At 45.6% G+C, this 57671-nt stretch carries 44 protein-coding genes (1 of these 44 cut by a window edge); 37 read left to right on the top strand and 7 right to left on the bottom strand.

The window, feature by feature from the left end; translation table 11 throughout:
* Nucleotides 1-1044, top strand: the 3' portion of a protein-coding gene (locus QFZ80_RS28845; RefSeq protein WP_307552361.1) for an NAD-dependent malic enzyme. It extends 378 nt beyond the left edge of the window; 1044 of the gene's 1422 nt are visible here — the last part of the coding sequence; its start codon lies off the left edge, out of view; the stop codon is at nt 1042-1044.
* A gap of 392 nt (nt 1045-1436) precedes the next feature.
* On the opposite strand, the gene QFZ80_RS28840 is transcribed toward QFZ80_RS28845, so the two are convergent.
* Nucleotides 1437-1571 carry a hypothetical protein gene (locus QFZ80_RS28840; RefSeq protein ID WP_307552363.1) on the bottom strand — a complete coding sequence of 45 codons (135 nt, stop codon included), beginning with the start codon at nt 1569-1571 and terminating at the stop codon, nt 1437-1439.
* A 79-nt stretch (nt 1572-1650) separates the two neighbouring features.
* On the opposite strand from QFZ80_RS28840, the gene QFZ80_RS28835 reads away from it, so the two are divergent.
* The gene (locus QFZ80_RS28835; protein WP_307552365.1) at nt 1651-1980 is read left to right on the top strand and encodes a hypothetical protein; all 330 of its coding nucleotides are present in this window, start codon (nt 1651-1653) and stop codon (nt 1978-1980) included.
* 65 nt (nt 1981-2045) lie between these two features.
* Here QFZ80_RS28835 and QFZ80_RS28830 read toward each other — a convergent pair whose 3' ends face one another.
* Nucleotides 2046-2846 carry an AraC family transcriptional regulator gene (locus QFZ80_RS28830; RefSeq protein ID WP_307552367.1) on the bottom strand — a complete coding sequence of 267 codons (801 nt, stop codon included), beginning with the start codon at nt 2844-2846 and terminating at the stop codon, nt 2046-2048.
* Nucleotides 2847-2980: 134 nt separating this feature from the next.
* Here QFZ80_RS28830 and QFZ80_RS28825 point away from each other — a divergent pair, with 134 nt between their 5' ends.
* Nucleotides 2981-4270 carry a hypothetical protein gene (locus QFZ80_RS28825; RefSeq protein ID WP_307562225.1) on the top strand — a complete coding sequence of 430 codons (1290 nt, stop codon included), beginning with the start codon at nt 2981-2983 and terminating at the stop codon, nt 4268-4270.
* Between the two features lie 635 nt (nt 4271-4905).
* Here QFZ80_RS28825 and QFZ80_RS28820 read toward each other — a convergent pair.
* Nucleotides 4906-6768, bottom strand: coding sequence for a DUF2264 domain-containing protein (locus QFZ80_RS28820; protein WP_307562222.1), 1863 nt, complete (start codon nt 6766-6768; stop codon nt 4906-4908).
* On the bottom strand, nt 6768-7880 hold the full coding sequence (locus tag QFZ80_RS28815) for a glycoside hydrolase family 88 protein (protein WP_307552372.1): 1113 nt from the start codon (nt 7878-7880) through the stop codon (nt 6768-6770). The genes QFZ80_RS28820 and QFZ80_RS28815 overlap by 1 nt, the downstream gene beginning before the upstream one ends.
* Nucleotides 7881-8123: 243 nt before the next feature.
* Between QFZ80_RS28815 and QFZ80_RS28810 the strand changes: the two genes are divergently transcribed.
* The 25 genes from QFZ80_RS28810 (at nt 8124) to QFZ80_RS28690 (ending at nt 39346) form a co-directional block, all read left to right on the top strand.
* Nucleotides 8124-9053, top strand: a complete 930-nt coding sequence (locus QFZ80_RS28810; protein WP_307552373.1) for a carbohydrate ABC transporter permease — start codon at nt 8124-8126, stop codon at nt 9051-9053.
* Nucleotides 9054-9073: 20 nt separating this feature from the next.
* Complete coding sequence (locus tag QFZ80_RS28805; RefSeq protein WP_307552374.1) at nt 9074-9910, top strand: carbohydrate ABC transporter permease; 837 nt, start codon at nt 9074-9076, stop codon at nt 9908-9910.
* A gap of 122 nt (nt 9911-10032) precedes the next feature.
* Nucleotides 10033-11382 carry an ABC transporter substrate-binding protein gene (locus QFZ80_RS28800; protein WP_307552376.1) on the top strand — a complete coding sequence of 450 codons (1350 nt, stop codon included), beginning with the start codon at nt 10033-10035 and terminating at the stop codon, nt 11380-11382.
* Nucleotides 11383-11469: 87 nt separating this feature from the next.
* Nucleotides 11470-13227 (top strand): cache domain-containing sensor histidine kinase, encoded by a 1758-nt coding sequence (locus QFZ80_RS28795; protein WP_307552378.1) that lies wholly within the window; start codon nt 11470-11472, stop codon nt 13225-13227.
* On the top strand, nt 13224-14822 hold the full coding sequence (locus QFZ80_RS28790; protein WP_307562220.1) for a response regulator: 1599 nt from the start codon (nt 13224-13226) through the stop codon (nt 14820-14822). The genes QFZ80_RS28795 and QFZ80_RS28790 overlap by 4 nt, the downstream gene beginning before the upstream one ends.
* 16 nt (nt 14823-14838) lie before the next feature.
* Nucleotides 14839-16599 carry a heparinase II/III domain-containing protein gene (locus QFZ80_RS28785; RefSeq protein ID WP_307562218.1) on the top strand — a complete coding sequence of 587 codons (1761 nt, stop codon included), beginning with the start codon at nt 14839-14841 and terminating at the stop codon, nt 16597-16599.
* Between the two features lie 443 nt (nt 16600-17042).
* Entirely contained in the window at nt 17043-20837 is a 3795-nt protein-coding gene (locus QFZ80_RS28780; protein ID WP_307552384.1) for an S-layer protein, read from the top strand.
* 404 nt (nt 20838-21241) lie between these two features.
* On the top strand, nt 21242-22405 hold the full coding sequence (locus QFZ80_RS28775) for a YhgE/Pip domain-containing protein (RefSeq protein WP_307552386.1): 1164 nt from the start codon (nt 21242-21244) through the stop codon (nt 22403-22405).
* A gap of 27 nt (nt 22406-22432) precedes the next feature.
* The gene (locus tag QFZ80_RS28770; RefSeq protein ID WP_307552388.1) at nt 22433-23029 is read left to right on the top strand and encodes a TetR/AcrR family transcriptional regulator; all 597 of its coding nucleotides are present in this window, start codon (nt 22433-22435) and stop codon (nt 23027-23029) included.
* Nucleotides 23030-23033: 4 nt separating this feature from the next.
* Nucleotides 23034-23993 carry a PfkB family carbohydrate kinase gene (locus QFZ80_RS28765; protein WP_307552390.1) on the top strand — a complete coding sequence of 320 codons (960 nt, stop codon included), beginning with the start codon at nt 23034-23036 and terminating at the stop codon, nt 23991-23993.
* Between the two features lie 762 nt (nt 23994-24755).
* Nucleotides 24756-25463, top strand: coding sequence for a CpaB family protein (locus tag QFZ80_RS28760; protein WP_307552392.1), 708 nt, complete (start codon nt 24756-24758; stop codon nt 25461-25463).
* Between the two features lie 153 nt (nt 25464-25616).
* Nucleotides 25617-26852 carry a CpaE/TadZ family protein gene (locus QFZ80_RS28755; RefSeq protein WP_307562215.1) on the top strand — a complete coding sequence of 412 codons (1236 nt, stop codon included), beginning with the start codon at nt 25617-25619 and terminating at the stop codon, nt 26850-26852.
* 25 nt (nt 26853-26877) lie between these two features.
* Nucleotides 26878-28446 carry an ATPase, T2SS/T4P/T4SS family gene (locus tag QFZ80_RS28750; RefSeq protein ID WP_307552396.1) on the top strand — a complete coding sequence of 523 codons (1569 nt, stop codon included), beginning with the start codon at nt 26878-26880 and terminating at the stop codon, nt 28444-28446.
* 2 nt (nt 28447-28448) lie between these two features.
* A complete protein-coding gene (locus tag QFZ80_RS28745) occupies nt 28449-29381 on the top strand; it encodes a hypothetical protein (RefSeq protein WP_307562214.1) in 933 nt (310 codons plus the stop codon).
* Nucleotides 29382-29394: 13 nt separating this feature from the next.
* Nucleotides 29395-30294, top strand: coding sequence for a hypothetical protein (locus tag QFZ80_RS28740; protein WP_307552400.1), 900 nt, complete (start codon nt 29395-29397; stop codon nt 30292-30294).
* 15 nt (nt 30295-30309) lie between these two features.
* Nucleotides 30310-30459 carry a hypothetical protein gene (locus QFZ80_RS28735; RefSeq protein ID WP_164484210.1) on the top strand — a complete coding sequence of 50 codons (150 nt, stop codon included), beginning with the start codon at nt 30310-30312 and terminating at the stop codon, nt 30457-30459.
* 16 nt (nt 30460-30475) lie between these two features.
* Nucleotides 30476-30622, top strand: a complete 147-nt coding sequence (locus tag QFZ80_RS28730) for a hypothetical protein (protein WP_164484208.1) — start codon at nt 30476-30478, stop codon at nt 30620-30622.
* Nucleotides 30619-31044 carry a hypothetical protein gene (locus QFZ80_RS28725; protein ID WP_307562212.1) on the top strand — a complete coding sequence of 142 codons (426 nt, stop codon included), beginning with the start codon at nt 30619-30621 and terminating at the stop codon, nt 31042-31044. Before QFZ80_RS28730 ends, QFZ80_RS28725 begins: the two co-directional genes overlap by 4 nt.
* Nucleotides 31045-31061: 17 nt before the next feature.
* Nucleotides 31062-31544, top strand: a complete 483-nt coding sequence (locus tag QFZ80_RS28720) for a hypothetical protein (RefSeq protein ID WP_307562210.1) — start codon at nt 31062-31064, stop codon at nt 31542-31544.
* 52 nt (nt 31545-31596) lie between these two features.
* Nucleotides 31597-32781 (top strand): M24 family metallopeptidase, encoded by a 1185-nt coding sequence (locus QFZ80_RS28715; protein ID WP_307562208.1) that lies wholly within the window; start codon nt 31597-31599, stop codon nt 32779-32781.
* Nucleotides 32782-32889: 108 nt separating this feature from the next.
* The gene (locus QFZ80_RS28710) at nt 32890-34677 is read left to right on the top strand and encodes a cache domain-containing sensor histidine kinase (RefSeq protein WP_307552409.1); all 1788 of its coding nucleotides are present in this window, start codon (nt 32890-32892) and stop codon (nt 34675-34677) included.
* Nucleotides 34649-36109 carry a response regulator gene (locus QFZ80_RS28705; protein WP_307562206.1) on the top strand — a complete coding sequence of 487 codons (1461 nt, stop codon included), beginning with the start codon at nt 34649-34651 and terminating at the stop codon, nt 36107-36109. The genes QFZ80_RS28710 and QFZ80_RS28705 overlap by 29 nt, the downstream gene beginning before the upstream one ends.
* A gap of 115 nt (nt 36110-36224) precedes the next feature.
* Complete coding sequence (locus QFZ80_RS28700; protein ID WP_307552412.1) at nt 36225-37550, top strand: ABC transporter substrate-binding protein; 1326 nt, start codon at nt 36225-36227, stop codon at nt 37548-37550.
* Nucleotides 37551-37621: 71 nt separating this feature from the next.
* Nucleotides 37622-38497, top strand: coding sequence for a carbohydrate ABC transporter permease (locus QFZ80_RS28695; protein WP_307562204.1), 876 nt, complete (start codon nt 37622-37624; stop codon nt 38495-38497).
* Nucleotides 38498-38521: 24 nt separating this feature from the next.
* Nucleotides 38522-39346 (top strand): carbohydrate ABC transporter permease, encoded by an 825-nt coding sequence (locus QFZ80_RS28690; RefSeq protein WP_307552416.1) that lies wholly within the window; start codon nt 38522-38524, stop codon nt 39344-39346.
* Nucleotides 39347-39447: 101 nt separating this feature from the next.
* Here QFZ80_RS28690 and clpP read toward each other — a convergent pair whose 3' ends face one another.
* Genes clpP through QFZ80_RS28675 form a run of 3 tightly spaced genes read right to left on the bottom strand, consistent with a single transcriptional unit; the run spans nt 39448 to nt 40954 of the window.
* A complete protein-coding gene (gene clpP / locus QFZ80_RS28685; RefSeq protein WP_307552418.1) occupies nt 39448-40029 on the bottom strand; it encodes an ATP-dependent Clp endopeptidase proteolytic subunit ClpP in 582 nt (193 codons plus the stop codon).
* A gap of 33 nt (nt 40030-40062) precedes the next feature.
* Nucleotides 40063-40356: a hypothetical protein gene (locus QFZ80_RS28680; protein ID WP_307552419.1), complete on the bottom strand. Its 294-nt coding sequence runs from the start codon at nt 40354-40356 to the stop codon at nt 40063-40065.
* A 13-nt stretch (nt 40357-40369) separates the two neighbouring features.
* Nucleotides 40370-40954: an ArsR/SmtB family transcription factor gene (locus tag QFZ80_RS28675; protein WP_060649270.1), complete on the bottom strand. Its 585-nt coding sequence runs from the start codon at nt 40952-40954 to the stop codon at nt 40370-40372.
* A 404-nt stretch (nt 40955-41358) separates the two neighbouring features.
* Between QFZ80_RS28675 and QFZ80_RS28670 the strand changes: the two genes are divergently transcribed.
* The 9 genes from QFZ80_RS28670 (at nt 41359) to QFZ80_RS28630 (ending at nt 57522) form a co-directional block, all read left to right on the top strand.
* Nucleotides 41359-42588 (top strand): cache domain-containing protein, encoded by a 1230-nt coding sequence (locus QFZ80_RS28670; protein ID WP_307562202.1) that lies wholly within the window; start codon nt 41359-41361, stop codon nt 42586-42588.
* Nucleotides 42557-43570, top strand: coding sequence for a helix-turn-helix transcriptional regulator (locus tag QFZ80_RS28665; protein ID WP_307562200.1), 1014 nt, complete (start codon nt 42557-42559; stop codon nt 43568-43570). Before QFZ80_RS28670 ends, QFZ80_RS28665 begins: the two co-directional genes overlap by 32 nt.
* A gap of 80 nt (nt 43571-43650) precedes the next feature.
* Nucleotides 43651-45228 carry an extracellular solute-binding protein gene (locus QFZ80_RS28660; RefSeq protein ID WP_307562197.1) on the top strand — a complete coding sequence of 526 codons (1578 nt, stop codon included), beginning with the start codon at nt 43651-43653 and terminating at the stop codon, nt 45226-45228.
* Between the two features lie 228 nt (nt 45229-45456).
* Nucleotides 45457-46431, top strand: coding sequence for an ABC transporter permease (locus tag QFZ80_RS28655; protein WP_307562195.1), 975 nt, complete (start codon nt 45457-45459; stop codon nt 46429-46431).
* 28 nt (nt 46432-46459) lie between these two features.
* Nucleotides 46460-47323: a carbohydrate ABC transporter permease gene (locus QFZ80_RS28650; protein WP_307552428.1), complete on the top strand. Its 864-nt coding sequence runs from the start codon at nt 46460-46462 to the stop codon at nt 47321-47323.
* Nucleotides 47324-47400: 77 nt separating this feature from the next.
* Nucleotides 47401-48999 carry an extracellular solute-binding protein gene (locus QFZ80_RS28645; protein WP_307562193.1) on the top strand — a complete coding sequence of 533 codons (1599 nt, stop codon included), beginning with the start codon at nt 47401-47403 and terminating at the stop codon, nt 48997-48999.
* An 87-nt stretch (nt 49000-49086) separates the two neighbouring features.
* A complete protein-coding gene (locus tag QFZ80_RS28640; RefSeq protein WP_307562190.1) occupies nt 49087-50511 on the top strand; it encodes a glycosyl hydrolase family 28 protein in 1425 nt (474 codons plus the stop codon).
* 38 nt (nt 50512-50549) lie between these two features.
* Nucleotides 50550-56465, top strand: coding sequence for a discoidin domain-containing protein (locus tag QFZ80_RS28635; protein ID WP_307562188.1), 5916 nt, complete (start codon nt 50550-50552; stop codon nt 56463-56465).
* A 169-nt stretch (nt 56466-56634) separates the two neighbouring features.
* A complete protein-coding gene (locus QFZ80_RS28630) occupies nt 56635-57522 on the top strand; it encodes a helix-turn-helix domain-containing protein (protein ID WP_307552435.1) in 888 nt (295 codons plus the stop codon).
* Nucleotides 57523-57671: the final 149 nt, after the last annotated feature.

Below are 57671 nucleotides of genomic sequence, written 5' to 3'. Positions count from 1 at the left end.
GAAGATCCCAATAAAGTATTTACATTAACTATTAAGAAAAATATGGTAGCGGTTATATCAGACGGAAGTGCTGTATTGGGATTGGGAAATATTGGCCCTCGCGCGGCTATGCCTGTCATGGAAGGAAAGGCTGTACTGTTCAAGCAATTTGCTGATGTAGACGCTTTTCCTATATGCTTGAGCACGATGGATACGGAAGAAATTATTCAAACCATCAAACACATTGCTACCTCCTTTGGAGGTATAAATTTAGAGGATATTTCATCCCCTCGTTGCTTTGAGATTGAGAAACGATTGCGCGAGGAATTGGACATTCCTGTTTTTCACGATGATCAGCATGGAACCGCAGTTGTTATGTATGCTGGTTTAATCAATGCCTTAAAACTAGTGGGAAAGTCGATCAGTGATATTAAGGTGGTCGTATGTGGAGTTGGAGCAGCAGGTATTGCCTGCACGAATATGATGTTGGCAGCAGGGGTAAGGGAAATTCTTGGTGTAGATCGAACGGGTATATTGACTTCAGATAAAGAACAGGATAATTCAATGAAGCAGTGGTTTGCTGAACATACGAATCCCAATCGGATTAAAGGAACTTTACAGGATGCTTTACGTGGCGCTGATGTGTTCATCGGCCTTTCCTCGGGCGGTTTATTAACTCGAGAAGACGTTATGACCATGGCAGAAGATCCCATTATTTTTGCGATGGCAAATCCTACTCCAGAGATTCTACCTGAGGATATCGAGGATATTGCCGCTGTTGTCGCAACGGGTCGATCGGATTACCCAAACCAAATCAACAACGTCCTTTGCTTTCCAGGAATATTCCGTGGGGCTTTGGACTGTCGAGCTACTACGATCAATGAAGAAATGAAGCTAGCGGCGGCTGAAGCTATTGCCTCTATCATCAGTGATGAGGAAAGAAACAAGAATCATATTATACCCAGTGTATTCAATCAAAGAGTTGTAACCGCCGTCAGGGACCAAGTTATCAAAGCTGCCCTACTTACGAAGGTAGCTCGAAAAGTCCCGAAAGAATTCAGATAAGGGCTTTGTTAAATATGAGATCATAGCGATGCACGAGAAATTGTTGTTTGGCTATCAGGAACTCTCCAAGGTACTTGGAGAGTTCCTAGCCTTTAAAGAAGCTGCAAACAAAGGGAACTCAAAAAGAAAAAAAGAAAAAATCACCCTTTGTTTCTGTTGAAGTCTAACGACATGAAAGTACCTACAACGAAACCTTGTTAAATCAAGGTTTTTTGACTTTGTAGGGAGGTTCTTGTCGTTGTATTTACGAAATGAATATCCCTACATAACACGCATAGCCCAGTAGAGGTGCTTCATATGTGCAAGTTGAACAGGGGATTGGTTGTCTGCAGCTTCACGGTTGTTGACAATGATTTGCAATTGCGGGTCAATCTCCTTTTCATCCTTGTACCTCATACAGCAGCCCGATGAAGCTTTGCTGCGTTTGCCTTCTCGGGCAGGTCAAAGCCGGAAATCTCATACTCCGTGGTGCTGAGCGTCATATTCTTATCTCCATAGGAAACCTTATCATAGTAAGCTGTGGTCACGCCGAACAAAATCCTGAGATGGGTTAAGCTTAGAAGGGGAGCCCCTTGTTTCGAATCCGAATCCGTAGCCGGCGCTTCCGTGAGCTTGACGACATTTGCCAGCTTACCGTTCCAGAATGTCTTGGCTGCCGGCTCGCCAGCTTTCAGTTGTACCGCCGCTGCAGCTGGGAATCCACGTTTCCCGAAAGGAAAAATGTGGTTGCTAGACGATTCGCCGGCGGTTAGTCTGCTTTTGGATACCCATGAATATGCCTATGAAATGAAGTGCGCACCACGAATTACACGGGATATGTGCTATGTCCATCACCAAAAAGAACGCTTCATTCGGTGGTACAACGAGGTGGATGCGCGATTTACACTGGAGGATATGTACGCCAAAATCGCGTTGTTCGATGCGTACAAGAAATAACTCTCGCTTTACTGGCTTCCAAGAGCACAGAACGGCTCGTGTTGCAAGGACAAGCTTTATTGAATCTAACGTCTAGCCCCTTCCTTCCTAATATCGGAAGGGTTTTTTCCTCTTATCTTTTTGAATTGTCTGCTGAAAAAAGACAAGTCTCTGTACCCCAAAGCTTCCGCCACTTCAGAGGCATTCATCCCGTTAAAGCGCAGTAGGTGTTCGGCTCGTTCAATGCGTGTCTGAATTAAAAATTGTTCAAGCGAAATCCCCATGATTTCCTTGAATTTTAAAGAGAAATAGCGAGGAGATAAGTTTGCGTTCTCCGCTAAAGATCCCAGAGAATAAGGAATGCCCGGCGTCTGGCGGATGCGGTAAGCAAGCATTCGAATCATCGCAGATAAATGATCGGCAGGATGTGCAGCCGGCTGCTCTTCCTCGCGTTTTAGCTGCATCAACATCAAAGTCAACAGCAATTTCCCCTCAAGTGCGGAATCCCTCGTATTCTCCATCATCGTTTCCACATAGCGATTGAGATACGTTTCGAACACAAATCGATCTTTTACAAAATGAAAACCGGAAGGAATTCGTTGCATAATTTGTTCAGAGGCAGGTAAAGAAAAGTGAATGTATGTGACCGTTAAAGGCTGCTGCGGATCATGACTTGCTGCGGTTCTGTCTCCCGGCCGGAATAAAAAACATGTTCCGCCTTCGACCGAATAAGTCTTCTTGTTTCGAAGCATCGTACCCGTACCGCTCCATGCATACCATAAATCGAAATCTTCTAATGGTTGATGCCGCGTATCCCATTTCCATGTCCGCTCGCAGGTGACTTTGCCGAAATTGCCATTCAAGTCTAAATGAGATGTCACTTCCATCTTCAGGTTTCTCCTTTATGTAGAAAAGTACAAAGATTAGGTGTTGCAGTGAATTCATTTTACACCGATTTATCAGTAATATGAAGCCATAGCTAGATGTCCATAATACAAATATTTGAGGGAGTGGTATCAAGATGCTCCATCCATTCATGGGGATTGAACATTGGGATCGTATTGGCTTGTCTGTTGAGGAATCAGCTAGGCGTCTTCAGCGCATTGCGTATGTAGACCGAAGTTCCATGAGACTGGAAGCGGGTCATATGACGGCACGGCCGGAGTATGAAGTGAAAGGAGCATTAGCCCGCTTTACTTGGCAGGATGCCGAATTCTATAACCAACTCCGGAACCGCTGCAAGCAGCTTCGGATGGGCACAAGAGCTTTTGAGAAATGCCCGGATAATCCTTTAGAGGCGCTGATGGCTAGCATTTTGGCATCGGCTAATACGTTGAATTTGCTTGTCGCACTTTTTGAAGTGTTGAAGCCGGCGCTCATCAATGCGATACATAAGTATCTTTCTGAAGCGCAGCCGCTCGTTGATGAACCGACGATACATCTTTTGCAGCATCAGCTCATTGACCGCAAAGGGCAAATGGTTTGGGGCAAGCAGGCGATTGCTCATTTTACGGAATCAGCGACTGAGGAGGAGAAAGCGAGCGCTGAGCGCTGGAAGCTATATATCCAAGCGCTGCTGCAAGCAGCCGGAGGCATTGACGGATGCGCCGATAAGGTATCGGTGGATGCGAGTTTGATAGTGACTACGGAACCTTTTCAGCTACCGTTCACGAGTACCCGAGACAATCGTTTTCAAACGTCCGTCGTCAAAATGAAGGGAATGACATTCGAAGACAATGATGAAGGGCGTTTTCTCCAAATGATGCTTTCCCGTTATTTCGAGATGTCGCCTGCTGAGGGCGTTGCCTATGTGCATTTCTCTACGGAAGGGAAGCCATGGTCCTTCTACTACGATACCGCGAGACATCTATGGGATGAAGTCAGACACTGCTGGTTCGGAGAAGCGGCGCTGCGGAGTAAGGGCTATGATGTCCATGCCATTCCGAACTGGACGGGTTGGTATGATATGACTAGTCAATTGTTTAATAACGATGAAGCCTATACGCATTTAACCATTGCCATTGAAAAAGCTGCAATGAAATACCCCCCGGGAAAAAGGGAAGAATGGGAATTCTGCCGGGACATTGTCCATGACCCGTTAATGACAACCTTCCAGGATTTCGATTGGGCCGACGAAGTGGTTCATGCCGGTTTCGGTCAGAAATGGATTATTGATGAGCTGTTTAGCGGGGACAACGTGAAAGCGTTGGAGGCTGCGGAGGCTACCGTGGCGAAGCGAGCTGTGTACATGGGCTCATTCGAAAAAGTAGAAAATGTACCGCCGCCAAGCCGCTTCGCGGGTAATTATTAACAAGAATACAGGCTGCCGTAACAATACGGCAGCCTGTGTTTGTCTCGTAGCCAAAAAAACCACATATTTTGTATAATTACTCATAATGAACCGACTACTTTTGTTTTGTAGTCTTTGTTTGGTTATTGGTTGTTCTTTCAAACATCCATTATTTCCAAACACAACCTACGCCATGGCTACCGCTGTTTCTTTTATTGGGGTCAAATCCAAGTGCTGTAAGCAATCTGTTCCTTGGAGGTTGAATGGTGAAGTAGTATATCCAATATTCAAGTTGTTTCCGTGATACACTTTTGATTTCTGCACATATTCGAGGGATTTTCTTTTCGCGCTTTAGTTTCTTGTCGTGAAATTCTGCGATTTTAATGTTTGTGGGGATCATCAGACTATTTGATCTCTAAGCGAGAATTCCCTATGAACGGCTGGAAGCTGGTTTCTCTTATTCCATACAGTTTTATGAATCGCCAAGATGATAAACAGAGGGAGACAAGCTTGCTAGCGAGTGTTCGAGAAGCAAATTCGGAATCGAGTCCATGAGTTAAAAAACATTAAAAGCAGCCGCTTGCGGCTGCTTTTGTCATTATTTCGGAAAGTATTAGGAAGGGCGCTATTTCCCTTATTTCCCAACTCACTCCTCCTTATGCTATAAAAAACATTTGGGAAAACCGTATCGATCCGTATGCCGCATAAATGATTAATAGATTTTCTTTCACTTCAGCATAAGGCGCTTCTTGGACACTCTCTGGAAAGGCTGTCCTATCTGCTTCGCCGTAGAAGGCCGATACTAACCAGTTTCTACCGGGTTGTATACCAGTTTTCACAGTAGGGATTACGGTACGCGAGGCTTTAATGTTCGTGTTCGAATTGGGATAAATCAAATCAGGTTTTCCGTTCCCATATAAAATTTTGGCACCGCATGCCCCATTTTCATTCTGCATGATGATTTCATTTTTCGTTGCTGAACTTTGTCCGCCATGATAATGATTATGTTCAAGACCTAAGGCAAAGCCTCCATCTGCTGTATCGAGATAACGTTCTGAGTCTATACAGTGTATACGGACATGCCACGGGGCGCCAGGAATCAACCAGGTCTGGATTGTAACATTCGACCATGGTTTCCACTTTGTAAAGATGGTATTCTCTTGGATCGAATATTCCTCGCATTTTCGTTTTACTCGGAAAATATTATCTCCTTCGCTAAGCGCAAGCATGGAGTCAAATGCTCCTTGGGCGAGTCCCCACTCGGCTCTGGGTACACTAAAACCGAATACATTGGAGTAAACAAATTTTTCGTATTTTGCAGAGGTGTGAGTATGTTCATTGGTTGATAGGTGACCGGAATTAAAGGCCAGTACATGATTATGATTTTCCTGTCTACAAATCACCAAGTGAGGGGGCGCTTGCGTCGAAATTTTATTTAACGGCGGTAAAGGCAGCTCCTCCGCAGTCCAGAACGGATGATCCCCGCCAAGCGCTAAAGGCAAGAATGATTTGAGCGCCCAATAAGGCGATCCCGGAGAATTGTAGTTCTCAGCCATGATTAAGTTCGGATAGGCATATCCGACGCTTAATGTGCCGTCCGGGTTAAATATCGGCTGCTTGAACCACCAACGCAGGTTTCGCAGAAGCAGCCCTTTCATCACGCCCAGAGGAAACGGTTCAATGCCTGCGTATACAGCGGCACTCCAGAACGAAGACTGGGCGAATCGGTAAGCAAGGCTTCTACCATAAGGCAGGGCGGAGCCATCTTGCGCAAACCAATAAATGAAATCTTGAGCGAAATCAACCGCTCGGCTTTTATAGAGACGGGAACGTTCAGGATCCTCGAATTCCATGATTTTAGCGTAGAGAAGCCCATAATAATGAATAGCGAACGGAACATAGTAATCGCTGTGGCCACCTTCACCATCCGAATACCATCCATCCGACAAATAGAATGAGTCTAGTGTATTCAAGCACTGGTCCATGCGTACTTGGTCATAAGGCATGCCTACGGATTTGAGCCCCAAGTTGACCAGCACGAGGAAAAATAACCAGTTGCAATTCCAGAGCTGATATTGGTTGATTTGACTGAGCCAAGCGGCCAAATGATGCTTCTCCCGATCGTTTAGAGGCTCCCAAATCGTATCAGGAGTGAGACACAGAGCAATACCCAAAGCAGCCATCTCTACCATACGCTGGTCGTAATTGTTCAGATCACCCCAATACTCTTCATGCTCAGGGTCCGTTCCATGCTTAATGCCTTCCAGCTGGATATCCCAAATATCATAAGATTCCCCTCCCGCAAGCAGGGGGACAAGCCCCCAGAGGAGACGGGAAAAGCCCTCAAAACCTGCTAACTCATCTGGATAGGCAGCACCGCTTCCCGCGAGATTCAACCGTGAGCGGCCTTTGCTGTAATAAGGTTTGACGGGGTCGCAGAGCTGCTTTATTGCGTCTATTAGATCATCCCTTGTTTGCAAAGGGTTAAGGCTGATCGGATGGACCACCTGGTGAGCCATTAGAAAAACCTCCGCTTCCAGTCCATTAGCTTGGCCATCGCTTCCAGATAATAATAATCTCCATAAATAATTGATACATTGATGTTTTTATTTTCAGGCTTATGTCCCGTAGCTCCTTTCAAAATCGCATAATGGTTGACTTGATCTAACGCTGAATAGGAATTAGTCAATGCGTCCAAAATACGGACAGCCGCTTTCTTAAATGAGGCTCCTACAATGGGTTCCGATACTTCAGCAAGCTCCAGAAGGCCGGAAGCTGCTATTGCCGCTGCTGAGGAGTCCCGCGGCTCTCCATCTGTGTTCGGAAGACGGAAATCCCAATAGGGAACAGAATCTTCAGGTAGTGAAGCTAGGAAATGGTAGGCGCTCCGCTCTGCTGCATCGAGGAATCGCTTTTCACCGTTGTGCTTGTAGATATTCGCCATTCCATAAAGCGCCCATGCTTGTCCTCGGCTCCAGGCAGAATCAGGACCATACCCTTGTCCGCCATCGGTACGAGCCACTTCTCCGGTATTCGGATCAAAGCAAACAATATGATAATTGGAGCCATCAGGGCGGAGGAAATGCGTAAGCGCCGTATCCGCATGAGCATTGGCAATATGGGCAAATCTAGGATCACCCGATTCCTTGGATGCCCAATAAAGCAGAGACAGGTTCATGCAGCAATCGATAATTGCCCACCCTGTCTGGTCATCTCCGTTCCATGCGCGAATGAACCGGCCTACAGGATTATAACGGCCTGCCAAGAAATTAGCAGCTGCAAGTCCCCTGCGTCTGCCATCACGGTCACCAGTAATTAGATATTTAGCCACCGCAGTTGGCAAAAACTGAAAACCGACATCGTGGTACAGATCATTTTCTTCTATAAAAAGCTTCTCAAGCTTCTCATCCCAGGGGGTAGCCGCATTAAGGTAGCGTTGTTCACCCGTCATATCATAAAGAATCCAGAGCATTCCCGGCCAAAAGCCTGATGTCCACCAGTCAAGGGGCATATGGTCATAGTGGCCGTCGACACGGGCTACATGAGGGCAGCGGTCTCCGATATCCTCTATCATTCCGTCCACTTTGCTCTGAATACGTTGCCAAACCTGTTGCAGTTCTTCTTGCTTCATTATTATCCAACCTTTCCGCCATTCAGGGCGATTTTAAGAATTTCTTTTAATCATATTATAGTAGAAATTGTGCCGTTCTAATAATGAAGTATATTGTAGGAATTGAAACAAATTTTACTCATATTAGAGTGAAGTGTTATTTGCATGAACAAATTTTTTTGAAAAATGCAAAAATCATGGCATGTCTTTCATGGCATTAATTCTTATACTAAGATTAACAATCGCAAGAGAGAAGGTGCTGAAATGAACGATACGGCTGGAATTAAAGTCCCGGTTATGAGGAAGAAACGGAATGTTGAACAACGGAGGGAAACGGCAATGGGCTTCTTTTTTGTCGGGCCTATGTTGATCGGCTTAACCATATTTACCTTGTTGCCCATTCTGGCAACTATGTACTTGAGTCTGACAGAATGGAACTTCATTGCAGGAATCGATAAAATCAAATTCGTAGGGCTGGACAATTTCATCAGGCTGTTTCATGATCCGATATTTCTCCAATCCATGAAAAACAATGCCGTCTTAATGATTACAATCCCTATTACCATGCTGATTTCATTGCTCTTAGCCATTATAATTAACAAACATGTTTATTTAAAAGGGTTTTTCAAGGTCATTTATTTTATGCCCTATATTTCAACTATTGTCGCCATTGCAGTCGTGTATCAAGTATTGTTCCACCCATCTTTCGGGCCTGTAAACCAGTTTTTAATGTCAATAGGCGTGGACAATCCGCCTAAATGGTTAGCGGATATCAAGTTTTCGCTGTATTCCGTGATGATGATTCAAGTGTGGAGCGGTATTGGCTTTAGTTTAATTATTTATATGGCCGGCCTTCAGAACATCCCTCAGGATTTATACGAAGCAGCGGATATTGATGGAGCATCCACTTGGCATAAATTGCATTCAATTACCTTGCCTATGCTTTCTCCTACATCTTTTTTCTTACTGGTTACCGGCATTATAGGTACGTTTAAAATTTACGATTTGATTGCGGTTCTTACTTCAGGCGGTCCGGCAGATTCGACAAATGTAATGGTGTATTATTTGGTTGAAACGGCCTTTGTTAATCTGAAGACAGGGTATGCCTCTTCCATGGGGATCATGCTTCTAATCATCACTCTCGCGATTACAATGATTCAATGGGTTGCTCAGAAAAAATGGGTGAACTACTAGAAGAAAGGAGCATAATATCTATGAAACCAACCCTACAACCGGGCAAATTGCTTGTTACTGCAATCATGCTGCTATTCGGCGTCATATTCCTTCTCCCATTCTTGTGGATGATCTCCACCTCCTTCAAAGTTGAAGCGGACGTGTTCATATTTCCAATTCAATGGATTCCTACTCAGTGGAACATAATACAGAACTATACGGAGGTTTGGAACGGAAAGTACCCGTTTGCACTCTATTATTTTAATTCCATTAAGATTTCCGTTATTACGACGGTGTTATCTGTATTGATTTCCAGTATGGCCGCGTACGGTTTTTCGAAAGTTAATTTTAAAGGAAAAGAGATCATCTTCATCATCGTTTTGGCTACTTATATGGTGCCACACCAAGCCTTTCTAGTTCCGCAATTTGTCTTATATCGCTGGCTCGGGCTATTTAATAGTCATCTTGGACTAATTCTGCTCGGTAGCGTTAGTGTTCTAGGAACTTTTATGCTTCGGCAATTTTATATGGGCATCCATAATGAATTCATTGAATCGGCAAAGATGGATGGAGCCAACCATATTCGAATTTTCTTCTCTATTGCATTTCCGCTTGTAAGGCCAGCGGTAGCCACATACGCCATTCTAAGGTTTATATGGACATGGAATGACTTCCTAAACCCGACTATTTTTATTAAATCGGATATCTTGTATACGATCCCAATCGCTCTCAAAAAATTCTCCGACGCCTATGGCGGCCAAACTTATTCGCTTATTATGGCTGGTGCCGTATCAGCGATCATTCCTTTGCTAATCATTTTCGTAGTGGCTCAAAAACAAGTAATAGAAGGTATTGCTGTTGGAGGGGTAAAGGGCTAGAAGAGAAAAAATATTTCTATAATAGAAAAATTTTTATCTGTTTTACTTAACCACCCAAGTGATATATTCAAGCTGTAAACGCTGACAAACGACAATTAACTAGAAAAAGGGAGGCAACTTGAATGAAGATTAAATTAACAGCAATTGCGCTTAGTGCCGTTATGATGACTGGCCTGCTGTCCGCATGTGGAGCATCAGGAGACAAAGATACCGCAAAGCCTGCAGATAAAGGACAAGCAACCGAGCAGCCTAAGCAAGTAACACTGAAATTTTATCATTGGTATGATGAAAAAATAGAGAAGTTTGACATGTTGTTCGCGGAATTTAATAAGAAATATCCGAATATCAAAATCGAATCCGTCGTAGGTGTCGTTAATGATGCGAATGAAACGATGAAAAAGATCGATCTTGCTGCAGCTTCTGGTGAAAGTATTGACATCGTTGATTTGAACTCGCCAAGCAACTTTGCGCAACGCGCCGCTATTGGGCTTCTGGAGCCTCTAAACGATTACTTGACGAAAGACGGAATTAAGTATGCGGACGAGTTCAAATCAGACTATTCAGTTAATGGGAAGTATTATGCGCTTCCAGGGAAAGTAAACCAATATTTCGTCATGCTGAATAAAACTCATTTGGACGAGGCTGGACTTCCGGTTCCGAAAGAATGGACTTGGGATGAATATCTCGATTATGCTAAGAAAATGACTAAAGGCGAGGGTGCCCAAAAGCGTTATGGTACTTATTTTCACACTTGGGTAGACTATGCGATGCTGCCTCTGATGGGTCAAATTGATAACAATAGCTTGATCAAGAGAGACGGTACACAGAATGTAGATAACGATCTGTTCAGTCAAGGCCTACAGCTTCGTGATCGCGCTATGAAGGACGGCTCTGCAATCCCTTATGCAGATACAATCAGCCAAAAGCTTCATTACCGAAATGTGTACATGAACGGACAGGCAAGCATGATCGAAATTGGTTCGTGGATGATTCCTGAAGCTGCAGGCGAAGGTCCGATTAAACAAACATTTAAGACCGTATTCGCTCCTTATCCAACGGCTAAAAAAGGTGATCCGATTGCAAGCAAGACAGACGGCGATTTCCTTGCTGTAGGTGCAAGCTCGAAGCATAAGCAAGAGGCTTATACTTTCGTGAAATGGATGGCAACGGAAGGGATTGTGCTTCAAGGTAAATACCTCTCCGGTTGGAAGAAGGCAGATATGAACAAGTTGATCGATTCGATGACAGTTGGCGCAAATGCTGATAAGCTAGTGGATAAAGAATCGCTCAAGTATGTTCTGGACGTAACGAAGTCTGCTCCTCCTTTCATCCCAGTACCGTACCAAGCAGAACTGGAAAAAGCGTTGACTACCGAGCAAGAGAAGATGCTGCTAGGCAATCAATCTGTGGATGATGCGATCAAAAATGCCAGGACGAAAATTAAAGATTTGATAAAAGCAAACAGCAAATAATGTTATGCTTAAACAAGGACCTGTTCACCAGGTCCTTGTTTTCCTAATTTATGGGGCATATTACAAATGAGAGGAATGTGACAGAGGATGAAAGGGTTTCGATTAACATCATCGCTACGGCAGCAGATCATACTATCCTCACTTGTATGCCTGATCATTCCATTTGCCATTATTCTTTATCTTAGTAATCTCTTCACCAAGGATCTCATTGAGAAGCAGGCTGTTACCAATGCGGAGGAATCATTGAAGCTGGTTAAAACTCAATTGTATTCCCAAATAGAGGGGATGTTCAGTGTTGCGAACAATATTCAAATTGATTCTCAGTTAACGCCATATCTGAAGATTCCTACGTATACCAGTTCAGAAAACTATGTAACAGATAAATTGCATAGCTTGACGCATGATAAGTCCGGCGTTTTCGTAACTGTTTTGACTACGGATAAAAGGTTCTTCTCCAATTATTTGTTATATAAAGACTTCAATCCCTTACAGTTTATGGAGGAGCCTTGGTTTAGCAAGTTATATCAGTTGGGGGCTTATGAGAATTATTGGCTGGGTTTTCATCGTAATTATTTGGACATCGAAAAAAATACAGATCCTTATGTGATTACATTTGTCAGAACGCTCCGGACATCACTTATCAAGCCATATGCTTATGTCATTATAAGCATAAGCGAAAATCGGATGCGATCTGTGTTCTCAAGCTACACCGAACAAAATATAATGCTGTTGGACCGCAATGGAACTATCATTTCCGGAAAAGAAAATTTGGGAGAATCTTTTCCTTATTATCAAGAACTGCTTAAACCGATTGATCGACCTATTATAGATATAAATGGAGTTCCTAATCTTTATGCCACAGCTAAACTGCCTTTCGATGACTGGACATTGGTGAGCTTAATGCCATATAACCAAGCTACCAAAAGTATTAATCAATTTTATCAAGCCAATTTTTTATGGCAAATCGGATTCGTAGCTGTTTTCGTTGGAATCTTAGTATGGATGCTGCGTCGTTTCACCCAGCCCGTCGTCCGTTTAGGACAAGTTGTTTCTAGCATTGAATCCGGAAACTTGTCCATTCGTTCGGAAGTAAGAGGTTCTAATGAGATCGGCAAGCTAGGTAGATCCTTAGACCAAATGTTAGACAGAATTGAACAGATGGTCATACAGATCCATGGGGAGCAGGAGCAAGCGAGGAAAGCGGAGCTTTCAATGCTGCAAGCGCAGATCAGTCCGCATTTCTTGTTCAATATATTAAATTCGATTCGGATGCGGATTATGTTGAATGGCGATAGGGAAAATGCTGATTTGATCAGTTCCTTATCTCAACTGCTCCGTATGACGATACAGAAACAAGATAAAATGGTAACTTTAAGCGAAGAGGTCGTCATCGCTAAACAATATATGGACCTGATGAAATCTACATTAAAAGAACCGTTCCATGATCAAATCTTGATCGCCGAGGAAACCGGAAATGTATGGGTTCCGAGGTTTTTATTACAGCCGATCATTGAGAACGCATTGCTGCATGGCTTGCAAAATCGTGCAGGAATCATCACGATCGAATCGGCAATACGCAATGAACGCTTAATAGTAAGAGTCCAGGATGATGGCAGCGGTATGACACAAGATGAGCTTGGCTTATTAATGAACAAGCTGGAGAAGAGCAAATCGGAATTAATTGCCGAGTCTTCAAGCGGTATGTCGGGTATAGGGTTGGCGAACGTCTACAACCGCTTGTTCATGCTATTTGGCAACCAGTGTACGATGCAGATTGAAAGTGAGTTGGATCAAGGTACGGTGGTATCTGTTTCCATTCCGCTAATTAGGGGGTTGCCATCATGATTAAAGTCATTCTTGCGGATGATCATTATCCAGTTATAGAATTTCTCTCTAAGTCAATCCCATGGGAAGAATTGGGGTTAGAGGTGATTGCCCTGTGCTCAGATGGCCGTGAGGCTTTGGAGCATAGTGAAATAGAAATGCCTGATGTACTCATAACGGACATTGGGATGCCGAGAATGAATGGCCTTGAATTGATCGAATTAGTCAAAGCTAACAACCCGGATCTCGAGGTTATCATATTGTCCTGCCATGATGAGTTTCAATATGCGCAGAAAGCACTTAAGGCTGGCGTAAAAGAATATATTTTGAAAGAATCATTACAGCCGGAAGAGCTTACCGGAATTTTACGGAAGCTTTCCGAAAGTATTCAAGCACGTACAGCGGTACGGCAAAAAAACGATCGTTTGGTCCGTGTGCTTGACCAAAATACTTCATCTATCAAAAATGAATTTATTCGAAATATCATCAGCAATCCCATTATCAATGAACATAAATTGCTTCTGGAGCTCCAACATTTCGGGATAGAAGATGTTACTCAGCCCTGCATGCCTGTTTTGCTCTACCTAAACGGATATTTAGAAGTAAAAGAACGGTTTCAAACAGAAGAACTGTTCACTTTTGCATTCGATAATATTGTCAATGAAATCATTGATGCGCCGCGGCTTGGCGTTAGTTTTCGTTACAGTTCCAAACAATCCTTCCTCTTGTTCCCATTTGTGAAAAACTTGAAGATCAATCCCTACGAGGTGATTCGTGGTTATTTGGCAACGCTTCTTCGTGCGTTTGAGCGAATCGGAATTACGGTCTCTGCTGTTACTTACGAGCCGGCTGCAAATCTCTTTGAATTGAAAAAGAACATGACAACTCTCGTTTCTGCCAACGATCAGCGGTTTTATGCATCAGTGGGCAGCATTTATAAGTGGATTCCATTTAAAACCTCCGAAGCGGATATTTTTCCCTATTACCAGAAAGCGATCGATGAGATCAGGCAATTGATAGCTTTAGAATCCCAGGATTACGGTATCGTCGTCAAAGAATGGATGCAATTTCTGAGGGATGAGCGTTTCACTGCAGATTCGGTCCGCTCTTGGACCTTGAAGTTGATGATGGATATTGATTTAAAGTACAATTCGCTGCAACATTTCCAAGACCAACATGCCATTGGACCATTGCATCAATATGTCGCACAGATGGATACGCTTCATGAGATTGAACAGTTTTTTATAACGTTTATTAGGGATAAGATTCATCTGGCAGGTGAAATCAAGCAGGGCTCGCAAAGGCTTGAAATCCATGAAGCAAAGAAGTACGTTACAGCACGGCTGCATGAGAAAATCAGTATGGAAGAAGCCGCGCTGACGTTGAATTTGAACCCTAGTTATTTCAGTCGAATTTTCAAGAGTGAAACCGGAGAAACCTTCATCGAATACGTGACAAGGGTCAAGATGGAGAAGGCCAAAGAGAAACTAGATCAGTCCAGCAATACCGTAGAACAGATCGCGGAATCCCTTGGTTACGACAATACCAGCTACTTCATTAAGCTCTTTAAGACCCACAGCGGATACTCACCGAAAGATTATCGATTGTTGAAATAAAGGGGAAATGATTGAGATGATGAAAGCTGAGCTGATTCGAGAGAGATTGGTTAATGACATAAAGTTTGCGCATCTACGGGAAGAGGTACTAAAAACAATAGAACGCTACATGTTGGAGGGGATGCCAAAGCTGACTTATTCATTGTTTCGTTTATTCGAAAACAGTGGCGAGCGTGAGCAGTATCAACGTGTGTATTTTGGCCGTAGGGGAATCCTCTCTGCACTCGCCTTGACTAGTTTGGCATCGGATAATCCGGTTCATTGCGAAGCGCTGCAAGATGTCATTTGGGACATTTGCAACGAATACACGTGGTGTTTGCCTGCGCATTTGCCGGCTGGCAGTTCAGTGAGCTCTCCGCTCACGGTGGACCTGTTCGCAGCGGAAACGGCTCATACGCTGGCGGAAATTGTGATTCTTTTGCAAGACAAATTGTCGAGCGATATTCAGCTGCGGGTCAGAATGGAAGTGGAGCGGCGGGTGTTTGAGCCGGTTTTCAGCAGTGATAAGCTACTCCATTGGGAGACAGCCGAGCATAACTGGGCAGCTGTATGTGGAGGAACAATTGGGATGGCAGCGCTGCTTCTTGTTAAGGATGATGATCGGCTGGCGAAAATGATCCAAAGGATGAAAGCGGCGATGAATTGCTTCTTGTCCGGTTACGGGGAGGACGGTGGCTGTGCAGAAGGAATCGGTTATTGGGAGTACGGCTTTGGTTATTTTGTTTACTTCGCAGACATGCTGAGTGAATATTCCAGGGGTCTAGATGATCTGTTGGATTTGGATAAAATAAGAGCAATCGCAGCATTTCCGGAAGCGGTTCATTTGTCAGGGGGGGTATTTGCCAATTACTCGGATTCCCCGGAGAGAATGGCCATCCAGACAGGATTGTTGGGATATCTGGGAAAGCGGTTTGGTGAATGCACTTCCGTCATGAGCCAAAGCGTACCCGGTTTGCATGATGATCCATGCTACAGGTGGGCCCATTTAATCCGTAACATTGCTTGGAGCGAGACTCGTATGCCAGCCGAAAGCGCTCCTTTTTCTACAGGGTTAACCCAATTAAATACATTAGGCTGGTATATTGACCGGAGAGGGGCCGACAGCTATACATCGGCTTTTTCCACAAAAGCTGGGCATAACGGAGAGCCCCATAACCATAATGATCTGGGCCATTTTATCATCCATGGGGGTGGTACTAATCTATTGTGTGATCTAGGAAGCGGATTCTATACCCGTGACTATTTCGGTGAAGGCCGATATTCGATTCTGAATAACTCCTCCGCCGGTCATTCCGTCCCTGTATTGAATGGTTTTTATCAGGCTGCCGGTAAACAGTTCTGCGCTAAGGTGATCGGCGTTCAGGAAACAGAGAGGGGTTCCACAATAGAGCTTGATTTGACACATGCATATCCCTTGGAAGCGGAGCTGGGGGGCTTTATCAGGAGGTTTATATGGGAATGTGGGGAAGGTCCGGACGCATTCGTATTAAATATAGAAGATAGAATCGATTTCGTGAATACGAATGCAACAGAGGTTGAAGAGAGGTTTATTAGTCGAATCTGCCCTGAGATCACACAGGGAACTATCATATGGGCGGACTCTCGTGTCCACTTATCGCTCCATTATGATCCGGTTCGCTTTCAGACGAAAATGGAAATAATTCAACAGCAAGACCATGCCGGTAAACGTGACATCGTATTCATGACAAAACTAAGCAGAAACAACAATGACAAAGAGAGCATCGAGCTGTTTCGATTTGATTTACAGTCAATGTAGTGCAGCTTGAATCCGTTCGGGAATTAGAGAAATCGTTAGTCCAATGGCTGCCATCTCTACTAGGAGTTGATCGTTATGAATCAACTCCCGTTCGTTTGGCTGAAAAGTTGTACTCATTTGTAAAGATAACATCAAAAAAGTCAAAATAATAGCATAAAAAACGAAAGATAATATGAAATAATAAAAATACTAACAATACTATATTTGAAACTTAAATAAAGAGAGGGGGAACATAAGAGAAGGTATTGTTTTAATGTGAAAGAAAAGGATAACTATTAAAGTAAAGAACAGTTCAAAAAATGAAAGCGCTTTCTAATCATTTCAATATAGTTGTATATTAAAAAACAAAAATCCATTAGATAGTAATCGCCATTGCACCATTTCCAAACACAGTTGTTGGAAAAGCAGTTTCATTTAGGATAATGGAAAGGAATGATTAATAAATGATAATTAAAGGAAAAAAAATTAAAAAGATCGTTGGTTATTTATGTGTTACTTCCATGCTGTTTGGGTCAGTTGTCTTTATGGATACAAATGAATCTAAAGCTGAAGGTATTACAAAAATAATTACAATTGATGGAAACAATGTAGATGAATATAACCGATTTAAAGGTTTTGGAACGGTAACAGCTAATAATACATCTCGTTTGCTGTTAGATTACAAAGAAGAGAATCCGAAAGCATATTGGGAAATAATGAATAAGCTGTTTAACAAAGAAACAGGGGCTGGACTAACGCACGTCAAAGTAGAGTTAGGTGCTGATGTTAATTCATCTTCAGGAACTGAGCCCGCAACCATGCGTTATGCAGATGAACCAGCAAACGTACTCAGAGGAGCAGGGTTTCAATTTGCCGCCGATGCAAAATCTATCAACCCAGATATCACGACCGAAATTTTACGATGGGGTGAACCGCGTTGGACATGGAATGGTGCTGCAAACCATGAATATGAGAATCGATACCAATGGTACAAACAGACAATCGATGCCGTTTATGATGAGTATGGATTTAAAATAGATTATGTTGGGATCTCTCAAAATGAAAGATCTCAAAATAATAATGGAAAAAATGAGGTTGAATGGCTGAAATACTTTACTTCAATAATCAAAGAAGAGCCAAATTATGATGCAGACTACAAAAATATTAAGCTTGTTGCCGCAGATGGCTATCGTGATACGGCAACAATCAGTCGTGCACTGCTGGGTAATCCGGATTTGATTGATGAAATTGATGTAATCAGTTCCCATTACGGATTGACTGGCTCAAATGAATTGACTCAATTGCAAAATAAACTGATTGCTGCAGGCAAAAAGCCAAAAGAAGTTTGGGTGTCCGAGGGAATTGCACCAATGATAAATGCTCGTTATCGTGAAAATATGGAACCAAATTATAAAGGGCTCGGAGGAAAAGCAGGGATTATTGATGTAACTTCGCGTATTATTTCCGTGTATTCGTGGACAGGAGCTGGCAGCAATCCGCTTAATGCGGTTTCATTTGATTTTCAACCTTCGGTTGCAGCCTTCTATGAAGGTTCTTCCTATAATCCGAAGCACCTGATTAGTGCGTATGATCCATGGTCCGGTTTTTATGAAGTGGATGGCGGGTTGCAAGGAGTTCGTCATGTTATGAACTTTGTCGGATATGACGATCACACCACACCCGAAAATGAGCGCTGGATGTATGTTAAAGATGCAACATTTAGTGATGGAGCTTTCTTCGATGGCGGTGTAGATGTCGATACGAGTACTCAGAATTATATGACATTAAAAGATCCGGAAACGGATGATTACACAACAATTTTTGCAAATAATACAAAGAATACACGTAAATATAAGATTAATCCTAAAAATCTAAATGGAAAAGAGAATGCACCGGTCTATGTTTGGGAAACACGCGGGGCAGATGAAGGTCAAAATTATGATGCTAACTGGTTTAAAAATGTCAGCAGAATCACACCAAAAGATGGTGTATATGAAGTTGAAGTGAAACCGTATTCCGTCGTGACCATTTCAACATTAGATAAAAAATCTGAGGTTGAAGGTTTTGAATATCAATCACAACCAGTTGATTCATCGAAAGACACTATACTACCTCTACCATATACGGATGATTTTGAATACGATAAATATTCTACCGATGAAAAAAGCAGAGATTATGTTGATCGTCGCGGAGGTACACCGCGTTATACCACTGACCAGACAGCCGCTTTTGAAGTTGTTAAAAAAGCAACTAAACCGCTATCTGGTGGAAGTGCAGCAATTACTGATCTGGAAATTCCGGATGCAAAGGCCCATGGAAATATGTTACAACAGAAAATCACTCCTGACATCATTGGAGCAGATTGGGCGGTCTGGGGCGGCAAAGACGGATCAGCATCTAACAGTAACCCAACCACCACTCTGGGTGATCATCGCTGGGTGAATTATAAAGTTTCTTATGACTTTTTATTAGATACGCATACACCTGAAGTACAAGGAAGAAGTAATTATGCCTTAATTGGGGTACGACAAGTGAAAGCCGGTGGTACAGATTCCCATGCTCCATACAATGCACGTGTATATTCGGATGGAAGATACGAGATTCTTAAACTTGGGAAAGTTGTAAACAGTGGAACTATTGAACATTTCGATAACAAGGTTTGGCATAATTTAGCATTTGAAGCTAAAGAAAATGTATTTACACTTTATCTGGATGGAGAAGAAATCGCTGCATATGCTGACGTTGATTCTACTGTAATGGCTGGAAGAGTTGCGTTAGGGTCCGGTTATTATACAACCCTAATCGATAATTTACGTGTAGATCCAATTAAAGGATACACTTATGAATCAGATAAATATGACAGTGCACAAGGAAAGAAATTCGTTACGGAAGAAGAAGCTTTGAACAATACGGACACATTGAACCCAATCGGGTATGTTGGAAAATGGGAGTATACACAAGCGGGATATGCGCATTTTAACCGCACGCAAATGACTGCAAAAACAGATGTTCCTGTTTGGAACGGAGTCACTGTAGGATTCAGGGACTCAACAAAGGTACCAGGGACTTTAAACAAAGTATTCTATTCCGGAAACTGGCCATCAAACAGTGTGAATACTTGGGGATCAACGGGGGCTTCTTTTGAAATTAAATTTAAGGGTACTGAAATCAGGCTATTTGGTATAACGAATCCGTCAAATGGAAAAGCAGATGTTTATTTAGATAGTGAATTAGTCGGTGAAGCAAATTATGTGAATAATAGCGAAATTCATCAAGTGGTCTGGTCTGCAGAGAATCTTGAAGATAAAGAACACACACTTAAAGTAATAGCAAAAGAAAAGTATATAAGCTTTACCAAAGCAGAAATCGAAACTACTGACCCTGTTATGGCAGTTAAAAAATTAGGTCCAAAGGATATAATATCAGATGAAACACAAATAGGGAGTGTAACAAATACAGTTTATGCATTTAGAAAGACTGGTACCTGGGGCTCGAATGATACGAATGCTTGGGCGCATTTTAATGATGATCCGTATTTGTTGATTAACTTCATGGGGACAGGCATTGATTACCTGGCTGGGACTGGCGTAAAGTCACAATATAATTTCGAACTTGATGGTATGGATGCGGGCAACTATAGCGTAAATCCCGACGGCGTGATGTATTCGGTAAGAGGCCTGGAAGAAAAACCGCATACATTAAAAGTTTCTCTGAAAAATAATGTAAGGAAAGAAGACTTTATGGATTACCGTGGAGTCAATATCTACAGTACGCCTAAAGCAGATGGTCCTAACAGTAGTATGATCTTCGACTTTGAAGGATCAGGGTTTAATTTATTCGGATCGACTCCGGATGCATTAATTGACGTGTATATCGATGATCAATTAATCGATGAGAATTTTAGAATTTATTCTAAAGGAGACAGACAAACATCTTATAATATTCGGGGACTAAAAGAAACCAATCACAGTGCTAAAATTGTTGTTAAAGGCGGTACATTTGTTTTGGATGGTATTGATGTAATTACGGGCACAAATAAAGTTGAAGTAAATAAAGTAAAACTGCAGCAATTGTATGATGCAAATCAAGATAAAGAACCAAAAAACTACACCAAGGAAAGTTGGAAAACCTTCCATTCAGCACTATTAGAAGCAAAAGCTTTGTTAAGAAATCCACAAACTACACTAGAGGAAGTTGCTGCAGCAAAATCATCTTTACAGGCAGCAGTAGAAGGATTAACTGAAATAACAAGCGATTAAGTAAGCGGTATTGTAAATTTGGAGATAGACTTAATTCTAGCCCTTTATCCTAACAGCTAAAAAGCACTTCCAAGGCAATGGTTTATCGAACCTGGGACTAAGTAGTTAAAATCTGCTTATCCTAGGTTTTTTTGTTATGATAATCAATGGACCTGATTTGCGACATAAGAGAGCATGCTTTGGATATCCTCGATGATCGTGAGAATTCGCTGACATGACGTACCATTTGCAAGTAGGACGGAAGCCCGAAAAAGAGCGCGTAATAAATCGAATTTCTTGTCGCTAATGAAGGTATTTTCTTGTCGTTAGTCAGTTGATCTTGTATTGACAGTTTATCAGCTCCATTCTATAATTTAAACAAACGTTTAATTTAAACGATCGTTTAACAAAGAGGAGTGGTTAAAATGAAACAAGCACTTGGTGCTTTTTTAAAACAAGCAACGACGAAGGTAGGGATCATCACAGCCATTACGTTTCAGTTGTTGTTTAGTTTGATTTGGATGACGGGTTATGCGGGAGTATCCGATAACACGAGCCAATTAAAGATCGCGATCGTCAATGAAGATCAAGGTTTGGGGAGCAAAATTGTTCAGAACCTGCAAGGAAACCTTCCGTTTCAAACAGAGATAGTGGCTTCTAAAGAACAAGCGCTAAATCTGTTAAATGATCGTCAGGTTCAGATGGTTATGCATATTTCAGCTGATTTCTCTAGACAGCTTCAAACACCAGGACAGACGGTACCCATTACATATACAATTAATGAGTCTAATCCTTCTATGACGAAGTCCGTGATGCAAGCGGTAGCCGGGAATGTCACGGCATCTGTGAACAAAGAGGCTGTAGCAGCTGGGGCATCAGCAGTTCTAACACAGATGAATCCGAAATTACCAGCCGAGCAAGCAGGGCAAATAGCTCAAGGACTCGCAACTAAGGTGACTTCGGACATTCAAAGTACCAATAAAGTAAAGGATATGCCGAATCAGATGCTTCCTATGATGCTCGTGCTTGCATCTATTGTGGGTACGATGATCATGGGAATGAACTTTAATGTATCTACGAATATACTGGGTGCATCTGTTAATAAAATGGGCAAAATGACTGCACGTATCGTTGTTACTGTTGTAGCCGTCGCTGTTGTGGGGTTGATTAGTACAACGATGGTCGTTGCTTTGGGCGGGCATGTGGAGAAAGGCTTTTTAACCCTCTGGGCTTTCGAAACCTTATTCTTACTCACCTTTGCGCTCGTCGCTCAAATGTTTTTGACATTGTTTGGGAACGCAGGTATGCTATTTAACATCGCAATGTTATCCTTGCAATTGGTGTCTTCGGGTGCCATTGTGCCAAGGGAGCTTTTGTCGCATTTTTATCATACAATCAGTAATGCTTTCCCAGCTACCTATGCAGTGAATGGGTTAATGAATATCTTGTTTGGTGGGCCAGGTGTTGCAAAAGAAGTCGGTTTCTTGTTTCTTATTGCCGCAGTTGCACTAGTCATTGATATCTTGGTTGTGTCTGTGAAAAAGGCAAAGGCAGTACCTGCTATGGAACAACGTCCACAAACCGCTTAGCTCAAGTACGAGGAGGGCGTTGATAGAATGGCTGAACAAGAATTAGATATGAAAATGAAAATTCTTTTGGCAGCGAAGAAGCTGTTTGCGAAGAATGGCTATGATGCGACTAGTGTTCGTCAAATATGTGAGGAGGCCGGGGCCAATGTGGCTCTGGTTTCCTATTATTTTGGTGGAAAAGAGAGCGTTTTCTATGAGATATTTAAGCAGGGTTTCCCAATTCATAAGCTAGATGATTTCTTTGCTATTGAGGACCCCGTCTTTGGTATCCGAACCATCATACAAGAAGTTATTCAGATTAGAACGGCTGACCCTCAGTTAATTACTCTTTTGCAGATGGAGATCATTACGATAACCCCACGTGTTGAGAAGATAAGAGAGCTGGTTTATCCCATATGGAAAAAGGTCAGAGAGTTTTTGGAAAAAGGCAGACAGGATGGGATTTATCATTATGAATCCTTGGATAGCACACTAATGTTTGTGCTGGGCTCGATATTTTTTTATAAGCAGAGGGAGTTTTTTGAGCTTTTGTTTACAGAGGAGCGGCCGGATATGCAGACGTTAATTTCGCAAACAACCACCTATGTGATGAACGCATTAGGATATCAAACGACAGGGGATTAATGGAATGGGTAAAACGTATATCGTATGTTTAGGTGAGCTTTTGATTGATTTCGTACCAGAGGTGAACGGGCAAGCGTTGGCTGACGTTACGAGCTTCCAGCGGGCGGCGGGCGGAGCGCCGGCCAATGTTGCTGCGGCGGTCGCCAAGTTGGGCGGCGACGCAAGGTTTATCGGGAAAATCGGCCGTGACCCATTCGGCGATTTTTTGGTGCGCACGCTAGACGAAGTCGGTGTGCATACGGCAGTAGTGCAGACCGATGAGGCGAAGACCGGTCTTGCGTTTGTTTCACTGCGCGCGGATGGGGAGCGCGACTTCTTGTTTTTCCGCGACCCGGCGGCGGACATGCTGCTGCGCGCAGACGAAGTCCAGGCACAGTGGCTGGAAGACGCCGCGGTTTATCATTTCGGCTCGGTATCACTGATCGCCGAGCCTTGCCGCACCGCGACGCTGGACGCAGCGCGCCGAGCGAGAGAATTTGGCGCATTGGTGTCGTACGACCCCAATGTGCGCCTGGCGCTGTGGCCGAGCGCTGACGCAGCTCGGGCAGAAATCCTTGCGCAGCTACCGCTTGCGGATGTGGTCAAAGTCAGCGAGGAGGAAGTCGAATTCCTCCTCGGCGTTGACGCGACCACAGGTGCGCAGCAGCTGCTGCAGCGCGGACCTAAAGTGATTATCATCACTTTAGGCCCTGGGGGCTGCCGTGTCGTGACCGCACGGCAGGATGTCGTCATCCCCGGCACGCCTGTGGCAGCCGTGGACACGACTGGCGCCGGCGATAGTTTTGTCGGCGGCATGCTTTATCAGCTGGTATCGCTTGGCGCTACGCCAGCTACCATCGTTGATGTACTAGCTGAAACAGGAGCCGTGGAACAGGTATTCGCCTTTGCCAACCGCGTAGGCGCGATTACAACGACGCGCAGGGGGGCGATTCCTGCGCTCCCTACGCTGGACGAAGTTCAATAGGTGAGGTGTGGTTCTGGATTCTGTGGTATCTACAAAGATCACTATCCCCTTTACTCAGGAAAATTGGTTATGGCGAATTCTTTCACCTCAGATGTTAGATGTTGTTAGCCGACTACTTCATATGTTTGATAGATGCCTTTTCTGTGGTATCTACAAAAGTAGAATGATGGAAAACGTGGCATAAGAAGAGACAAAACTTGGAGTTTCTGAGTCGTGGGGATAGTGTCTAAATTTGAATGAGCAAGATAGCACTTCCTCGGTTGGTGTTAGAGCCTCAAGACTGTATGGTCGACACCTATGACTTGGTTTATCAACTTAAGGGATAGTGGTATTTGAGGTTCATTTGGATTAATTTGTCAGGAGCTACAAGATAGAGATTGCCTTGGCTGTGGTAGGAATTGAAAGATCAAAGTTGATGGACTGATAGTTTCTGAGTCGCGGGGATAGTGTCTATAGATTGATGATCAAAGATAGAGACTGCCACAGTGTATGGAATTAATTGGGAATTCAAAGTTGGTGGGCGGATAGTTCCTGAGTCTAAGGGATAGTGCCCAGATATGGGCTTGTGAAATAGGTTTACTCCCCAAGATACCATAGCTTGTAAATATATGTTGAAAAATGGAAGTTTATGTGATACTTTTAGGTTGTAGCTTTTGAACTTTATATCAAGAATGTATTGATTTGCGAAGAACGCAGATTTCGGATTTGTATCCGGGGTTTGCGTTCTTTTTTGTTTTTGCAAGAAAAAAGGGGGGTGAGGTTTTGAATCGCAGGAGAAGCCTGCTTATTAGTTTGGTTGCTGCGGTTATGGCGGGATTGCTTGTATATGGGGTGTATGTCATGCAGGTGAATCAGGTCGAGCTGCAGCAGACTGTTCAGGTTGTGGTTCCGAAGGATTTTGTTCGGGCCGGTGTCCTGATTCGTGAGGATATGGTGGAATTTAGAGCTGTTCAGAAGGGCAGTTACACGGGAGGCATGATGACGAAGCTGGCGGAAGTGGTTGGGCTGGAGACGTTGATACCTCTTGGTAAGCAGGAGCCTATTTTGAAGTGGAAGGTGAATCGTTATCATTTGCTCCCCAATGAGCAGCAGGCTACTTTTCAAATTCCCAAGGAATATTTATTGTCGGTTTCAAATGGAATTCGTGCCGGGGATCGGGTGCGTATTTATGTGTCTGGCGCTGATGGCAGCTCGCGCAGGCTTTTTGATGAGAAGGAAATTACGGTAGCTTCCGTGAAGTCTTCTGCGAATGTGGAAGTGGATAATCCGAAGAGTTCTAATCTGCTCTCTAAGGTGGAAGGCGATAAGGAAAAGATGTACGCTTCCCGATTGGAAGCGAACGGTGCTATTGACCAGATCAACCTTAATCTAGCGGAGAGTGAGTGGCTTCAGATTGATCAATTATGCAGCTCGAAGAAAGCGAGGTTAGTCATCGCGTTCAGTTCTTCTTCTATTTTGGAAGGGGAATGAGGGGGAGTAAGGTGGAATGCAGGGGAAAGAAAATATGAGGTTGGAAAAACAATGAGAAGGGCAGCTGGTGAGAAAATAACGAAATGGGTATCAGGTTGGCAGGAGAAAGAAAGCGTGTATGAGGTCGGCGAGAAATGAAAGGAGGTATGAGATTTGCATATAGGACTGTTATCAACGGATCAACGATTAATTGATGAGATTACGAATGTGGTTTATTCTAAGCCATTAAACTGGATGATCTGCTCGGCTGCGGATGATTTACGTAGTAAATTAACGGAGATACCCTACTCGTATACGATCATTTCGGATCGGGAGATGGATTTTGGGGATTTAGAAGAGTTCCTTGAGGAGTTGCAACACCAGTACGCAGGTTTAAAGATTATTGTTCTGCTCTCGAACTATCACGACGCTTCCATAAATGAGAAATATTTGAAGATGTGCAAGCTGATGAAGCTTGATTATGTCCAGCCAGGGCGCAGTACCGCTGTTATTGCTGATGATATTCGGGCTTGGGCTGATGGTTCTGGGGAAGATCATGCGAATCAACAATCGTCAGGGAAGTTAATTACTTTCATCGGCTCAACGCCAAATATAGGCACGACGTTAGCATCATTTGGTGTAGCGCACGCGCTAGCCTTAGAGACCTCTATGAAAGTCGGATATTTGTGTCTCAATCTAAAAAGCTCCAAACTTCATCGTTATTTAGGTCGAGATGAGCATGTTTTTACGCTGGATGGTCTGAGAGCGGAGCTGAAGGCGCAAAGTCTCACACCGGAAAGGCTGCAGCAGGTATGTGATAAACCGAAAGAGGCACATGGGCTGCATATCCTATATGGGAATATGCTTCGAGAGCAGGCGGAGTTTTTTACACCATCGGAGATTATTCATTTGTTGCGTGTGGCACGAGGCGCTTTTGATGTATGTATCATAGAAGTGAGCGCTTATTGGGACAATGCGGCGACGGTTTGTGGACTGTTGGAAGCAGATAGCAAAATTGTGGTAACGACAGCGGATATCGCCCATTTTCAAGAGGATTTTTCGAGGTGGATTAGGCAGGTTGGCGCTGTTTTTGGTCTTCAGCCGGATGGCTTTGAGTTAATGGCTGTTCAAACGGATCGACATGCCAAGCATAGCGAGTTCACGATTAAAGATATTCGCAAGGAAACCCAGCTGCATCTGATTGGTCAAGTATCTCGGCATGCTGATGCGCTTTCTCGTTGTAATCAAGGCAAGCTGTTGGACATGTTCGTGCCGACCCACGCCATGCATGAGGAGGTTAGGGCGGTTTCTCGAAAATTTATTGACTACTATAAGATGCCAAGGAAGGTGAGTTTACGACAAGTAACATGGCTGCAGAAGATCATAACAGGCAGACGAGCTGCAACTTAAATCAAGCTGGGAAGAGGTGAGGGGAGTGAATGAGGAAAGGTTTTCAATCATTACATACATGCATGAACGCAAAAGCGAGGGCGCAGTGGTTGATTTGACTTCAAGTACTGAGCTGGAAAAGAAAAGAGGATCAGATTATAGCTCGGTGAGATCTGGTTTTGGGGCAGATCAGGGAGGTCGGACTCTGGGCTCTGAGGGAGAAGAGGAAGATGGCGAAGGAAGTCCAAGAGCAAGTTTGGGTATTGGGGCTATCGGTGTAGAAAGACCAGAACGACAGATGCAGGGGGATGCTCTTTTTAACCAATGGGTACAGGATATTCGAAGTGAACTTGTTTCGATGAAGGGCAGGACGGAGGCCGAAAAGCAGCTGTATAACGAGACGTTGAATCGTGCGATTCTTGGTTATGAGGAGGATAGAGGCAAGCTTCTTGCGATTATCCATGATCTGGTTTCGAAAAGAAGGCTTTCGGATGTGCCTCCGAGGACGAGTGGTTACACGACTTTACCTGAAGCCATTTTTGCAGAGATCATTGGGCTGAACGTTCTTGAACTTGTATTAAAGCATAAGGAGGGACTTGAAGAGATTCAGGTTGTGGGTAGACAGATTTTTGAAGTGCGCGGTGGGATGGCAATGCCGTCTGCCTATTCGTTGCCATCTGTGCGTGAATTAGAGAGGATTCAGCAGAATTTGGTTCTGTTTAACAATGACACTTTGAATCCCAGAAAGCGATGGGCTGAGGTTGTTCTACGGGACGGATCCCGCGTTACGATGACTGGGTTCGGGTTCACGGCTGAACCGACATTAACGATTCGTTTTTATACGATTAAAAGGTTTGATTTGGCGTCCCTTGCTGCTGCAGAATTAGCCACCATGGATAAAAGGATGGAAACGCTGATTCTAAGCTTGATCCGATCTTATTTCAATATGGTGGTTATTGGTCCTACGAACTCAGGGAAGACCAATTTAATCAAAGCGATTATTGCCGAAATGGACGATAATGAACGAATTATTACGATCGAATCAAGATTCGAGTTGAATTTAAAGCGCGATTTTCCGCATAAAAATATCGTCGAATACGAAATTGACGAGGAAGATCCGCTGCATTCTGGACTGCAAGCTTTTAAATTGGCATTGAGGCAATCGCCAAAGCGTATTTGTCATGCTGAAATTCGGGATGATGACGCCAATCTTTATGTGAGGGCTTGTACGCGGGGGCACGAGGGCAGTATTACATCGGTTCATGTGAGTGAACTTGAGGATGTGCCTGATGCGATTACAGATATGTGTATGCTGGATGGCAGGGGGATGAATCCACTTCGACTAACAAAACGGATTACAGAGTTTGTGACACAAATCGGTATGGAGATGGCTGTCGTTGATGGAAAAAGAAAAATTGTGCGAATCGTCGAATATCGTTATGAAAAAGAGGAGGTTTGTGTTACGGATCTCGCAGTTTATGACAAGTCGACAGATGAATGGACATTTCCCGGGAAATTGTCGCTTCATGCATCGCGGAAAATCGGTAAGTACGACAAAGAGGGGTTTGCTTTGCTGAGGGAACTCGGATTTATTGAGAAAGAAGGCGAGTATTAGCAATGATTTTCGCCAAATATGTCTTTCTCTTGTTGTTATTTGTTCTAGTTTTTGTACTTATTCAATCGCTTTTACACGTACTTATCCGACAACGCAAAGCCAGATATAGGCTGCATTATGTCAAAACCTCCACGTTCGTCGCTAGATTCAGCGAATATTTGGGAAATAGGAGTACTTTATTTAAGCATATAAAGGAAATGATGGAATCCGTCGAATCCAAAATGAGCATGCGAGGCATTATGACAGTCAGTTTCGTTTTGTTTTTAGTAGGGTTTTTGGCGGGGATGTTGTTTTTTCAGACGTTAAAAGGTGTCATTATCGTTACTTCGATCTGTGTTTCACTTCCTTATATGCTGCTTCGGTTGAAGCTGGTTAGTGTCAGACTGCAAACCCGATTGGGGTTTCTTCCCGCTGTTGAAGTGTTCTATCAGTACTATATGGTGGATCCAAATAAAAATATGAAAATGGCTCTTAAATATTGTTTAGAAGAGAATCGAATTCTTTATCCGATCAAGCCCGTATTTGAGCAATTATATCGTAATCTCATGACGCAAAGGGATACGGAAGAGAGCTTGCGCATTTTCTCACTCACTTTGGGCCATACATGGGCCGATTATTTTGTCGGTGTCATGCGTGTTGCTTTAACGGAAGGGAGCTTTGTCGGTGATAGCTTAAAGGATTTGATTGTCGATATGCGGAAAGCGCAGCGATTCGATCAGTTGGAAAGAAATCGACTTTTGGAGATACGTATTGCAAATTTTACGCCGATATTGTTTCTTGCCTTATTCCTATTTATTAATTTCAAGGTAAACACGGAGAACGCTTATTTGTATTATATGGTTGACCCTGGCGGCCGAAATATGATTCTGGATGCTCTTCTCCTCATTTTCGTCTCGTTTTTAATGGGCATGTACTTATCTATGCGAAGAATGTGAGGGGTTTGCTTCTGTGATTATTGAAAGCACGCAGCTAGCCATGCTGCAAATGGTTTCTAATTTGCTGCTCTTTCTTCTTTTTATGACCGTTTTTTATCACTTTTTTATGAATATGCCTGCACGTAAGAAGAGGTGGAGATCCCTACATGTCAAAAGAGCACTGCAAGAAACAAAACTTCCTTCATGGATGTTCTCATGCTTAGGTATGAGTACGAAAATCGTGGAGGAAAAGCGTCAACTGCTGCTGGGGTGCGGTATTTGGATGAATGCAAACCTTTATGAAGGTGTGAGAAGGATAGGGATGGGCGGCGCACTTTTGCTCGGTGCTGTTGGGTATTTAGCTCTGGAGTATCCGATGCTAACTTTGTATATGCAGCCGCTTTATGTCATGGTTGGGACTGTTTGCTTACTCATTTTTTTGTTTTTTGATAAAAAGGTGCTGGCTCAATTAAAGGAAAAACGAGCACATCGAATAGTACGAGAGATTTACGTGATTAGTCATCATCTTCTCTATTACAACGATTCTGGGCTGAATTTACATGCCAAGCTATCTTTATGTGTTTCACAAACGCGCTCCATCCGGTCGCACTTTCAGTTGATGTTGAATGAATGGTATCAAGGCTCGGAAGAGGCTATTAACCATTTTAAAATCAGACTAGGGACAGACGAAGCGCACAGCTTTGGGGAAACGCTGAATGCTTTAAGGCTGAATGAACATGGCAGCTATTACGAGTTGATGAAGCAAAGAATTCAGGACTACAAAGAAAAAATGGAACTGGTTCGAGACAGTAAAAAAGAAACCGTGTCTTATCTTTTGTTTGTATTAGCAGGACTGCCGATTTTGAACACATTTCGGGTATTCATGTACCCGTGGATTGCTGAAGGCCAGCGATTATTTAATGCGATTAACTAAGGGGAGAGGGACGTTATGAGGAATATATTGATCACAGTTATGATGCTAATTGTTGTGGCATTACTTTTTACATCGATTATTAATGATGGTTCGACAGGGATGAGGCGGAATATTTCGACGCATGGAACACAGGCAAATACGGATATTACAGCATTAAGGCCGTAGTTATGGAAGATTTGCTGTGAGATCGATCCTCGTTACGGTGATGTTGATTATGGTGGTGATTGTCATATACAACAGTGTGGTTGGTGGCAGCACAGGTACTCGGAAGCAAGTAAGCAACAGCGGAGCAAGGATCAATGGGACGATTGAGCGGATTAACCCATGAAGCAGATTTTAGTGTTTATCCTATTTGCGACGATGCTTTGTTGGTTTATGTTTGCTCCGGTGTATAAGCATGTCATTATTGTTCGGCAGGCTGTTTTGCAAAAAGAAGTCGATTATTTGCTCGAAATCGGTGCTAACGGCAGGCATGGTTATATTAATAGCACCATGATTCAGGATTCTAGGGATCGGATGGCGGAAAGAGGCTTCATTCCTGGAGATCTCGTTTACACGGTAAATACGACTTCAGGGGTCGGGGGAATGGATCCAGGAATGCCCGTTTGGCGTGGAACGGGACTGAGTTTGAAAATGACGTATCCGTATCATCGACTTTTTGTTATAGATCAGCTTGTGGGAATTACGGTCCCTTCCGGATCAGATCGTATGGGGGCAACAGGCATGAAGATGAGCGAGTATGTGCCTTGAGGGCCTGAGGTGATGTCTTGTATAAACTGCTTTTGATAGTCTTGATGAGCGTCGTTTATATGTCGCTATATGGGCTGCAAACGGACGAGGAATTGGCGATGCATACGCTTTTTCACGGGAAGCATGCATTGAATAACTCGGTGCATGCGGCTGCTCAGCAAAGTGATCAAGTAAAGCTGGCAAGCGGTATTCACAGCATTGATGAGACGAAGGCTAGAGCTGTGGCTATGCAATATTTGCAAGCGAATCTAAGATTAAATGCGGCGAACGATCCGCTGCCGAATACGTTCTTGCGCAGCAGGGTTATCGTGGAATTATTTAAGATTATTAATGACAATGAGGTATTTCCTTATACGTATGTGAATGCAGGAAATGGTTACTCTGTTACTCTGGATCGACCTGGTGTGATAATGTTCATCCGTTTGGAGTTTCCGCGGACTTATACGGTTTTGCAGCCGATTACGTGGACGATTAAGTCTTCTGCGGAAATGGTGTTTTGAATGTATAATAAGAGAGTGAGGTGTGAATTCAGGGTTACAAGGAGAGATACATATGACAATTTTCCTGCAAAGGCAGCAGGCGCTGCAGCGTGAGATGATTCAGCGGGGTTGGTCCGGCTTTTTGGTCACGAACAACGTCGATATATATTACTACTGCGGATCGATGCAGACGGGGTATTTGTTTATTCCGGCGGAGGGAGACGCGCTTTACCTCGTACGCCGAAGTTTGGTCCGAGCGGAGGAGGAAGCGTCAGCGGCCGTGGAAGCGCTGGGGTCTTTGAAGACGCTGGGTGAGCGTCTTCGCGCGCGCTGCGCGGATGGATCCGCGGCTGCAGGAGTGCTGCGGATCGCGACTGAGCTGGATGTGTTACCCGTCCAGCTGTACTTGCGGCTGCAGGCCGCGCTGCCCGGCGCGGCCTGGGAGGACGGCTCGCTGCTCGTGCGCGAGCAGCGGATGATCAAATCGCCGGACGAAGTCACGGCGACTCGAGAAGCTGCGCGCGTCGTCGACGCAGCGCTGGAAGCAGTCATCCCCCACATTCGTGAGGGGATGGCGGAGTTTGAGTTGATGGCGCTCATCGAGCATCAGCTCCGGCTGCGCGGGCACCAAGGGCTGATGCGCATGCGCGCATACAATTCCGAGTTGATAACCGGAATGGTAGCGGCAGGCGCGGCGGCAGCGGTGCCCACTTATTTTGACGGGCCGGCTGGGGGTACGGGGCTTCACCCGTCCAGCCCGCAAAGCTCGGGCCGCGCGCTGATTGGGCGCGGCGAACCGATCCTCGTCGATATCGGCTGCTCGATCGACGGCTATCTTATCGATCAGACGCGTACGCTCGTGATCGGCGATCTAGACCCTGAGCTGCAGCGGGCCTATGACGTGGCGGAGCAGGTGCTCCGCGCCACGGAAGCCAGGCTGCAGCCTGGCGTTATCGCCGAGCATCTGTATCTGCTCGCGCTGGATCAAGTGCAGGAAGCGGGGCTAAGCGCCCACTTCATGGGGTACGGCGCCGACCAAGTGAAATTCCTTGGTCATGGCATTGGGCTCGAAATCGACGAACTGCCCGTTCTCGCCAAAGGCTTCAAATACCCGCTGGCGCCTGGCATGGTCATCGCGGTCGAACCCAAATTCACCTTCCCCGGTCGCGGGGTAGTTGGTATTGAGGATACGTATTTGATTACTGAGAATGGGTATGAAAAGCTGACCATTTCGAGGGACGGTATTCTCCGAGTATAACGAATTTTCCATAAGAGAGACTGGCGGAAATTCATGCCAGTCTCTTTGTTTTTAATGAACAAGCAAGTATACTTGACCCATATGAACATCATAAGGGGACAATGGACAATGAAATTGAGACATTTCATACCACAAACGTTAAAGTACAAGCTGTTCTTAGCTTTTCTACTTGTTATTCTGCTGCCCATCATCATCTTAAATATGACCCACGTTCAAAAGTTCGAGACGTTAATGAGAGAACAAGTTAGCAGCCAAAATCTCGAACAAATGACAACAATTACATCCTCGCTTGGCAGTTTATTAAGTGTTTCAGAGAAGACCTTTACCCTGATTGAACAGGATTCTTTTGTAACTGCGATTTTGAGAAAACCCGAAGCGGGGGGATCTTATGCTTCTTTCCAGCAAAGACAGAAAATTGAAGAGAAGTTTAATGCTATTAATAATAGTGTGTTTATTGCTAACTCCTACGTCTACTATACGGTTCTCGATGCGGAAGATCATGTTTACACATCCTATGGACCTACTCATATATTAAGCCACGCTGCTCTTTCGGCAATGCCAGTGATACAGGATGCTTTCCTTGGAAAATCCCTTTCCAAGTGGCAGCTAGAAGAAGGTGGGCTAACCTCAGCCTTTGGTATTCAACCCTCTTTATTGACCTTGTATAAAGGATTACGAGACGAAAATAATCAGGTATATGCTGTTGTAAGAATCGGCGTTGACTATCAAAGCTGGCTTCGAAGCGCTATTCCTAGTCCGATTAATGATGAATTGTATGTATTGGCTTCCGCAGAAGGAGAAATCTATGGGCGCAGCAATACATCCAATGCTCTTGTTCTGCCAAACCCAATGAATACGTTAGGTTGGGAGCCGACTGGAAGCAAAGTCGAGAATGACCACATCATTAGTTATTCTAAAATTCCGAGCTTGAATTGGTATCTGATCAAAAGCATCCCGACCAAATATTTGTTTCATAAAGTAAATCAGCTTCAGCAATCCTACATTTTGACAACGTTGATTATTGCCGTTCTATTTATTGTTATGACCTTTCTGATCTCAACCACCATCACCAGACCCCTACAGCTTTTGCAGAGAAAAATGTCAGATGTCGTGAAGCGAAATCTGAAGATTCAATTGCCTGAGGAAAGCTATAAGGGTGAAATTCTAACCTTTATTCAGGCATTTAATAAGATGGTCAGAGATGTGGAGAGTCTTCTTAATCGGTTAAAGGAGGAAGAACGCCACAAAGAGGCTATGCGTTTCCAAATGCTTTTGTCACAGATGAACCCGCACTTTCTGTTAAACACGTTAAATACGGTGAAATGGCTTGCCATTGAAATCGGTAATCATCAAATTCCTGAAGTATGCGAGTCGCTCGGCAAGTTATTGGAAGCAGGAATGCGATTGGATGTGGATTTAATTCATCTAGAGCATGAGATTGAACTTGCCCAGAGATACATCCGTATTCAGCAACTTCGGTATGACCGTGAATTCGATGTGGATATCACATTTGACCCTGAGCTTCGCCATGCGCTTATTCCTAAATTGAGCTTGCAGCCGCTTATTGAGAATAGTATTTATCATGGGTTTGCTAAGATCGAGAGGGCAGGCAGCATCCAAATTAGAGTTCAAAAACAAGAAAATAAGCTCGTTATCGAAGTGGAGGATAATGGCGTTGGAGTAGGTAACGCAGGGTCAACCTCCGGTTCAGGAAATGGCATTGCCTTGAAAAATCTCGAAGAGAGACTCGTGCTCCTGTTTCGAAAAGAAGGAAATTTGGCGATAGAATCCATCCCAATTGGGACATTAGTTCGCATTCGCATTCCGTTCTTGTTGTCTCCACCCTATTCGAAAGGAGAAAGCTTACATGTGGACAGTTCTCTTGGTAGAAGATGAAGCCTTCGTGAGACGAAGTATCCGAAAGGGAATGCCCTGGAAGGAAAATGGCTTCAAGGTGATAGAGGAATGCGGAAATGGCCAAGAAGCCTTGGAATTCATCAGGAGAAAACAGCCAGATTTGGTTATTTGCGATATTATGATGCCTGTCATGAATGGTGTAGAGCTTCTTGCTCAGGTTCGCCAGGAGAATTTAGGAACAGCCTTCATCATGCTCACTGTCATGAATGATTTTGAGTTTATCCAGCAAGCGATGGAGCTAGGGGCATTGGGTTATGTGCTTAAGCTTTATTTGACTCCAGAGAAAATGACTGAGGCACTGGCAAAGGTAAAACGGGAGTTAGAAAGAAACTTGCGTCTTATTTCTCAAGAAATTGACGATTACTGTGAGACTTTATATAACGAACCTAATGATCAGGTACGGACGATTGAAAGCCCGGCTTTTATTCGGGATTCTTTTAACCCCAATCTACTTATCCTTGTTTTGCATGGACAAACCATTTTCGATAAGGAAGATTTGCTGCAACTGCCTTTATTCGATACGGAAATGAATGCAAGGATGCATCTTTTTACCAAGATGGGGATGACCACGGTCCTCTGCTCCACTCCAGAAGAAACAAAGATTAGAATAAGGGACTTAGAACAGCGTTGCGATTTCGTTGTATTAATCTCAGAGCGGTTGTCAGATGAGGATATTCACACGGTTTGGAAAACCATGGTTTCTCGAATGACTGAACTATGGTATGCAGGTAGAGCGGGCATTTTCTTCCACCAGCCCAAAACCTTGAAGGCTAATGCCTATTCCAACCTGCCTTGGTCGCTGGAGAAGAACTTAATCCAAGCTTTTGAGCAGATGAACCAAGGATTACTGGATCTTTCATGGCAGGAAATCTGGTCGTGGATGAGGGACATAGAGCTGTCTTTGCTTCGTGTAAAAGAAATAATGCTGCGTTTAGAACGCAAATTTACAGAGCTCGCATCCACGACAATTGACTTACCAAATGCTTTTGTTGAGGCTCTTTCTCATAGGGAAGCAGGGCCCCTTTTTAAACAGAGAATCGATATGTACATGGCACAATGGAAGGCAGCGAACTATGAGGTTACGGATCATGCTGAAATCAATAAAGTCATTGCTTATATGAATCAGCATTTTGAAGAAGAGATGCCGCTGTCGCTGCTTGCTGGTATTGCAACGATGGATGATAAATATTTGAGTGTTCTTTTTAAGAAAAAAACCGGTAAAACGATAACGGAATATATCATGGGGCTTCGTATTGAAAAGGCTTGTCACCTCCTGCTGCACACGGATCAGCCTGTTGCTCAAATCGGGGCAACCGTTGGGTTTGCCAATGAGAATTACTTCGCACGCATATTTCGGAGAGAAGTCGGCATGCCGCCGAGTATTTTCAGACAACAAAATGCGAAGATATGAAGAATCAAATCAAACTTTTGTGCTACAAGAACAATACATTGTTCCTTCGAACCCTAAAAAGCTGGTGATATAGTTGATTTGTAACCAGTAAGGATATGAAATACAGGAGGGTCAAATGATGAATATGAAGAAAACAACGCTAAGTCTTCTCTCAGCAGCTGTCGTGTTGGGAGTTGCAGCAGGCTGCGGTACATCGGGCGAAAACGCTGCTAAGAACAGTCCCGCTGCTTCTTCAGAAGCTAAGAAAGCGGTCACGCTTACGATGTGGGGTGGTGTACCAGCCGAAGCCGGTCCACAGTTGGTTGTTGATAATTGGAACGCAAAGAACCCCGATATTCAGGTGAAATATGAGCGTTTTGTCAATGATGACGCCGGTAATCTGAAGCTTGATACGGCTCTTACGACAAATCAAGGTATCGATTTATATGTCAACTATACGTTATCAGCTTTATCGAAACGTGTTGATGCTGGAACAGCACTCGACCTTAGTGAACTTAAAGACTACAGTATTGACGATAAAATGGGCGCTGATGCAAAGGACTGGAAAGTAAAAGATAAGTATTACGGTCTTCCAACCAAAAAGAATGTATCTTTTGTTTGGTTGAACAAAAATGCACTTGATGAAGCTGGACTAGCCGTTCCTTCGTTAGATTGGACGATGGCTGATCTGCAGCAATATGCGGCTAAGCTCAAAAAAGGCACACGTTGGGGCTTTACAGAACATATCTCCGGATACACCAACTTTATAGATGGAGCCAGTGCGGGAGCGGGATTCACGAAAACGGATGGGACATCCAACCTAGATGAACCGACTGTTCGTAAGGCATACGAAGCTATGTTTACCATGATGCATAATGATAAATCAATGCCTCTACTTGGCGAACAATTGACGAGTAAAATGCCAACTGATTCGATGTTTTTAAAAGGCGAAACAGCTATGCTGGGAGCTGGAGAGTTTATATTCCGCAGTTCAAACAACATGAAAGATTTCCCGCGCGACTTCAAGATTGCTTTTGCCACGGTTCCTAAAGTGACAAAAGAACAGTCTACTTTTAAATATCCGGGAGGACTTGGCGACGTTATTTCCATTAATCCAAACTCGAAGAATAAAGAGCAGGCTTGGAAGTTTTTGAAATGGTATGCGGATGGTGGAATGATGCCACTTGCTGCTGGCGGACGCATTCCTTCTTCTAAAGATGCGAATGTGGAAGAAGCTATTAAACTGCTCCTTGGAGATAACGAAAAAACATATGATGTAGATTCGCTCAAAAAGGTTGTATTCGGTAAATTCCCTACGTTTACAGCAACGCTACCGCAACAGGTTGTGGATGCGCGAAGAGAAGAATATGAAAAGTATTTCTTGAAGGCACAATCCTTAGATGACACCCTTAAGAATTCGGTCAAGCGACATAACGATTACTTATCAAAAAACAAGAAATAGCAAGGAAGATGGGGGGATGCATCAAGAAAGAGGCACCTCCCTTTTTGTTCAAAAAAGGAGTGATTTATGGAATGAACTGGGCAAAAAAACAACGTAGATTAGGGTACTTGTTCATTTTACCTAATATGCTAGGCGTCATATTATTCTTTGTCGTCCCTGCCATATTTTCGCTGGGGATTATGTTCACGAATTATAAATACACATCGCCAGATATCGAATGGATTGGCCTCGATAATTTCAATAGGTTATTTCATGACCCTGTATTCTATGTTTCATTGAAGAAAACAGCCTTATTTCTTTCCGCTGTCCCTGTTTCAATCGGATTGGCCTTTCTTGTAGCTCTTGTATTGAATCGCAGTGTGTATGTAAAGAGTCTGTTACGGGCTATGTTTTTCATGCCGTACATTACGAGCGGTGTAGCTGTTGCTTTTGTATGGATGCTTTTGTTTCAGCCCTCGCAGGGACCTATTAACAGCTTTCTTCGTTCCATTGGCATTGATAATCCGCCAGGATGGATGTCTACGACGACCTCTTCGATGTACGCCATAGACATTATTTGGATTTGGTTTCTTCTTGGCTATAATATGATCATTTATTTGGCTGCCTTTCAAGAAATACCGCAAGAACAACTGGAAGCCGCAAAAATCGATGGAGCAAGCTCATGGACGACGGTTTGGAAAATTATCTTCCCGCTAGTGAGTCCCTCCACGTTCTTATTAATGATTACGGGCTTAATTACGTCGATGAAGACGTTTGGCATGATTGAAGCTGTTACGCAAGGCGGACCTGGCGGCAGTACAACGATTTTATCCTTGTTTATTTACCACAATGCGTTTCGTTACTATGAAATGGGCTATGCTTCAGCTATCTCATGGGTCTTATTCGCTATCATCTTCTTGATCACGATGATTCAATGGGTCGGTCAGAAGCGATGGGTTCACTATTAAGTTAAAAACCGGAGTTGAGACAATATGGAGATAAAATCGACCAAATTACTATATACGATTGCCATGCTGGTACTGGGTCTTTTCATGATTTTGCCGTTTCTTTGGATGATAAGTACATCTTTTAAAACACCTAATGAAGTGTTCCAGTACCCGATTCAATGGATACCCCAGAAGGTGACGTTTGAACATCATCTTAAAGTATGGACAGGCAAGGAAAGCTTTCTTATTTATTATATGAATTCGTTGAAAATAGCTCTGATTTGCATGGTTGGAGCTACATTCTTATCCGCCTTAGCGGCTTATGGATTTTCGCGAATTGAGTTTAAGGGAAGGAACCTGCTCTTCATGTTTTACTTATCTATGATGATGGTTCCACCGCAAGTGTTATTTGTTCCCAAATTTATTTTGTTTGATAAAATAGGGATTTATAATACGCACTGGGCACTCATTCTTCCTGGCTTGTTTACTATTTTTGGGGTATTTCTAATGAGACAATTTTTCATGTCGATTCCTCAGGAGATCACTGAATCTGCCTTTGTTGACGGGGCTGGCCACTTCCGTATTTTCTTTCAGCTCATGCTGCCTCTGGCCAAACCGGCGTTGGCGACCTTAGCGATTATTGATTTTTCCTGGCACTGGAATGACTATGAGAATGCCCTCGTTTTCCTGCTTGACCGTAATCTGTATACAGTCCCGCTGGGCATGCAGAATTTCATACTTGAGTTCAATATTGACTATAACGGGATGATGGCGGCTACATCTGCTGGCATTGTTCCCATGCTGCTTGTATTTCTTATTGGACAAAAATATATCATACAAGGTATTACGGGTTCCGCGGTAAAAGGTTAAGGATGATTAGAGGACTACGTTCCCTTGAAGGGCTCATTTATTACTGAAAAAACCCTAGCCAGTGGCTAGGGTTTTTCAATCTTGATTTATAGGATAAACGATTAGATTTTCTCAATTACCTTATCAATCAAACCATACGTTTTCGCATCTTCAGCGGTTAGGAAATAATCACGGTCTGTGTCTATTTCAATCTTCTCGATCGGCTGCTTAGTTGTTTCGGCAAGTATACGATTAAGTGTTCGCCGTGTTTTGAGAATGTGCTGGGCACGAATATGAATATCGCTGGCTTGACCTTGGGCGCCTCCCCATGGTTGGTGAATCATGACCTCGGCATTAGGGAGAGCGAACCTTTTGCCAGGTGCACCTGCTGTTAAGAGGATGGCACCCATGGATGCGGCCATACCTACACAGATGGTAGAAACGTCAGGCTTAATGAAATGCATCGTATCGAGAATCGCGAGTCCTGCAGAAGTGGAACCACCGGGTGAGTTGATGTAGAGAGAAATATCTTTCTCCGGATCTTCCGCGGAAAGGAACAATAACTGGGCAACAATCGCATTTGCCACTTGATCGTTAACCTCCGTGCCAAGGAACACAATGCGATCTTTGAGCAGTCTGGAATAAATATCGTAAGAGCGCTCACCGCGCGAAGATTGTTCGACAACCATAGGTATGAAACTCATAGGAATCATCCTTTCATTTTTAAGTACTATATTTTAAGAAGCTTTGCTTTGGACGGTATGACTGTGGGCAGTACGTTTTTGACCAAAACCAGAGGATACCATGATTAAACGGATCGGTTCTTCGCCATGGGTGGTTTGAAATTCACGAACGGTGAAGGTAGCTTCCGATTCATTAAGCGAGGTACCTTGACGACGATAAGAGTCGATCGAGATCACGTTGCTTCCTGAGGTTTCAGGCTTACGTTGGGCGGCTTGCTCCCAAGCAATAACAGGTGTTGCAGGTACTGCGTCATTCTGTGGTTTACTTGTTTGTTGTTCATGATTCATGGCGTTTGCCTCCTCATTCTTTCGGTTTGGGATATACGGCTAACAAGACTTGATAGGCATCATTTCCGTCTTTGCAGCCCGAGTATCGATCCACCAATTGCTGCACCATGGCAGCGTACTCCTCAACGAATGTTTGTCTTTGCTGTTCATCAGACAGATGGACCTGCAGCTGAAGTGTTGCACTAGGAATCACTTCGCCCACATCGGATTGCTCCATAAGAAGCATAGCATCTCTTCGAATCCGCTCGGATGTGGTCACAAGGTGAGCCAAAGAGCTCTGGTCCTTCAATCTCTGCAAGGTTTCAGGCTTCATACTTAACGATTCGGCCAATACGAATGTTTTGGCTATCGCTCTGTACAATACTTCGACCAGATTGCGCACTTGTCGGGTGCCTACGCGTTGAACCAAGCCTGCTTTTTCCAAAGCTTTGAGGTGATAGTTAATGCGTTGGGCCGTTTCCCCGAGTGTTCGCGCCACTTCAGCAGCAGACCCAGGTTCCAGCAGCTGAGCAATGATCTCCCCGCGAATAGGGTTCAACAAGACGGTAGCTTGCTCTGGAGACTCGATGTAATAGCTGTCTTGAATATCTTTTAGCATGGAGTGGATAGCCTCCAATACAAAGTATGTGTTACGTAAAAATATTTTATTACGTGGAAGATGAAATGTCAATGGGCGGGGTGTAAGAAAGAAGAAGATGATTTTAATTTTTGTTGGGGATGACAAATTGGTTTTGAAATAGACAATAATGTTTTGAAATGACAAATAAAGTCTTGATGTAACAAACAAAGTTTTGAAGTATAAAGTTTTTAAGTAATTAGGCGTTCACTCTATGGTGAACGCTTATTATTTGTATAGTTGTTTGTTCATTGATTTCCAACACTTGCAATCTACGAACCTCTGGCAAATCAAGCAAAAGATTGGTATATTGGTTTTACCCGAGGGCAATGGAAGATAAACATTCAGAAGTTGTACGGTATCAAGGATTGTGCGGGAGGATACTCATGAAATTCTTGTCTTTTTATAGAGATACCTTTTTTAACCGCCTCATCTTATCGCATACGGCATTAGCTGTCGTGCTGCTCGGACTTGCGGGGGGCTATCTTTACACGCAGGCCAATCAGATGATGGTGAACGAAATCGCCAGGGATAGCCAAAGCCGTCTCGTTACGGCAAAGGATTATGTGGAACGGAGCTTGCTGCAAAAATACGAAGACAATCTAAAAAATAAGGTCATACCCACCATTTTCACTCGGAACAACTCTAATTTAAATTATTTGCTGGATAATGGATGGGTAGGAAACCTTGATCTAATTTTATCCTTGCAACAGGATCTTGACATTTTTAGGAAAACATCTGAAGGCGCTTCCAATATAACCGTGTATTTTCATAAAGGAAATTATGTTGTAAACAGCGATCTTTTCATTGAAAATCCTGAAAACTCCAAGGACTTCGGTTTTATAGGGCAACTTTCGCAAATTGCTCCGAACCGGTGGATGATCCGCACATTGCCGGACGGAAAACAAGTGATGACGTATGTCGTTAAGCTCCCATATGGGATTGGCAGCTCTTCGCCGAAAGGATACCTGTATGTTGACGTCGATCTGGAGTACCTGAAGCAGGCTGTAGCTAAAATCATTACCTCCTCATTCGAGAGGTTCTATATATTCGATGCGAACGGGAATGTACTCCTGCAAACAGCCGGGGAGAATCCGGAAGAAGTCGGGCTGCTTCAGCAAGCCATCGGATCCGGCAAGACCGTCTCAAAGATCAGCGACAGTGTGCGCGGTACCATCGTATTATCGCATCTCGCCGGCTCGAAGTCGGAACTTGGTTGGACCTATGCGATAGTTCGGCCGATGAATTCATTTGTGCTGGATTCAAAACGAATGAAAACCAAAATTTTCGTAGCCTGCTGTCTTGTGCTCGTGTTCGGGCTTGCGCTTTCCTACCTGATTTCCAAACGTTTCTATCTCCCGATGAAAAAGCTGATCCAACATGTTCGCAACCTGTATCAACCGGGTCTGAACCCCGGTCATGCGAATGAATATATGATTATCGGCAGTGCGTTGAACTTCATGGGACAAAAAATCGTGAGTTTGGAATCTCAGGCCAAAAAGAATGAGATGAAAAACCTGGTGTTGGGCGCCAGTCTCGGTCTAGTACATGTGGATGGCGCTGCAACAGGAATGCCGCTATCAGGTGGTACATGCCCAACTCATCGAAGGCGATAGCGAGAAGCTTAAGATGCGATACGAGCAATTCGATCGCACCGTGCCATACGAGGTTGTTTGCTTGAATTCACAGGAAGTGGCCATCATTTACTTCCTGGATTCACGTACCGAGATGGATGATGAGATGGTAGCAGCGGAATTGGACAAAATCAAGGACGAAGTACGGGGAGATCTTCGATTCGGAGCGGGTATCGGCACTTCGGTCGTATCGCCCGAAAAAATTCCTCTTTCCTATCGAGTTGCTCATCAAGCGTATCGATATCGCTTTCTGTACGGTCCTGAAGCAATCATTCTTCATTCGAAAATTTCCGCTTTTGATCCGAAGCCGCCACTGATTCCTCTGGCTACATTTCAGAATACGCTTAAGGCTGGTGATGTAGAGGGCGCTAATCTATTTATCGATGAATTCGCTGCGATTCTGATGGAACGGAATATGCAGCTTGAATCGGTGGAACTCGCGCTTCTTCAGCTCGTTTCCGCACTGTACGAAACGATCATTGAGCTGGGGCTGCAGCAAATCGTTCCTCCCTCCAATCTGTTTGACGAACTGAAGAAAGATACGCTGGCAGACACGATGGCATCGATTCGCAGACTTTCCGAACGGATTGGGGTCCATGTGCGGGATTCAGTCAAGCATAAGCAAGCGGAAGTCATTTTCAAGCTGAAAGCCTATATCGATGAGCATTTGCACGAAGAGCTTTCGCTCAACGTTCTTTCCGAAGTTGCTTCGCTCGCTCCTGCCTACATTTCCACCTTGTTCGGCGAAGTGATGAACGAATCGTTTACCGAATACGTGACCCGAATCAGACTCGAAAAAGCCGCCTGCTTGCTGCGGGAGGACGATAAGTTGTCCGTTACGGAAATCGCTGCACTTGTCGGATATCGTAACCTGCAATATTTTCATGTTAAATTCAAAGCGCGTTTTGGCATTACTCCGGTTCAGTACAGACAAACGAAACCAACGGCGAGTGCGACCAACTAGCGGAATTTTTCCTTAAACAGCCTTTTAACGGCTGTTTCTTCCATTTCTAAATAAAGAAATTAAAAGGGGAGGACAAAACAATGAACCAAATAAAGCAGATTTTGCTTGGTCTGATGAGCATCGTCTTGTCGATGTCTCTTGTCGCGGTCGGTTGCGGCAATGAAAGCGATAGCGGGACTACACCGAAGGCATTCGTAGAAACGGCGAAACTCGAGGCCGGCGACAAACCGATCGAGATTACGTGGGCGAACAACTTCAGTCCTCCTGAAGCTGACGGCAATTATGTGCAGAAGCAGCTGGAGCAAAAATTCAACGTTAAAATCAAAAACGTCAAACTCGACCGCCAGGGATGGAGGGATAAATTTAACGTGCTGCTTGCTTCCGGACAAATTCCCGACATTTTCCCGATCGATGCAGACGAAACCGATATGGCCGCATGGGCGGACCAGGGCATCATTGCCAGCATTTCCCCGGATGAAATCCGAAACAATATGCCGAAGTATACGAAAGCGCTGGAATCGATTGACGCCGGCGCATGGAATTTCGGTTTCTATAATGAAAAGAACTGGGGGATCCCGAAAGTATGGTCTACCGGCAATTCAGGCATTATCCCCGGTTACAATGAAGCATGGCTAAAGAAGATCGGCTACAATGAGCCTCCGAAGACGCTCGCGGAACTGGAGGATGTGCTCACCAAATTCGTCAACAACGATCCGGACGGAAACGGCAAGAAGGATACGTACGGCATGTCGGGCCGAGGCAAGCTCCCGATCCAAATGTTCACTTCCGTATTCTCGACTTATGGTGTATCGCCGTATCAGTTCAAGATAGGCGCCGACGGCAAAGTCGTATATGGCGGCATCACGGAAGAAACCCGCTTGGCGCTCAAGCTCCTGAACAAGTGGTTCGAGGCCGGACTTATCGATCCGGAGTTCATTACGGCGGATAACGGTCAGCTCAATGATAAATTCGCCAACCAAAAGATCGGCATGGTCGATAACATGGGTTGGCGCAACTTTGACGCTGAATCCGGATATATTACGAAATCCGCATTGGAAAAGGGCCAACACGTTATTGCAGGAAAGCCGGTTATCGGGCCGGCCGGCAAAGCGTATGCCTTCTCCGCCGGCGCGCGTCAAGCCCCTGTATTGTTAGGCGTGCAGCTTGAGAAGGATGCAGCGAAACGGGCCAGGATTGAGCAAATTCTCGAATACGTGGCAACAAATCCGGAAGGCTGGCTGCTTACGATTTACGGTGAGAAGGGCGTCAACTACGATATGAACGGAGACTTTGTCGTTGCAAGGCCGACACCGGAGGCCTCAAAAGCCGGCGCCGGCAGCTTCTACAATCCGCTTGCGTATGTTGATACTTCCATGGTGAAATATTACACGACCAAGGAATTGCTGGATCTGAAGGCGAAGCTGGACAGCGGTTATGAGCCGCTTAGAGACGTTATTGGCCCGGCTGTATTGACTGCAAAGGCGAAATATTGGGCGAGTCTGCAGACGCTGATGGATAATTATTTGATTAAAGCCGTCATCAGCAAAGCAGATACGGATAAAGGGTTCGACGATTTTAAAGTGAATTGGTTGAAATCCGGAGGCCAAGAATTGACTGACGAAGCCAACAAGGTATATGCACAGCGGCAAAAGAAGTAATCGAATAGGAAGCTCAGCGAGGCAGAATAGCGCATTTCAGCCCCCAATTATTCCCAAACAGCCGATTTCAGGCTGTTTTTTTTCATTTCTAAAGAAATTAACATCCGATTTTGAAAGAATTCAAAAAAATTCGAATGAAATTGACATGGAAAAAGCGCTTTCAATCGTTTACATTTGGGTAGCGCAAAGGACACAACAACTCAAACTTTGAAAGGAGATGCAAAACATATGAATCCGGCAAACGCCTCTGCAGTAAGCGCTGTCAAAGAGGCCGGAAGAAAAACGGAATCCAAGTGGGGCTACACCTGGAGACAATATAAAAAGAACAAAGCTTTGTTTCTGTTATTGGCTCCTGTGCTAATCTGGTACGCCGTTTTTCATTACGCACCGATGTACGGCATTCAACTGGCTTTTAAAGATTTTTATGTAATGAAAGGGATAGTGGATAGTCCATGGGTGGGGTTTAAACACTTTCATTATATGTTTGTGATGTCCCCCGACTTTTGGAAAATCATGAAGAATACGCTTTTGATCAGCTTCTATCAAATCGTATTCGGTTTCCCGGCTCCAATCATACTGGCGCTGCTGTTTAATGAAGTCCGGCTGACGATGTTTAAGAAGGTCGCCCAAACGATCTCGTACTTGCCGCACTTTTTATCGTGGATCGTTCTCGGGGGCATTATGATTTCCCTTTTGTCACCGGAAAGCGGGGTTGTAAACTATTTCATCAAGGGGCTCGGTTTTAAGTCGATCTATTTTCTGGCAGATGAAAGCTGGTTCCGGTTTACACTGGTGGTATCCGCTATATGGAAAGAAGTCGGATGGGGCATGATTATCTATTTGGCAGCTTTGGCCGGCATTGATCAGCAATTGTACGAAGCCGCCGTCATCGACGGAGCGAACCGATGGAAGCAAACGCTGCACATTACGATTCCGTCCATTCTTCCGGTGATCACCATCTTGTTGATCCTTAGGGTAGGCCACATTCTGGATGCCGGCTTCGACCAGATCTTCACGTTATATACGCCTGCCGTATATGATGTTGCCGATGTGCTGGACACTTACGTATATCGCGTAGGCTTGCAGAACGCACAGTACAGCTTGACGACGGCTGTCGGCATATTCAAAAATGTGGTCGCACTGATTCTGGTATTATCTGCCAACTATATTGTGAAAAAATTGGGTCAGGAAGGAATTACATAACTCCATGACCCGAAAGGGATGAACAAGCATGAGACTCAGTTCCGGTGAGAAAGTGTTTCAGGTTTTCCTGATCGGATTTATCTTTATGGTGTGTGCCGCTATGCTTTATCCGTTTGCGCATGTGCTCTCGATATCGCTGAGCACGACGGCGGAGGCAGTCCGGCCTGGCTTGCACTGGTACCCGCACGAGATATCGTTTTTCGCCTGGGAGCGGGTTGTGGAAGACATCAATGTTTGGCGTGCTTTAGGAAACACCGTTTTTCGTACCATAGTCGGGACCTTTCTGACGCTCCTTGCCTTGTCGATGGCGGCTTATCCACTTTCGAAGAAGCATCTGCCGCATCGCAGCTTTTACATGATGTTTATCGTCGTCACGATGTTTTTTAGCGGAGGTCTTATTCCATCTTATCTCTTGATCAAATCGCTCGGACTCATCGATTCCCGCTGGGTCTTGATCATCCCCGGCTTGATCAGCACGTTTTCACTTCTGATTCTCCGCAATTTCTTCATGACCATGCCGGAAGAGCTTGAGGATTCGGCGAAAATGGATGGTGCCAGCGACCTGCGGATATTGTTTACCATTGTCATTCCGCTGTCGAAGCCGGTGCTCGCAACTTTGGCGCTTTGGTCCGCTGTCGGGCATTGGAACGCATGGTTCGATGCCATGATCTATCTGCAGGATCAAAAGCTGTACGTGCTTCAGACCTTCTTGAGGCGGCTTGTCATCGCTGCCGAGAGCGATCCGCTCCTGCCCCCCAAGGATGAAAATATGGCTGCGGAGACCGTCAAGGCCGCCGTCATTATGTTTACCGCACTTCCCATCCTGATCGTGTACCCGTTCCTTCAGAAATATTTTGTCAAAGGCACCTTGGTCGGTTCGCTTAAGGGATAGTTGGTTTAACCGGTGCGCTTCAGAAGCGTTCCGTTTAAATAAAATAATGAGGTACGATGAAAAGGGAGGACAAAGCAATGAGTCAAAGAAAGAAGATTTTAATGGGCTTGACGGGCGTCGTATTGTCGATGTCGCTTGCAGTCACAACCGGTTGCAGCAGCAAAACCGGAACCGAAGGTACTGCTTCACCGCAAGCTAGCGGGGGCGCAGCGACAACGGCGGCCAATGCGAAACCGATCGAGATTGTTTGGTCGAACAACTTCAATTCCCCGGAATCCGAAGAAAATCTGGTGCAGAAGAAGATTGAAGAGAAATTCAATGTCAAGATCAAAACGGTTAAGTTCGAACGCCAAGGCTGGAAGGAAAAATTCAATGTTCTGCTTGCCTCCGGACAAGTGCCGGATATCTTCCCGATCGATGCGAATGAAACCGATATGGCCGCTTGGGCTGACCAAGGTGTTATTGCCAGTCTTTCTCGGGATGAGCTCAAAAAGAACATGCCGAATTATATGAAAGCGCTGGAATTAACGGATGCCGGCGCTTGGGATGTCGGCTTCTACAAAGGAAAGGACTGGGGGATTCCGAAGGTGTGGCCGAGCGGCAACTCCAGCTTCATCCCCGGTTACAATGAAGCTTGGCTGAAGAAGGTCGGCTACAATGAGCCGCCGAAGACGCTTGCGGAGCTGGAGGATGTACTCACCAAATTCGTCAATAACGATCCGGACGGCAACGGCAAGAAGGATACATACGGTATGTCGGCCCGAGGCAAGCTCCCCATCCAGATGTTCACTTCCATTTTCGCTGCTCACGGCGTTAATCCGTACGCGTTCAAGCTGGGCGCAGACGGCAAGGTTGTGTATGGAGGCATCACCGAAGAAACCCGCACGGCGCTCAAGCTTCTGGACAAGTGGTATAAGTCAGGGCTTATCGATCCCGAGTTTCTGACGACCGACAACGGCCAGCTCAATGAAAAATTCGCCAACCAAAAGGTCGGTATGGTCGAAAACATGGGATGGGGTAACTTTGTCAATACCTCCGGGTTTATTACGAAGCCCGCAGCGGACAAGGGACAGAACGTCATCGCAGGAAAGCCGGTTGTAGGCCCGGCCGGCAAACCGTACAGCTGGTCTTACGGCGCGCGTCAAGCCCCCGTACTCTTGGGAGCACAGCTTGAGAAAGATGCGGCGAAACGGGTTAAGATTGAGCAAATCCTGGACTTCCTTGCTACAAACGACGAATACTGGCTGTTGACTGTATACGGCGAAAAGGGCAAAAACTATGATCAGCCGAACGGCGACTTTGTCGTCGCCAAGACGGATCCTGAAGCCGCAACTGCTAAAGTCGGCGCCGGCAGCTTCTACAACCCGCTTAATGCCGTAGATACTGCCAAGCAGAAATTTAATACGAGTAATGAACTGCGGGAGCTGAAGGCGAAGCTGGATGTCGGTTATGAGCCGTTGAAAGACGTTATTGTACCTGCTGTATTGTCGGCCAAGGCGAAGTACTGGGCAAATCTTCAGACGCTGCAGGATAAGTACTTGATAAAGGCAATCACAGGCGCAGCAGATACGGACAAAGAATTCGACACTTTCAAGGCGGAATGGTTGAAGGCCGGCGGCCAGGAATTGACGGACGAAGCCAACAAGGTATATACAGAGCGTAAGGCTGCGAAGTAATCTGGACAAAGCATGATCTAATTTGACCGGAACACGTCTCACGTGTTCCGGTCAAACTGATACTATTCAAAGCAAGGTGGGATATCGATGACCGTTTCGTCGAAGCGAATGATCACATACCCGGCTCCCGAGGGGGCGGCAGGTAATTCCGACTATACCGTGCGTGTTCGACAAGATCAGGGCGAATGGCAGCCCTTGTTCTGTTACAACGTGAAGGTTGACATGCACGATGTGCGGAACGCCTCGATGGTCTATTTCGATTGCGCCGGTGCGGTTGAAGTCGAAGTGACCAAGAATTACGGGGACATTCGAAGCGTGGAGATCCGCCCTGTATCTGCGGGGATTCACGGCGTTGTGAACGAAAACCGGGTGACGTTCACATTGGACGGCCCCCGTAAATTGTCGTTCGAAGTGAATGGAGACCGGTTTCATAATTTGCACATTTTCGCCAATCCGATCGAGGAAGACGCGCCGAACCCTGCCGATCCCGGCGTTGTCGTTGTTCAGCCAGGCAGACATCAGACGGATGAGCTTCAACAGCTGGTTTCCCGTGAGGGTTCTGTTCTTTATTTCGAATCCGGCATGCATGTCCTGGAACAGCCGAAGCTTCATATCCCTTCCGGCATGACGGTATATATCGCCGGCGGAGCAGTCGTGGCCGGAGCGTTCGTCTGCGACCATGTACAGGATGTGACGATCCGGGGGCGCGGGGTCATCTACATGTCCGACTTCGAGAAGACAACCTATTACCGCACTGTGGAGATCCTATTCTCCAGGAACGTTCAGATTGAAGGAATCATCGCGATCGATCCGCCTCACTATACCGTTCTGGTCGGGAAATCCGAGCATATCAAGATCAACAACATCAAATCATTCAGCACCCGAGGGTGGTCGGACGGCATTGATATGATGGCAAGCAGCCATGTGGACGTTGACGATGTGTTCTTGCGAACATCCGACGATTGCATCGCGATCTATGGCAGCCGCTGGGATTATCAGGGGGACACACGGGATGTCAGAGTCCGAAATTCCGTTTTATGGGCGGATGTGGCTCATCCGATGAATGTCGGCGGGCACGGCAATCATGAGAAAGGGGACATCGTCGAGAACATCCTTTTCGAAAATATCGATGTACTCGAGCATCATGAGCCGCAGCCGTATTATTGGGGATGTATGTCAATAAATTGCGGCGACAACAATACGGTCAGGAATGTCACTTATCGAAATATCCGGGTCGAACCATTCGAGCTCGGACAATTGATCGATATTCGCGTGCTTTTCAATCCCAAATATAATCCGTGTCCCGGTTACCGGGTGGAAAATATTTTGTTCGACAATATCGTTTACAACGGACCCTGCGATAATCCGTCGGTCGTTGCCGGATTCGATGAGTCCAGAATCGTCAAGGGGGTGATGTTCCGGAATGTTCGAATCAACGGTCGGCACCTTCTCCATCCGGAGTCTGGAAATATTCGGGTAGGAGAACATGCATATGACGTTGAATTCACCTAATGCAAGTCGAATAAAATCATTGGAATGGGGGAGTTCAGATGAAGGTGCATCATACTAGTTTTCGTCTAAAATTGAAACAATACCTATCCATCCTCGTTATCGCGAGCATGACCGTCATGTTCCTGCCTCTGACGGCAGGAACTGCGGCGGCGGAAACAGCCTCGCCATCGCTCATGACGGATTATGTGCCAACCATTTATGAAACCATTGATGAAAGCGGATTCAAACATCCTGGTATCGGGCTGACCAAGGAAACACTTGAGAATTTGCAAACTCAAATACGGGCGAATAAGGAGCCTTGGAAAACCTATTTCAACCAGATGGCCAACTCGACTGACCCGTGGGGAGGCCCGCTTGCAACCAAGACGGTCTCGTCCAAATTTTCCGAAGGCTGTTGGTGCAGCCAGGGCTATAACGAAAAATTTATATGGGATGGCTTAACAGCGTATACGCAGGCTCTTATGTATGTGATAACGGGCGATGAGGTTTATAGGGCGAATACGATGAATATTATCCGGAAATGGGAGCAGAAGAACCCTGCGGAATATGCGTATTTTGTCGATTCGCACATTCACACGGGCGTTCCGCTCTACCGAATGGTTACCGCCGCGGAAATCATGAGGTATACCAGCACGCAGACGCCGGAACTGGCATGGACAGACCAGGATACGGCCAAGCTCACGAATAATGTGATCGTTCCGGTCACCGATACCTTCAATCATACGAATGGCCGCTTCATGAACCAGCATCTGTATCCGCTCATCGGATCCACCTCCGGATATATCTTCACCGGCAATGTGGAGCGCTATCGCGAGGCCGTAGAGTGGTTCACGGTGAATAAGACGGCTCTAGACCAGCACGTAAACGGTTCCATCCTGAGATTGTTCCGGTTGGTCGATACGAATGCGGAGACAGGCGAGAAGGTAGATAACCCGCAGGTGCAGATAACGGAGATGGGCAGGGATCAGGCTCACAGCACCGGCGACGTCATCAATGTTGCCATATTGTCGCGTCTGTTGCAGGCCCAAGGAACCAAGGTGGACCCGGCAGATGGTACGGTTTCCACTGCAGCGAATGCGGTTACCACGTACGATTTTCTTGGCAAACGTATTCTGGCGGGTACCGACTATTTTGCCCGGTATATGAACGGCTATGATACGCCTTGGATCCCGACAGAGGCGCGTATGCGCCAGGATGGCAGCCCGGTCATTTACCAGGTATTGAATACCTCATATCGGGGAAGAATCGGCGGCAATGCCTATGATCTGTACTATTATTATAAATATGAGCAAGGTCATGACATGGAGCAAGTTGCTCCGTACTACACGGAGATGTTCAACAAGAGGACGGATTACAGTTGGGCATCACGGGATTCCGGAGGGGAATATTGGCTGTACATCCCTAAGGAAGCCGAGGCCGAGGGAACGGCAAATCTCCCGAAGGTGAACCCGAACCCGAATTGGCGAGAGATTGAGGATCGGTTCACCAACTTGGACGGCAACTCGACCGCCATGCAAGAGGGCGATGTTTCCTTCGTCCGCATCCAGGCCACGGAATCCGGCAGCAAAATCGCTTTGGTTGAATCCGGCAGCGGTTCGAGCGTGCTCGGATACAAGATTCGGACCAACGGTGCGGCGAAGCTGGCAGCCTCGGGCCAAACGATCACGTTGCCGGATACCCAGGGGCAATGGAGATATGTATATTCTGAAGGCGGTGGGCTCTGGACCCTGAATTATTTCACGATTATAGGCAACGGAACGACGGTCGATATCGACCATATCAATGTCAACGCGGCCAATGAACTGACGCCGCCGGTGTTTAATGAAGGAAAAACCGCTTTGAACCTGTTTACCTATGTTGGGTCCGAGGCGGCGCTCCATTTAGATTTCTCGGCAACGGACGCAGGCACGTCCGATGTTGTGACCTATCGGATTGTCCATGCACCCGAAGGCGCCGTGTTCGACACAAGCACCGGCACATTTGACTGGAATCCTACGGTAGCCGGAACGTATGCCTTCGTTGTGGAAGCTTCCGACGGCACGACGATATCGACCAGAGATGTCACGGTGACCGTCGCCAATGATCGGCAGTCGGCGGTGGATGCCGTCATTGCGCCCTATGACGCCAACACGGATTATGTCTGGGCAACGCTCGATACGTATACAGAAGCATACGACGACACCATGAGCCTCATGAACACCGCAACGGACGCCGAATTCTATCAGAAGCTGGCGGTTCTGCATGGCGTCGTGCAAGGACTTCAGTTAACCACGCCGTTGCTGGGCGACGGCAGCATCAATTATCAGGGGATGTTCTTGTCTGCGGGCTTCAATACGGGAACTTACATGGATAATGACCCGAGCACGGCCGGTAGGGACGTTGATATGGACATGGGGCCCAATTTTCGGGTTTCGGCCAGTGCGTTCGGGATTCAGGCACGAGGAGGATTTCCTGAACGCGGCGGCGGCATTACCATATACGGATCCAATGACAAAGAAAACTGGACCCGGTTGACGCCGGGAGTGACCCCCGTTTCGGCAGCCATGCATATGTTGGCGGTGTCGCCAGAGCTCCAGAATGAGCAATTCCGTTTCCTGAAAATCCAAATGATTCAAAAACCGTACGACTCTCCCTTCATTGAATTGTCCGAGTTCCATATCTTTGGGAAGCGTCACGAGGTCATCAACAAGATCGCATCGGTCTCCATCGGTTCGGATCAGGTCTCCGGAGGGCGGATCGTCATGGGAGACACAGCGAAATTGTCCTTCCAATCGACGGAAGCCATTCAGAACGTGAATGTTACGATTCAGGGTGTACCCGCGACCGTTCATTCGGAGGATGGCCTGAACTGGACGGCCGAAGCGGTTATGGTACCTGGTACGGCGCCGGGCAATGTGACATTCAAGCTTCATTATCAGACGGCGGAAGGGACCGATGCCCCGGAAACGATGTTCGTAACCGACGGGTCTCGCTTGATTCTGGTGAATGAATCCGATGTCATCCAAAATGTGACGTCCATCGCTGTGGTTACCGATTCCAACGGCAGATCGCCGGCAGACGCTATTGCAACGGCGAACGTTTTGTTCGATAACAATCCTGCATCATCGACCGATTACCGCCTGAACGGCAGCGGAGCCGAATCGTGGGTCCAATTCGACTTCGGGCAAGGCGGCTATGCCCAATTGCAGTATGTGGAGCTGCTGGCAAGGCAGGACGGATACTATACCCGAATCAATGGCGCGGTCATTCAAGGCTCCAATGACAATACAACCTGGAAAACCATCTCATCTGGGGCAGTGTCCACGAAGGATTGGCAAATTTTATCAGTTAACGACAAGCAGCCTTACCGGTATATCCGTATCACCAATGGGAACACCTGGTTCGGGAATATGGCGGAAGTGAGATTCCATGGATCGGCCAAGGTACTGACGAAGATCAGCTCGGTGTCCATCAGCTCGGAGCAAGCCTTACTCGACCGGATTGAAACCGGCGATACGGTGAATCTGGCATTCACTTCGATGGAACCGATCAACACGGTGAACGTGAAGATTCAAGGCCAAGATGCGACGGTCATGTCGGATGACCAAATCAACTGGACAGCGAAAGCGGTGATGGGGTCCAATGCTGCTCCGGGACCGGTGAATTTCGGCATCCAATACAAAACATCCGAAGGGCTGGACGCGCCGGCAAAAACATCGACTACCGACGGATCTTCCTTGACCTTGGCTGATGAATCGGACTTGATCCGCAATGTGACATCCATTACGGATGTGACCGATTCTAACGGCAGATCCCCGGCAGACGCAATCGCAACGGCGAACGCTCTTTTCGATGGCAATCCCGGTTCGGTTACCGATTACCGCTTGAATGGTAGCGGAGCTGGGGCGTGGGTCAAATTTGACTTCCGAGGCGCTAAAGCGAAATTGAAGTATGTGGAGCTTCTGGCAAGGCAAGACGGATATTACACCAGGATCAAGGGTGCAATCATTCAGGGCTCCAACGACAATTCGAACTGGACGACGATCTCTCCGTTAGCGGCATCTACGAAGGATTGGCAGATCTTGCCGATTACCGACAATACCCCTTACCGGTATATCCGCATTATCAATGGGAACAGCTGGTTCGGGAGTATGGCGGAAGTGAGATTCCATGGCGGTCTGGATTATGATGCGGCTTACCTGGATTCCATCGCGCTGACAGCGGACGGCTATACCAAAGGCAGCTACTACCTGTATCAACAAAAAGTGAAAGAGATCAAGGCGAAATTGGCCAATCCGGAAGCGGGCAAACTGGCCATTCTGAATGAATTGCTGCAGGCGAGTTCGATACTGGAGCCGATCATCGCCATTACACCTTCTATGGTGACGGCAAATACGGTGTCGTGGGACGGCAAGTTGAGTACCGCAGCGAACGGTTGGCGCGCTTTTGACGGCGACCCGAACACGTCCCCTGACACCAAAACTGCAGCCGGTTGGGTAACTGTTGACTTGGGCGTAGGCAACGCCATAACGGTTAACGGCATCAAGTTTATTCCGCGTTCTGGTACTGCAGACCGAATGAATGGAGCGCTGATCCAAGGCTCCAATGACGGAGTTAATTTCAACACCTTGCATACAATCAGTGGCGTTTCCGTTCAGCAATGGTATACGCATGCGATTGACAACCAGACGGCATACCGTTATCTGCGATATTATACGCCGAAAGGTTTTGCCAACGTAGGTGAGTTGCAATTCCTCTCTGTGGATCGCTCGTTGCTTGCGATCTTGCTGAATCAAGCGGATCAGGTCGTTACCGACCATTATACGGCAGACAGCTACGCAGCGTTGCAAACGGCGATATCGAACGCGAAGTCGGTCGATGCCAATGCGAAAGCAACACAAAGTGATGTCGATTCGGCCGCCAACAGTCTGAAGACGGCTCTGGACAGCTTGATCTACACGTTTACGGCGTCCCTTGATCCTGCGAAGCCGAATGCGAACGGTTGGTACACGACGCCAGTTACCGTCACGTTGTTGACTTACGGCAGCGCGGAATACAGCCTGGATGGCGGGAAAACATGGCAGGACTATACAGAATCGCTGATGGTTAACCAGGACGGCAAGTATACGGTCAGCTACCAACCCCGGAACGACGCGGGAATTACCGGGGATGTTCAGACGGTCGGCGTCAATGTGGATATGACGACTCCGATCACGACAGCCGCCGTATCGCCTGCGGAACCGAACGGACAGAACGGTTGGTACGTGCAACCAGTTACGCTCACCTTGACAGCGAACGACAATCTCTCAGGAGTGGCCAAGACGGAATATAGTCTGGACAGCGGCAGCACCTGGCAAGCCTATACGGAACCGGTCATGATCACTCAGGACGGAAAGTATAACGTGAGCTACCGCTCCACGGACATCGCCGGCAACGTGGAGTCGGACAAATCGATCAGCTTCGATCAGGATACGACAGCGCCGACGATTACGGTAACCGGTCTGGTATACGGCACGTACGTCGATTCGATGGGTATCACACCGATCGTTGCGCTTGATGATCTTCTGTCCGGAGTTGACGGCAACAAGACAACGGTCACGTTGGATACGTATAGCGTAAAGGCAGGAGCTGGCATTCCGCTCTTCACCCTGCCGCTCGGTTCGCATACGTTGGTCGTAACTGCTAGTGATATGGCAGGTAATACGGGTATTCAAACGGTCGTCTTCCAGACTACCACCAGCATAGAGTCCATGCAGGCCCTGGTCACACGCTTTACGGATGCCAAATGGATCGATGGCGATTATATCTGGATCGATAACACGGGTATCGCTAAGAGCTTGCAGAGCAAATTGGCTGCGAATGAACTGTCAGCCTTTGTGAATCAAGTACAGGCGCTTAGGGGAAAGCATATTACCGAGAAAGCCGCTGATTACTTGCTTCGGGATGCTGAGTATTTGTTGAACAATCAAAAATAATAAGCAAAAGGTATTCATTCCGAGCCGGCACAGGCAGCAAGACGTCAGTGCCGGCATTGGATTTTGTGGCGGTAATTCCCATGTACAGCATAATCGGAATTAAAATGGAAGCGTTGCTATAGTGAATTTCAGCGGAACGCTCTATCGAACGTTTCTCGGGTATGGAGGAATGCTACTGAAACGCGTGTTCGAGACTGTTATTTTTGGAGGCAACAAGCTGTTTTGGGATTACAAGCTGAACAACACGAGCCATTATAAAGGATATTATCATTGGCACCAATGCTGTGAAATGTTGTACGTTCATGAAGGAACGGGGCTTGTCGTCATCGGCGGCGAAAAGTTCCCGATCCGCCGGGGCATGCTGTTTTTCTTTCGGCCGTATCAACTGCACCATGTCTATGCGAATGTGAGTCCAAGTCAGCCCTACACGCGCACCATACTTCACTTCGATCCTGAGCTTGCGGAAAAGTTCTTGCGGCCTTTTGTCAAGCGTTACGCCTTTTTTAACGCCTTATGGCGCGGTCATCACAAAATGCAGGCGTTTGATCTGCTCTCTTACGAAGAGGCGGTGGAGCAAAATTACGAAGATTATCATCTTGCGGGAATGGACGGGAAGGGCGAGGATATTGAAGAGATTGCCATTTTGATTCTCCGCCTGATAGATAGTATGATCCGCAGTTCCCCCGCAGAGAGGCGGCAGTCGTCCGCAATGGTTGAAAGGAAATCAGAAGAGTATGCGCAGAAAGCCATGCAGTGGATCGACGAACATTATCAGGAAGCGTTTCACATGGACGATCTCGCCAAAGCCTTGCATTTGTCGAAGTTTTATTTGTCGAAACTTTTCCATGATGTAACAGGCACCACGCTCAAGGACTACCTTACAGCCAAACGTATGAGACAAGCTTGCAGATTACTGGAGACGACGGCGAAATCGGTCGAACAGATCGGGGCCGAAGTAGGTATTCCCAATCCATCCTATTTCGTTCAAGTATTCAAGCAAGAAGTCGGAACTACACCGCTGAAGTATCGCACCGGATTCATCCAAACCAAAAAATAAACATTTTTTACACATTGTTTTGCCATTATTGCGTTCAAAGTAAAGGTATAATACGCGAAGAGAGACTGTCGGGGAGGCGGCAAGACACCTGTGCCCGTTTAAGGAGGAAGACGTTTTTCCAGCATAAGACGAATTTTCATCCATCGCTT

It is taken from the genome of Paenibacillus sp. V4I7, from assembly GCF_030817275.1.
GTDB lineage: Bacteria > Bacillota > Bacilli > Paenibacillales > NBRC-103111 > Paenibacillus_E.
Note: the sequence above shows the minus strand (reverse complement) of the source record. Positions and strands in the feature narration are given on the sequence as shown.

Bases quoted from the DNA above. Each gene is read 5' to 3' on its own strand.
- QFZ80_RS28780 (WP_307552384.1), top strand. From the start codon at position 17,043: ATGATAATTAAAGGAAAAAAAATTAAAAAGATCGTTGGTTATTTATGT.
- QFZ80_RS28805 (WP_307552374.1), top strand. From the start codon at position 9,074: ATGAAACCAACCCTACAACCGGGCAAATTGCTTGTTACTGCAATCATG.
- QFZ80_RS28660 (WP_307562197.1), top strand. From the start codon at position 43,651: ATGAACCAAATAAAGCAGATTTTGCTTGGTCTGATGAGCATCGTCTTG.
- QFZ80_RS28800 (WP_307552376.1), top strand. From the start codon at position 10,033: ATGAAGATTAAATTAACAGCAATTGCGCTTAGTGCCGTTATGATGACT.
- QFZ80_RS28670 (WP_307562202.1), top strand. From the start codon at position 41,359: ATGAAATTCTTGTCTTTTTATAGAGATACCTTTTTTAACCGCCTCATC.
- QFZ80_RS28645 (WP_307562193.1), top strand. From the start codon at position 47,401: ATGAGTCAAAGAAAGAAGATTTTAATGGGCTTGACGGGCGTCGTATTG.
- QFZ80_RS28735 (WP_164484210.1), top strand. From the start codon at position 30,310: ATGAGGAATATATTGATCACAGTTATGATGCTAATTGTTGTGGCATTA.
- QFZ80_RS28785 (WP_307562218.1), top strand. From the start codon at position 14,839: ATGATGAAAGCTGAGCTGATTCGAGAGAGATTGGTTAATGACATAAAG.
- clpP (WP_307552418.1), bottom strand. From the start codon at position 40,029: ATGAGTTTCATACCTATGGTTGTCGAACAATCTTCGCGCGGTGAGCGC.
- QFZ80_RS28650 (WP_307552428.1), top strand. From the start codon at position 46,460: ATGAGACTCAGTTCCGGTGAGAAAGTGTTTCAGGTTTTCCTGATCGGA.
- QFZ80_RS28655 (WP_307562195.1), top strand. From the start codon at position 45,457: ATGAATCCGGCAAACGCCTCTGCAGTAAGCGCTGTCAAAGAGGCCGGA.
- QFZ80_RS28680 (WP_307552419.1), bottom strand. From the start codon at position 40,356: ATGAATCATGAACAACAAACAAGTAAACCACAGAATGACGCAGTACCT.
- QFZ80_RS28675 (WP_060649270.1), bottom strand. From the start codon at position 40,954: ATGCTAAAAGATATTCAAGACAGCTATTACATCGAGTCTCCAGAGCAA.
- QFZ80_RS28770 (WP_307552388.1), top strand. From the start codon at position 22,433: ATGGCTGAACAAGAATTAGATATGAAAATGAAAATTCTTTTGGCAGCG.
- QFZ80_RS28640 (WP_307562190.1), top strand. From the start codon at position 49,087: ATGACCGTTTCGTCGAAGCGAATGATCACATACCCGGCTCCCGAGGGG.
- QFZ80_RS28825 (WP_307562225.1), top strand. From the start codon at position 2,981: ATGCTCCATCCATTCATGGGGATTGAACATTGGGATCGTATTGGCTTG.
- QFZ80_RS28815 (WP_307552372.1), bottom strand. From the start codon at position 7,880: ATGAAGCAAGAAGAACTGCAACAGGTTTGGCAACGTATTCAGAGCAAA.
- QFZ80_RS28690 (WP_307552416.1), top strand. From the start codon at position 38,522: ATGGAGATAAAATCGACCAAATTACTATATACGATTGCCATGCTGGTA.
- QFZ80_RS28830 (WP_307552367.1), bottom strand. From the start codon at position 2,846: ATGGAAGTGACATCTCATTTAGACTTGAATGGCAATTTCGGCAAAGTC.
- QFZ80_RS28795 (WP_307552378.1), top strand. From the start codon at position 11,470: ATGAAAGGGTTTCGATTAACATCATCGCTACGGCAGCAGATCATACTA.
- QFZ80_RS28715 (WP_307562208.1), top strand. From the start codon at position 31,597: ATGACAATTTTCCTGCAAAGGCAGCAGGCGCTGCAGCGTGAGATGATT.
- QFZ80_RS28630 (WP_307552435.1), top strand. From the start codon at position 56,635: ATGCTACTGAAACGCGTGTTCGAGACTGTTATTTTTGGAGGCAACAAG.
- QFZ80_RS28810 (WP_307552373.1), top strand. From the start codon at position 8,124: ATGAACGATACGGCTGGAATTAAAGTCCCGGTTATGAGGAAGAAACGG.
- QFZ80_RS28635 (WP_307562188.1), top strand. From the start codon at position 50,550: ATGAAGGTGCATCATACTAGTTTTCGTCTAAAATTGAAACAATACCTA.
- QFZ80_RS28705 (WP_307562206.1), top strand. From the start codon at position 34,649: ATGTGGACAGTTCTCTTGGTAGAAGATGAAGCCTTCGTGAGACGAAGT.
- QFZ80_RS28725 (WP_307562212.1), top strand. From the start codon at position 30,619: ATGAAGCAGATTTTAGTGTTTATCCTATTTGCGACGATGCTTTGTTGG.
- QFZ80_RS28775 (WP_307552386.1), top strand. From the start codon at position 21,242: ATGAAACAAGCACTTGGTGCTTTTTTAAAACAAGCAACGACGAAGGTA.
- QFZ80_RS28790 (WP_307562220.1), top strand. From the start codon at position 13,224: ATGATTAAAGTCATTCTTGCGGATGATCATTATCCAGTTATAGAATTT.
- QFZ80_RS28765 (WP_307552390.1), top strand. From the start codon at position 23,034: ATGGGTAAAACGTATATCGTATGTTTAGGTGAGCTTTTGATTGATTTC.
- QFZ80_RS28820 (WP_307562222.1), bottom strand. From the start codon at position 6,768: ATGGCTCACCAGGTGGTCCATCCGATCAGCCTTAACCCTTTGCAAACA.
- QFZ80_RS28710 (WP_307552409.1), top strand. From the start codon at position 32,890: ATGAAATTGAGACATTTCATACCACAAACGTTAAAGTACAAGCTGTTC.
- QFZ80_RS28745 (WP_307562214.1), top strand. From the start codon at position 28,449: ATGATTTTCGCCAAATATGTCTTTCTCTTGTTGTTATTTGTTCTAGTT.
- QFZ80_RS28695 (WP_307562204.1), top strand. From the start codon at position 37,622: ATGAACTGGGCAAAAAAACAACGTAGATTAGGGTACTTGTTCATTTTA.
- QFZ80_RS28700 (WP_307552412.1), top strand. From the start codon at position 36,225: ATGATGAATATGAAGAAAACAACGCTAAGTCTTCTCTCAGCAGCTGTC.